Here is a 55,436-nt window from a genome sequence, read left to right as displayed (position 1 = left end):
CGGCGGTCGGCGCGGTGCTCGGCTGGCTCATCAACACGATCTGCTCGCTCATCCTCGGCCTCTTCGTCGGGCTCCTCATCGTCGGCGTCATGCACCTGCTGCCCTTCGGCCACGGCCGGAAGGACGGCGGTGACGACGCTGCGGCAGGTGCGCCGGCGGGCACCGGCTCCGCTCCCGGATCGCAGTCCGGCACCGACCCTGCAGGGGGCTCCCATGCCGCCGGCGACGGACCGGAGGCGGCAGACGAGTCCCGCTGAGATGTGCCCGCCCATGGCCTAGGGTGGATGCATGAGCGATCTCGAATTCTTCGACACCACCGGCATCGACCGCGTCCTCGGCGTCGTCGCCCATCCCGACGACATGGAATACGGCGCCTCATGCGCCGTCGCAGCCTGGACGGCGGCCGGGATCGATGTCTCCTATCTTCTGCTGACCGCCGGTGAGGCCGGCATCCGCGACATGGATCCGGCCGACGTCGCATCGTTGCGCCGCCGCGAGCAGGAGGCCGCCTGCGCCGAGGTGGGGGTTGAGTCGCTGACGATCCTCGACTTCCCCGATGGTCTCGTCGAGGCCGACCATGCGCTGCGCCGGGCGATCGCCCGGCAGATCCGGTCCTACCGCCCGCAGGCGATCATCACGCTGCCGTGGAAGCTGGAGGTCAGCTTCGGGCTCAACCACGTCGACCACCGCAATGTCGGCCTGGCCGTCATCGACGCGATCCGCGATGCCGACAATCCGTGGGTCTTCCCCGAGCTGCGCGACGAGGAGGGCCTGGAAGCGTGGAAGGCGGACTGGCTGCTCGTCTCGGGTGATGAGCCGACCTGCGCTGTCGATGTCACCGGGGAGCCGCTGGAGCGCGGCATCGCCTCGCTGTCAGCCCACGAGGTCTACCTCGACGCCCTGCCGGGTCACCCGGCCCCGCGCGAGATGCTCGAGGGCATGACCGCTGCTGCCGGTGAGCGCGCCGGCGTGGCCAACGCGGTGGGCTTCCGCGCCATTCAGATGTGAGCAGCCGGCTGGATCTGTGCAGATCCAGCCGGCTGTCGGTCACGCGCCGGGTTACGGCGCCGAGGCGGTGGGTGCGTCAGCTCAGGGCGGCCACAGCTGCGTCGTAGTCCGGTTCCTGGCCGATCTCCGGGACGAGCTGCGAGTGCAGCACGACACCGTTCTCGTCGAGCACGACGACTGAGCGGGCGAGCAGGCCGGCCAGCGGGCCGTCGGTCATGCGCACACCGTAGTCATCACCGAAGTCGGTGCGGAAGGCCGAGGCGCTGGTGACGTTGTCGAGGCCCTCGGCACCGCAGAACCGGCCGAGGGCGAACGGCAGGTCCTTCGAGGCGCAGATGACAGCGGTGTTGTCGAGCGTGCCGGCGAGTTCGTTGAACTTGCGCACGCTCTCAGCGCACACGCCGGTGTCGACGCTGGGGAAGATGTTGAGCACGACGCGCTTGCCAGCGACATCGGCAGAGGTGACGGAGGACAGGTCGGTGCCGACGAGTTCGAAGGCAGGTGCCTTGCTGCCGGTCTCAGGCAGCGAGCCATTGGTGCTGACAGGGTCTCCCTGGAATGCGGTAGTAGCCATGCCTTCACCTTACGCGCCTGCACACCCCTGGCAAATGGCAGACGGTCAGGATGAGACTCCCGGCCCTCAGCGTGCCGGCTTGTGTTCGATGTCGAGCTCCTCGTCGTGATCGACCGGCGAATAGCGGGCCTCGACGAGGATGAGGATGAGCACGGCGGCGGCACCGGCGAGGGCCAGCAGCACGGGTCCGGCGATCGGGGCGGTCGGCAGGATGAGATCACCGACCCCGTGGGTCTCCCCGCTGGCATCCGGGGTGCCCTCGCTCTGCCACGGCCACAGGGCGCGCAGCGAGCCGAACATCAGCCCGGCCATGACGAGCAGGGTCGCGCGCCTGCGATGGGTGAGCAGGTAGCGCAGCAGGCTGACGAAGCTGGCCAGCCCGAAGATCGCACCGAGGCCGAAGATCGCGATGTAGCCGAGGTCGCGTTCACTGATCGCTGTCATCGTAGTGGCGTACAGGCCCACTGCCAGCAGGAAGAACGATCCGGACACGCCGGGGATGACGAGCGCGCAGATCGCCACGGCTGCAGCGAAGAACACGACGATCAGCGATGGGTCGGCGTCGTTGCCGCCGCCGGCGAAGCCGACCATGATGAACGCAGCCGCGGCGGCGAGGATGAAGAGGAGGAGCCCGGTGATCCGGTGCTGGCCAGGCCGGCGTGCCGGCAGCATGCGCAGCGGGACGAGGATGCTCACGAGCACAAGGCCGAAGAACAGTCCGCGGGAGTGCTCGGGATACGCGGTGACAAAGTCCTTCATCACCCCGGCGATCGAGAGCACGGCGGTCGCCATGCCGATGAGCACGGGGATGATGAGCATCCACTGGGTGCGGCGCAGCTCGGTAAGCATGCCGGCGATCCGGTCTGGGCCGAGGATGAGCCGCTTGACAGCGGACACCACGTGGGAGGCTGAGCCGATGAGCTCGTCGTAGATCCCGGTCACGAGTGCGATCGTGCCGCCGGAGACACCGGGGACGAGTTCAGCCATGCCGATGAGGAATCCGCGCAGCAGATCGAGAGGCAGCAGATAGACGGGGCGGCGCGGAGCGCGGCGCACCTGAGAGACGGCATGCTGGTCGGATTCGGGATGCGGCATAGGGGTCCTCGAGTGGTCGTCGGAGGGTTGGGACCGGGTGGCCCGTCGAACATGGTAAGCCGGCCGCTTCAGAGTTTCCTGAAGCGACCGGCCGTGATGCTGTGCCTGCTGCCTCACACCGACAGGCGGTCTGAGCGTGTCAGGCGCGGGGATCGACGAGGATCTTCACATGTTCCTCATTGTTCTCGATGAGCTGGGTGAAGCCCTTCTCCACCAGGTCGTCCAGGCCGATCCTGGCGGTGATGAACGGCGCCAGATCGAGCTTGCCCGAACGCACGAGCTCGATGGTGGCCGGGTGGTCGTTGGCGTAGCCGATGGTGCCGCGCAGGTCGATCTCCTTGAGGACCAGCAGCGGCATCGCGACCTCGGGGTTGAAGCCCCAGATCGAGACGTTGACGATGACCGCGCCGGGACGCACCGCATCGAGCAGCATGTCGAGGACGGCCGGCACCGAGGAGCACTCGAAGCCGACGTCTGCACCCTTGCCGTCGGTGCGCTTGCGGACCTCGTCGGCGACGTTGACCTCACGCGGGTCGAAGACCTCATCGGCCACCCCGGTCTCACGCGCCTTGGCCTTGCGTGCCTCGGAGAGCTCGGAGATGTAGACCGTCAGGCCCTCGGCCTTGAGCACAGCGGCGGTCAGCAGGCCGATCGGCCCGGCACCGCCGACGATGGCGACGTCACCGGCCTTGGCATCCGAGCGGACGTAGGCGTGGTGGCCGACCGAGAGCGGTTCGATGAGCGCGGCCTGATCCAACGGCATGTCGCCGACCGGGTGCACCCAGCGGCGTTCGACGACGATCTTCTCCGACAAGCCGCCGCCGCGGCCGCCGAGGCCGATGAAGTTCATGTTCGGCGATAGCTGGTAGTCCGATCCTTCACCGGTGTCGACGCCTTCGGCGATGATGTAGGGCTCGACGACGACGGACTCACCGACGGTGAGGTCGTCAACACCCTCGCCGAGGGCGGTGACGGTGCCGGAGAACTCGTGGCCCATCGTCACCGGGGCCTCTTCCCCTGAGATCGGGTGCGGGCTGCCCTTGGGCGGGATGAAGATGGGGCCTTCGAGGTACTCGTGCAGGTCGGTTCCGCAGATGCCGCACCAGGCGACGTCGATGGCGACGGTGCCGGGCTTGAGCTCCGGCTCGGGGATGTCTTCGATGCGGATGTCGTGGTTGTCGTAGTAGCGTGCAGCTTTCACGATCGTGAACCTTTCGCGTGACGGGCAGCCGGTCCGGCTGCCTGGTCCCAGATTACGACCGCGCAGGTGTCCTATGCGCGTTCTCTCATGAGTCGGAACGCGGGGTTTCACCAGTGTTCACCTGGTGAATCTCCTTCGCCCGGGCAAACACCGCATCGAGCATCTCGGTCGTCAGCCGGCCGGTGAAGGTGTTCTGCTGGCTGGGATGGTAGCTGCCGAGCAGCCGCACCGGCACGCCGTCTGGCCGGGTGAGGACCGCCTCGGCGCCGTGGCCGAACCGCGGCTGGGGGCGCGGGACATCCCAGCCCATGGCGCGCACGCCTGAGAGGGTCGCCTGCCAGGCGATCCCGCCGAGCGCGATGAGCACCTCCAAGGTGGGGATGAGCTGGAGTTCGCGCCGCAGCCACCCGGCACAGGCGTGCCGTTCGCCGGGAGTGGGTTTGTTGTCCGGCGGGGCGCAGTGGACCGGGGCTATCGTACGCGCACCGGACATGACGAGCCCGTCGCCTGCCACCGTCGAATCGGGCTGGGAGTTCATGCCCGCCCGGTAGAGCGCAGCATGGATCCAGTCGCCGGACCGGTCACCGGTGAACATCCGCCCGGTCCGGTTCCCACCGTGGGCGGCCGGGGCGAGGCCGATGATGCCCAGCCACGCCTCCGGATCCCCGAGCGAGGCGACCGGCCTGCCCCAATACGGCTCGCCGGCAAAGGACGCGCGCTTGTCGTGTGCGACCGATTCGCGCCAGTCGACGAGCCTCGGACAGGCCCGGCACTTCGTCACCCGGGCATCGAGCTCAGCCAGGGTGCGTGCACGATCGGCCAGACGGGCGACGTCCTCAGCACTGCGAGCTACCGGGGTGCTGCGCTTGGCAGGATCTTCCGGCCAGCCCTGGCCTGCAGGCACCGGTGAGGCGAAGAGCTGGCCGGTGAGCGGGTGCGGCAGGCGGTCGGTCATGTCCTGAGCCTAGCCTGCTGAGCCTATCCGGCAAGCTGTCTTGTGCTTCACCGTGGCGGTCTGCGGCACAGGACTCCGTGTGGGCATGGCTGATCTCACGGAGACAGGGACCGTTCGAGCCGACCCGAAACGCGGTGCGGTGTCGTAGATTGGAGCCATGCCAGGAGACGACACAGCAGCTGGCGCGCCTCAGCTGCACAGCACGGTGACCGACACGGCTCTCATCTTCGAAGGCGGCGGAATGCGCGCAGCGCTGACGTCGGCGATGGTCATCCGCCTGCTCGAGGAGGAGATCTACTTCGACTGGGTGGCGGGCATCAGCGCCGGTGCGACGAACACCGCGAACTACCTCTCGCATGACCCGTGGCGGGCCCGCCGCTGCTTCGTCGAGTTCTCCGCCGACCCGAACTTCGGCAATATGCGCACCTTCCTGCGCGGGCAGGGTCTGTTCAACTCCGAGTACATCTACCAGGGCACCTCGCAGCCGGATGAGGCGCTGCCGTTCGACTGGCAGACCTTCGAGGCCAACCCAGCGGAATTCGCCATCGCGGCTGTCGATGTCGAATCCGGCGAGGAGCGGATCTGGTCGCGCGCCGATATCGACCACATGCACGACCTGATGACGGCTGTCCAGGCATCGTCGACGATGCCGGTGGTGATGCCGCCAGTGACGATCGGCGAGCGCACCTATGTCGACGGTGCGCTGGCCGAGCACGGCGGGATCCCGCTGCCGACCGCCCAGCGGGCCGGCTACGAGAAGTTCCTCATCGTGCTGACCCAGCAGCGTGACTACGAGAAGGCCCCGCAGCGGTTCCCCGCCTTCTACCGCAGCTACTTCCGCCGGCATCCGGCGGTCGCCGATGCGCTGCTGGGACGGTGGAAGCGCTACAACGAGATGCGCGAACAGGTCTTCGAACTCGAACGCCAGGGCAAGGCCTATGTCTTTGCCCCGGAGATCATGCCGGTGTCCAACGGCGAGCGCAATCTCTCGAAACTCGCCGCAGCCCACCGGATGGGCCTGTCACAGGTGCGCCGCGAGATGCCGGCGATCCGTGAGTTCCTCGGTCTCGACGGCTCATGAACCTGCCGCCTGGGGTCACCAGGCTCACCGTCCCGTGTGCACGCTGGCCGGATGCGCCCATGTGGATCGCCGACCTCAGCGCGTCGATCACCGCAGTGCCGTCGTCGCACGTGCGCTCAGCCGGAACCGCGGAGGCTGCGCTGCGCGCCCGCATCAGCCGGCAGTTACTCGCCGGCTGGCTGCAGGTGCCGGTGGAGTCCGTGCGGCTGGGTGCCGATGAGCGCGGTGCTCCCCTGGTGTTCGTCGACGGCGCGCCAGGCCCGTGTGTCTCCTTCGCCAGCTCCGGTGGCCTGTTGGCGATCGCGGCAGCCGATGTCCGCCTCGGCGTCGACATCGAGGTGCGGGCCACTCGGCAGACGGCGACCGAGGCGGCGGCGCTGCTGCATCCGGCCGAGCAGGCGGTGATCGCCCGGGCTGATCCCACCGAGCAGGCTGCCGTGTTCACCCAGCTGTGGGTGCGCAAGGAGGCGCTGCTCAAGGCGTACGGAACCGGCATGCTGCGCGATCTTGCCGCCGATGACGTCACGACTGCCGCGGGTGCGGGGGCGGGCATGTGCCTGTGCGATGTCATGATTCCCGCCCACGTGCTGCCAGCGGCCGAGCAGCCGTTTCACGCTGCCCTGTGCCTGGGCGGTTGAGGCCAGCCCGGACACAGGCAGGGCTCCTACACTGGTGGCAGCGAAGGAGTGAGGATATGACCGCAGCCGCCCGCCCGCCGGAGATCCGTGAGGCGATGGAGCGCCTCGACCGCGCCCGGTTCCTGCCTGCCGAGCACCGGAGGAGCAGCCGGTGGGATCGGCCGGTGCCGATCGGGTACGGTCAGACGAACTCCCAGCCGAGCACGGTGGTGGCGATGATCGACCTGCTGCAGGTCCACCCCGGGATGCGGATCCTCGACATCGGCTGCGGCACCGGCTGGAGCACGGCGATCCTCGCCGAGCTCGTCGGGCCCGACGGCTCGGTGACCGGGGTCGAGCGGATCAGCGCGCTGGCCGGCACTGCCCGGCAGCTGCTGGCGGACATCGACACGGTCGAGATCGCCGAGGCGACCGGCGGGGTGTTCGGCCTGCCGGAGGCGGAGCCCTTCGACCGGATCCTCGTCTCGGCGGCGGCCGCCCAGCTGCCTGAGGAGCTCATCGACCAGCTGGTTCCCGGCGGCATCCTGGTGATCCCGGTCGGTTCGACGATGCTGCGGGTGAAGAGGCTCGTGCAGGGCGGTGTGCACATCACCGAGCACGGCGGCTATGCCTTCGTCCCACTCATCCGCGAGGCCCACGGGGACTGAGCGGCCGGTGTGCGCACACGACTGCGGCCCCGCCGGTGGGCGGGGCCGCAGGTCAGCCGGCAGCCGGTGACCGGGGTGCACCGGACTGCAGCTGCGGGGCGTCAGCCACAGCCGACAGCGCCGGTGCCGGCGGCATCGGCTCTCACGCGGGCGGTGCGGAGGTAGGAGTAGTGCTCCTCGACGTCGTCGAACTTCTCCTCGGCCTCAGCGGTCGAAACCTCCGGGGGCACGATGACCTTGTCACCGGGCTGCCAGTCGACGCCGGTGGCGCATTCGCCGCGGTCGGCTTCCTGCAGGGCGTCGATGACGCGCAGGATCTCGTCGAAGTTGCGGCCGGTGGACTTCGGGTAGGTCATCGTCAGGCGGATCTTCTTGTCCGGGTCGATGACGAACACCGAGCGCACCGAGGAGGTGTCGCCTTCACCGGGGTGGATCATGTCGTACAGCTCGGCGACCTTCTTGTCCGGGTCGGCGATGATCGGGTACTCGACGGTGGTGTTGTTGTACTCGTTGATGTCGGGGATCCACTGGGCGTGCTCCTCGTTCGTGTCGACCGAGAGCGCGATCGGCTTGACGCCGCGCTTGTCCCACTCGGCCTGCAGCTGGGCCACACGGCCGAGCTCAGTGGTGCACACGGGGGTGAAGTCGGCTGGGTGGGAGAAGAACACCACCCACTCGTCACCGGCCCAGTCGTGGAACGCGACCGGTCCCGTCGAAGTCTCGGTGGTGAAGTCAGGGGCGGTGTCTCCAAGGTGAAGGGACATGTCGTTGCCTTTCTGCAGCGAACCAACGGGGATATGTCTATACATTATCGCGGTTCGCCGTGCAACAACAGTTGCCCCTGCCTTATATGACCGGCGCCACACCCGGCCGCCGGCGCCGGATTCAGCTGCCGGCGGCGGCCTGTTCGCTGGCCTCCATCTCGGCGACGAACTCGCGCTTGGAGGACTGCCATTCGTCCTCGGTCATACCCAGCCGCCAGTAACCCGAGATCGAGGCGGCAGACTTCTCCACTCCCTGTTCGACGAAGAGGAACCGGCGCAGATCTTTGATCATCTCGGCGACGCCGTGGATGAAATAGGCGACCTCGCCTGCAGGCGGGGTGAAGTCGCGCACGGCAGCGGCAAGCGCGGTGCCCGGTGTCGCACCGTCGCGGGCGACCCACTGCAGTGTCGCGCCTTCGGGTTCGGGCATCTCGAAGCGGGCACGCTGGTGGGCGATCTCGATGAACGCCGTCGCCGAGGTGCCGGCTGGCAGGGCATCGAGGGCGGCGGCGATCGCTGGGGCTGCGGACTCATCGCCGGCGAGCACGATGTGCACCCCGGCTGGTGGGGCCCAGGCGCCGCCGGGGCCGAAGAAGGCGAACCGGTCACCCTCTTCAGCGTCGCGGGCCCAGGGGCCGGCGAGTCCCTCTTCACCGTGGATGACGAAGTCGATCTCCGCCTCCCCGGTCTCCGTGTCAACACGGCGCAGGGTGTAGGTGCGGGTGACCGGTGCATCGGGCCGGGTGCGGTCTTCGAGCACCTCGGCTGCGTCGTCGGGCCAGGCGTACTCAGCGCCGGCGGGCGGGAAGAGCAGCTTGATGTAGTGGTCGGTGTACGGCAGGTCGAGGCCGGTGAGATCACTGCTGGTGACGGTGAGGCGGACGAGCTCATCGGAGAGCCACCGCCGGGCGGTGACGGTGCCGTGGCGCAGGGTGCGCTTCTTCGCTGGCGCCATTGCGCAGCCTGCCTTTCGCTTGCGGGGATCTGGCCGGGTGCGGCCACGGCCCACCCTACCCCACCGGTAGTTAGGACAACCTCATCCGCGTGCTGGGCCGGTGCCCGGTGCCTCGGGAACGGCGAGAGTATGCCCAGAACTCCTCTGGAATTCAGCCGCAGGCCATGTGCTGTGCCGACAATCCAGTGAAAGCAAGCGCTTATGTGTCTGGAGGAATCATGGCAGACGATACGATGACCCGCAGCGCACATTCTCCGGTGACGCGAGGTTTTCTCGGCCCCGACAAGTGGTGACACACCTGGTTCGGTCTGCTGCTGGCGGCAGCGTTCATCGGCTTCACATTCTGGTCTTGAGGCTATGTCGGCCAGACCCAGTTCCGCCTTGTGCTCATCACCACGATCATCGTCGGCATGTTCATGGCCTTCAACATCGGCGGCAACGACGTCGCCAACTCCTTCGGCACGAGTGTCGGTGCCGGGACCCTGACGATGAAGCAGGCGCTCATGGTCGCCGCCGTCTTCGAGGTCTCCGGTGCGGTGCTCGCCGGCGGTGATGTCACCGATACGGTGCGCTCGGGCATTGTCGACCTCGGCGGGATGGCTGTTGATCCGATGGACTTCGTGTTCATCATGATGTCGGCACTGCTCGGTGCGGCTGTCTGGCTGCTGGTGGCCACCCGGATGGGCTGGCCGGTCTCGACGACGCACTCGATCATCGGCGGGATCGTCGGTGCGGCGGTGACTCTCGGCATCGTCACCGGCACCGGCGGGATGGAGATGGTGCAGTGGGGACAGATCGGCCAGATCGCGATCTCGTGGGTGCTCTCCCCGGTGCTCGGCGGAATCGTCGCCTATGTCCTCTTCGGCCGAATCAAGAAGCACATCCTCGTCTACACGAGGAAGCCGATGAGAGACTGCGCCAGCTGCGCGTGAACCGGGCTGAGCTGCGCACCCGGCACAAGCAGTCCTTCGAGCGGCTGACCGAACTGTAGCAGATCGCCTCCACCAACGTCATGGCCCGTGATGCTGCGCAGGTGAATCTGCCGGACTTCTCCCGCGAGGACCTCGAATCCGACTACTACCGGGAGCTGTACGACCTGCAGCAGGAGGCCGATGAGGTCAACTCGCACCGGGCGCTGCAGGTGTGGGTGCCGCTGCTGGCCGCCGGCGGGTCGATCGTCATCGGCTCGATGCTGCTGTTCAAGGGGCTGAAGAACCTCGACCTGTCCCTTGACGGGGTTGGGAACTTCCTCATCCTCGGCATGATCGGCGCCTCGGTGTGGATGGCGGTGTTCATCTTCGCCAAGACGCTGCGCCACCACGACCTGTCGCGCTCGACGTTCCTGCTCTTCAGCTGGATGCAGGTGTTCACCGCCTCGGCGTTCGCGTTCTCGCACGGCTCGAACGACATCGCCAATGCCGTCGGCCCGTTCGCCGCGATCATCGATGTGCTCAAGACGCAGTCGGTGAGTGAGGAGTCGGCGGTGCCGGCGGCGATCATGGTCACCGCCGGTGTCGCGCTCGTCGCCGGGCTGTGGTTCGTCGGCCGCAAGGTCATCCAGACGGTCGGCACGGGCCTGACGAAGATGCACCCGGCCTCCGGGTTCGCCGCTGAGCTCGCAGCCGCCGGTGTCGTCATGGGCGCCTCGGTACTCGGCCTGCCGGTGTCTTCGACGCACATCCTCATCGGCGCGGTGCTCGGTGTCGGGCTGGTCAACCGGGCGGCGAACTGGAACCTCATGAAGCCGATCGCCCTGGCCTGGGTCATCACGCTGCCGGCAGCTGCGCTCATCGGCTCGATCGGCGTCATCACGCTGCGCGCGCTGCTGGGCTGAGGCGCGGGCTCAGGCGAGTGCGCCTGCCTGCGGGCATCAGGCCCCCCACCTGCCGGCATCAGACCCTCGGCCGGACGGTGCCGGTTTCAGCCGAGGGCCTTCTCCTTGACCTGACGCTGGATGCGGGCGAGCATGCCGGACATGCCGCGCAGCCGCAGCGGGCTGACGGAGTCGTTGAGAGACAGCTTGAGCGCAAGGTCAGAGGGCACGTCGAGGATCTCCCTGGCGCTCAGCCCGTTGAGGCCCTCGTGCAGGATCCCTGCGAACCCGCGGGTCGTCGGCGCTTCGGGCGGGGCGGAGAAGAACAGCCGCACCTCAGCATCCTGGCCAGCCAGTACCGCGGTGCCAGCCTGCTCACCGTCGCCGACTTCGGTGACGAGGAAGATCGGCGACTGGCATTCCGGGACCGGTTCGAGCAGTTCGGGGTGATCGGCGTAGCGCTCAGGCAGGCCGGGCAGCTCATTGCTGAATTCGAGCAGCAGCTGCAGCTTGTCCGGTTCGGCCAGGGCTGCGAAGTCATCGATGATCTCCTGCAGCGACTCAGGAAGGCTCTCGCTCATGCGCCTCCGGGCACCTCCCCGCGGTCTTCGCCCTTGACGATCGGGACGCGCACGGCATTGCCCCATTCGGTCCACGAGCCGTCGTAGTTGCGCACCGACTCATAGCCGAGCAGGTAGCGCAGCACGAACCAGGTGTGGCTGGAGCGCTCGCCGATCCGGCAGTAGGCGATGATGTCATCGGCATGGTCGAGGCCGACCTCATCGGTGTAGATCGCCTCGAGTTCCTCACGGGAGCGGAAGGTGCCGTCGTCGTTGGCCGCCCGCGCCCACGGCACCGAGGCGGCGGTCGGGATGTGCCCTCCGCGCAGGGCGCCCTCTTCGGGGTAGTCGGGCATGTGGGTGCGTGCGCCCGTGTACTCCTCTGGGGAGCGGACGTCGATGAGCGGCTTGCCGAGGTGGTCGAGCACGTCGGTCATGAAGGCGCGGCTGGCGTCGTCGACGCGGTCGACGACCGGGTAGTCGGTGGTCTCGCGCTTGGGGACGTCAGTCGTCATCTCACCGCCGGCGGCGATCCAGGCGGCGCGCCCGCCGTCCATCAGACGCACGTCAGGGTGGCCGAAGAGCTCGAAGACCCACAGGGCGTAGGCGGCCCACCAGTTGGATTTGTCGCCGTAGATGACGACGGTGTCCTCGCGCCTGATGCCCTTCTTCGACATGAGGGCGGCGAAGCCCTCGCCGTCGAGGTAGTCGCGGGTGACGGGGTCGTTGAGCTCGGTGTGCCAGTCGACCTTGACGGCTCCGGGGATGTGGCCGGTCTCGTAGAGCAGGACGTCCTCGTCGCTTTCGACGATGACGAGTCCGTCGTCGCCGAGGTGCTCGGCGACCCAGGCGGTGCTCACGAGCTTCTCACCGTGGGCGTAGTCGCTGAACTTCTCATTCGGGTCGGCCGCGGGGCGCTGTGTCACTGAACCTCCATGGGGTGTGGCTTCTTAAGTGCGTAACGGCACGCCTGCCCATCCTATTCCGCTTGGCCGCACAGTGCCGAGACGGCTGCCAGGGTGCGGACGTTGCGGGCGGTGACGGTGATGCCCAGACGGCCTTCGAGCAGGCTGTGGGAGACCTTCGAGCCGTGCACTCCGCGATCGTGCCAGACCCGCACGTGACCGGCTGCCCAGGCGGCCTGTTCCCCGCCGGTGAGCGGCAGCTCGCAGCGGGCGGATGCAGCGACGGGTGCGGCGAAGAGGTAGACGAGTTCCGAGCTGGGATCATCGGCGATGCCGGCGAAGGGATCCTCAGCGAGGATCGCTGCGAGTTCGGCTGCGGTGCGGGCGAGCACCGGGACGGCGAATCCGTACGTCTCCTCCAGGGCTGCGGCGAGGCGGACGGTGAAGGCGGCCGGCGCCTCGGGCGGGGTGCACACGAGGTTGCCGCTGGCCAGGTGGGTGGCGATGTCTCCGGCGCCGAGGCGGCCGGCGAGTGCGCGCAGTTCGGACATCGGCACGCGGTTGCGTCCGCCGACGTTGATGCCGCGCAGAAAGAACGCGCTGCGCTGGCTCATCGCGACCCCGCCGGCTGGCCGGAGGCTTCAAGGGCGTCGACGTAGACCCAGCGGCCAGCGCGCTTGGCGAAGGTGGAGACCTCGTGGATGATGTGCTTTTCGCGGTCTTCGATGCAGTGGGCGCGGAATTCGACGAGGCCTTCGGTGTCGTCTGCTCCCCCGGCCTCGGTGCGCAGGATCTCCAGGCGCACCCAGTCAGCGACCGGCGGGGTGGTGTCGGCTGGGCGGGTGCGCGGATCCCAGGTGCGGAACAGGTGATCGCCGTTGCCGGTGGCGAATGCGCAGTAACGTGAGCGCATGAGCGCCTCGGCGGTGACGGGCCAGGTCTGCAGGTTCAGGGCGGGCTGGCAGCAGTCGCGGAAGGCGGCGCCTTTCGGCAGGCCGCCGCATGGGCAGGTCGCACTACCGCTGCTGCGGGAGAACGCATGCGCTGTCATGGGTGAGACGCTAGCAGGGTTGACCCAGGCAGCCGAACCCCGAGAGCTGACACAATGGGGGCATGACGACTCTGTATCTGGCGACTGAACCGGCCGCTGACAAGCTGCTGGCTGAGAATCCCTTCGCTCTGCTCACCGGCATGCTGCTTGACCAGCAGGTCACTATGGAGTCCGCTTTCGCAGGCCCGGCCAAGCTGGCCGAGCGCCTCGGCGGCTACTCCCCTGAGCTGGTGGCGAAGACCGATCCCGAGGAGTTCCTGGAGGCGTTCCGGCAGAAGCCGGCGGTCCACCGGTTCCCGAAGTCGATGGCTGAGCGGGTGCAGAAGCTCGCCGCGACGATCTGCAACGACTATGACGGGAAGACCGAGGCGCTGTGGACTGAGGGTGACCCGGACGGGCCCGAGGTGCTCAAGCGGCTGAAGAAGCTGCCGGGCTTCGGCGATCAGAAGGCGAAGATCTTCCTAGCGCTGCTGGGCAAGCAGTTCGATCTGCAGGCTGGGGGCTGGCGTGAGGCTGCCGGTGAGTACGGCGATGCCGATGCGCTCATCTCCGCTGCTGACATCGTCGATGATGAGACGCTGCAGCAGGTGCGTGAGAACAAGAAGGCCCGCAAGGCGCAGGCGAAGGCAGCCAAGCAGCAGAAGTGATGGGCGGCCGCGCTGGGCGGGCGTGCGACATGCAGCGGCCGGGATCCGATCGGATCCCGGCCGCTGTCGCTGTCACCGCTGGTCCGGCCGGTCGGGCGGCTGCTGGCCGGGGCCCTGACCTGGCTGCTGACCAGGCTGCTGGCCGGGGCGCTGACCCGGCTGTCCGGGACCTGGTTGTCCGGGACTCGGCTGTGTGGGACCAGTCTGGGTGGGGTCGGGCTGTCCGGAGTTCCCGCCGTGCCAGCCGGTGCCGAAGTGCTGCGGCTCCCCCGCCTCGGGAACGGGCTGCACTGCGGCATCGGCACGCGCGTCGTGATCGTGCGGCGGCGGGGCCTCTGCACCCCACTGCTGTGCCGGGGCACCGGAAGCCACCGCGCCGCGGCGCGGGATCTCCTCGGCCACCCCGTACATCTGGACCCTGCGCACTCGGGCGAGGACGATCGCCGCGGCGGAGATGACGAGGATCGCAGCGACCGGGATGAGCATGAACGGCCCGCCGGCACCGGCCGAGCGGTCGATCTCCTGGGCGATCTCACCGCTGAAGGTCGCGGTGACGAACAGGGCGACGTTGTTGATCGCGTGGATGACGATCGGTGCCTCCAGGCCGCCGCTGTAGTGGGCCAGCAGGGAGAGGAATACGCCGAACAGCCAGTAGTACAGGATCAGCCACGGGTCGCCGGCCAGGTGGGCTGCGGCGAAGAGCACGGAGCTGACGGCGGTGCCGAGGATGAGCGACGGGATGGGCCCGCGCACCCAGGAGCCGGCGATGCGCTGGATGACGCCGCGGAAGACGTACTCCTCGGCGGCGGCCTGGAACGGGGTGGTGAGCAGGACGACGGCAAGGTAGAAGATCGTCATGCCGACCGGCAACGGGTCGTAGGCATCCCAGTCGCTGCTGACGACGAGCAGAGTGATGTAGATGGCGAAGCCGATGCCGATGGGGATGAGGCTCCACAGAAGCCACCTCCAGCGGAACCGGCCGGCCACCGAGTTGAGGAAGCCGACGCGCTGCCGGAACAGGTAGCGGTGGAAGATGAGCGCGAGGACGGCGAGGACGATGAGTGAGAGGTTGGTGGCCAGCAGCATGAGCGGCGACATGCCGATCTGGCCCTCCATCACCGCGTCGAGATCGAGCTGGCCGGTGGCCATATCGATGATGCCGGCGATGAGGGTGAAGGCGAACGAGGCGACCAGCATCGTGATGAGCAGCGCGACGATCGTGATGACGCCCTTCCACCAGCGGTTGCCCGGCAGACGGTAGAACTCCGAATGCGTCTGACCGCGCTCCACGGCAGACGGCACGGCGGCGGGCAGATCCGCTGCAGCGTACGGAGCGCCGGCTGGCGTGGGCTGGTCGGCAGGAGCTGCCGGTGCTGTGGGTGCGATGTCGTGGCCCGGGCTGCGGCCCGTCTCAGGGCCGGAGGCGGGGTGTGGCTGGGGATGTGGGGAACGGGTGGGGTCCGGGTAGCCCGGCTGGTCATCATGCATGACACCAAAACTACCAGCGCGCGACCGCCTTGCGGCTCACGTGCGGCGACGCTTATGAGATGAAGAAGCGCCGCAGCGCGGCGAGGAACTCCTGGGACTTCTCCGAGTGGATCCAGTGCCCGGCGCCCTTGATGGTGACCTTGAGCATGCGCGGGAACAGCGCGCGCATCGCCGGGGTGTATTCCGGTTTGATGTAGTCGGACTTCTCTCCGGCGACCCAGAGGACGAGCCGGTCGTAGGTCTCGCCGTCTGTGTCGGGGAAGTCGCCGATGCTCGACAGGAAGCGGCACAGCAGGTCGAGATTCGGCTCCCAGTAGTAGCCGTCATCGCCGGGCCGCAGATTCTGCAGCAGGAAGCCGCGCACACGGTCATCGGGAATGTCGGCGGCGAGTTTCTCATCAGCCTCGCTGCGGGAGTCGACGCTTGCGAGATCGAGGGCGCGCAGGGTGTTGAGCAGGTGGGAGAAGCCGCTGCCGGCATCGTGTGAGGAGTCTGCGCTGCTGACCGGCGAGATGTCCTCGACGACGAGGCGGTCGACCAGCTGGGGGTGGCGCAGGGCGAGCATCATCGCGACTTTGCCGCCCATCGAATGCCCCACCACACCGACAGGTGACTTTTCGGCACCGAAGGCGACGAGCTCCTCGGCGACAGCATCGGCCATCTCGACGTAGTCGAACTCCTCGGTCCACGGCGACTGTCCGTGGTTGGGCAGGTCGACGAGCAGGCTCGTGCACTCAGGCTCGAGGCCCTTGGCGATCGAGGTGAAGTTCTTGCCGCGGCCGAACAGGCCGTGGAGGAAGACGATCTTCTCGGTATCCGCGCTGCCGCTGCCGATCTGCGTGGTGTGCAGCTTCGTCTTGGTCTCACCAGTGCCGGCCGTCTGGGTCTGTGAACTCATGGCGAACAGTCTAGTGACCAGCCAGGCCCTACGCGCGCACAGGCACCCTTCAGGAAAGGAATCATCTCTGAGATTGACATGACAGACGTGTTCCTATAACCTGCGACATGCCATATAGGAAAGTTCATTCAACTAGCGAGGAAACATGCCCCCCCCCCCCGCCGCCGCGCGGTTACGCGGATTCCGAAGCCTTTTAGCCGCAACTGCGGCTGGATCTCTGGTCGCCGCCACGGCGTTCATCGGGACTTTTCCCGTTGCTGCGCAGCCCATCGAGCCTGCTCCTAACCCGTCCCTCCCTGATCGCTGCGGTCTCAACCTCGGCATCGTGCTCGACCTGTCCAACTCCTTGACTGATGCCGATGTCGAGAAGTCGAAAGAAGCCGCGAAGGGCGTTGTCGACACTCTCACCGGCACGCCGAGCTCTGTGGGCGTGCAGACCTTCGCCACCTTCGCACCAGCCGGCAACAACGCCGACATCCCGGTCACGGGCATTGCCGAGGCTGGCAACGCTGCCGATGTCAAGAACCGCATAGACGGACTCACACGCCCAGCCAGCAACGACGGCGGCACCAACTGGGACCGCGGCATCGCACAGGCCCAGGGCAAGGGCTACGACGCCGTGTTCTTCGTCACCGACGGCAAGCCGACCGCCTACGGCACCCCCGGTGAGGGGAACAACACCGACCGCGGCGCCCAGTTCGACCAGATCGACCTCGACACCGCGATCACCTCGGCCAACGGAGTCAAGGGCGAGGGCACGAAGATGGTCGGCATCGCTGTGGGCAGCGATCCGACGGTTGAGAACATCGTGAAGATCTCGGGCCCGAATGAGAACTCCGACTACTACTCCGCCGATGACTACGACCAGCTCGGCGAACGCCTGCGACAGATCGCAGCTGCCACCTGTGAGGGCAGCGTGACGGTGTTGAAGAAGACGCAGATCGGTGAAGCTGCACCAGAGCCAGCCGAGGGTTGGGACTTCACGGCCACCAACGCCGATCCCGCACAGGCCACGACCAACGAAAACGGCGTCGTGAACTTCGCCTACGATGACCTCGTCTCCCGCCCATCCGTGGACACGACGATCAGCGAAACGCTCAAGGACGACTTCACCCTGAGGAAGCAGGACGGCAAGAACGCTGTCTGCCACGAGACAAACGGTGACGAACCGGTCGAGGTGCCGGTGGAGAATGCCGGTGAGACCGGATTCAGCCTGTCGGTGAAGCGTGAGCAGATTGTCACCTGCACGGTTGTCAACTGGAAGGCCGGTGACGACCCGACCGAGGAACCCACGGACAACCCGACGGAGACCCCGACCGAGGAACCGTCGCAGACCCCGACTGGCGACCCGTCCGATCAGCCCTCCGACAAGCCGGGTGACGACGATAGCAAGAACGACGACGCACGCGATGATGATGGATCGGGGCGCGACAGCGACCACGACCTGCCGCGCACCGGTTCCGAAGTTGGCATGTCGGTCGGATTCGGTCTCGCCCTGCTCGCAACGGGTGCCGCAACTGTCGCGCTGACCCGCCGCAATCGGGCCTGATGACACGCGTGATCACGTGCCGGTGAGCAGGTGATCCATGTGACCCGCTGAGAAGGCGGAGCAGCAGACGATGCTGCTCCGCCCTTGTGCTGCCCGGGGTTCAGTCGACCGGAACCTGCTTCGGAGTTCTCCTGCGTAGACTGGGATGGTGGAGAACCGCACTGTCGCCGTCGTCCTGTTCGAGGGATTCGAACTGCTCGATGTCTTCGGGCCTGTCGAACTGCTCAGCGTGCTGCCCGATGACTTCACCATCGTCATGCTCGGGCCCACCGGTGAGCCGGTCGCCAGCCATCAGGGCACCCGGATCGTGCCCGATTCCGCCTGCACCGCAACCCCGGCAGCCGATGTCGTGCTCGGCCCCGGCGGCTTCGGCACGCGCCGCCTCGTCACCGAGGAGGGCTTCCTCACCTGGCTGCGGGAGTACTGCGCCGGTGCCGAAGTGGTGGCTTCGGTGTGCACCGGGTCGGCGCTGCTGGCAGCGGCCGGGCTGCTGGAGGGGCACCGGGCGACGACGAACAAGCGTGCCTACCGGTGGGCGACGGGCTTCGGCAGCGATGTCGACTGGCAGCCGGTCGCCCGCTGGGTTGAAGACGGCAGCCGCTGGACATCTTCGGGTGTGGCTGCCGGAATGGACATGACCGCTGCCCTCATCGCGTCGCTCACAAGCGAAGAGAAGGCCCGCGAGGCCTGCGATTTCGTCGAGCTCGACGTCCAGGCCGACCCTGGCTGGGACCCGTTCGCCGCACGCAACGGACTTATCCCCGGCACCGGTGGCCACGGCCTCGGCGACGGCAGCTGAGACAACAGGGAGTGACGACACCACCGTGGACATCGATCTCGTTCCCGCCGACCTGGGCACCCAGGCCCTGCTGCTCGTAGCCGCCTTCGTGCTCTCGGCGATCATCGGCGTCGAACGCGAGCTGCGGCACAAGAGCGCCGGGGCCCGCACGCACATCCTCGTAGGCCTGGGCGCTGCCCTCTTCACACTCGTGTCGGTCTACGGCTTCGCCGGAGCTGAGGACGTCACCCGCGATCCCGCCCGGATCGCCGCGCAGATCGTCACCGGCATCGGCTTCCTCGGTGCTGGTGTCATCTTCGTGCGCCAGAACATCGTCTCCGGGCTCACGACCGCGGCCAGCATCTGGGTGACCGCCTCGGTCGGGATGGCCTGCGGTGCGGGCATGCCGGCTGTCGCGGCGCTGACGGTCGGACTGTACCTGCTGACCGTGTTCGTCGTGACCTTCGCGGTCAAGCGGATGCGCGATCCGCGCCATTCGCGCTACATCACGATCCGCTACGCTGACGGCCACGGTGTGCTGCGCGACATCCTCGCCACCGCCTCGGAGCTGGGATACGAGGCCGCACTGACCCACACCCAGCGCCTGCACGGCCGGAAGGGCACCATCATCCAGGCGTCGCTGCGCTTCACCCCCGGCCCAGACCTCAAGTCCGGCACGCTGGTCGAAGAGCTGACCGAACTGCCCGGCGTCTACCGGGTCATCGCCGCCACCGAGGAGAACGACTGAGGATCAGCTGCCCTGCGCGGCCGGCGGCCTGCCGGTGCGCTCGCGGTGCTTGCAGCCGGGCCAGCAGCACGGCCGGCGCATCCCATCCTCGAGCTCCTCACGGGTGCGCCGGATGCGCCGCTCACGCGTGGCGGCCTGCTTGGCGTCTTCGACCCAGCAGATGAACTCATTGCGGGCCAGCGTCGTGATGTCCAGCCACGCCTCACGCGCCTGGGCGTGCGCGGTGAGCTCTGCACCCAGATCCTCAGGCAGCGGATGGACGGCACCGCCGGGCAGTTCCTCACTCATGGCGTGATTGTACTCCCCACCGGCACCACCTGGGTGCCGGCGAGCATGTCGCCGAGATGCCGGCCATCGGCCCGCAGCAGCCCCATCCCGAGGAGGATGAACAGCAGCGCCGTCCCCGACCACAGGAAGATGTGGGAGACCGGCTGGTCGAACTCGGTGTAGACCCCGTCGATGATCCCGATGTGGGCCAGCTGCCAGGGCGTGAACTTCACCGCATTGCGCACCAGCGCCCGCCACGGCTCGCGGGTGCGGTAGGCGACCATCAGCCCGACCCGGCGTTTGCCGATGGTGCCGCAGGGCCGGTGGTAGTCGAGGGCGGAGAAGATCAGCACGATCGGCACCACCGAGGTCAGCGTCGCGATGAGCTGGGTGTGGGTTCGGCTGAACTCCGGCACCCAGCCGAGGACGAGCCGGTAGAGCGCAGCGCTGATGAGGGCGAGCACCGCGAGGTAGCCGAGGATGACGATGTAGTCGGTGAACAGCTCCTTGAGCCGCCGGGCTGGAGGCACCACCTGGCTTGCCATCCTCAGCCGCCCTCAGCCGCCGGTGCGCCGGTGCTCATCGGCAGCGGCGTCCGCTCCGGACTCGACCCCGCCTCGGGTGCGGGATCCTCCCCTGTCCCTGCCGCGTCGGGTGCGGATCCGTCACCGAGCTCATCGGGGTAGGGGTCGCCGTTGTGGTCCTTGCCGTCGAGGTAGCGGCCGGTGGCGTAGTCGTAGGGCACCGGGTTGCCGTCCTCATCCGTGCGGGCGTACCAGTTGGTGTACTCATCGGCATGGGAGTCGACCTCAGCGCCGGTGGCGTATTCGCTGCGCGGATCGGTCGGTTCGATGGTGATGGTGAAGTCATCGCCGTAGGTGTCGATGCCGCGCCGGATCGCCTTCTGCAGCGCCCACCGCTCATAGCTCTTGCGGATCGTCTGCGGGTCGCTGCGCAGCTCCTTGACCAGGGCCACGCACATGAGCACGAGCACCACGGAGAACGGCAGCGCGGTGACGGTGATGAGGTTCTGCAGTCCGGTGAGCGCGTCCTCACCGCCGACGAGCAGCATGACCACGGCGATGCCTGCCATGCAGACCGCCCAGAACGCGGTGATGAGCTTGTTCGGTTCGGGTTTGCCGCCCTGGGACAGCTGCGAGTTGACCAGGGAGGCCGAGTCCGAGGTGGTGATGAAGAACACGGCGAGCATGACGATGACGATCGGGGCCATGATCTGCGCGCCGGGCAGCTGGTCGAGGACGACGAAGAAGATCTCCTCCGGTGCCGGCAGCGATTCTGCCGTGCCATCGGCGGCGATGGAGCCGTGGGTGCGCTGCAGCCAGATCGCGGTGCCGCCGAGGATCGTGAACGCCAGCACGATGATCGTCGAGGGGATGAGCAGCACGCCGAGGATGAATTGGCGGATGGTGCGCCCGCGGGAGATCTTGGCGGTGAACACGCCGACGAACGGCGACCAGCTGACCCACCATGCCCAGTAGAACGTCGTCCACGACGACAGGAACTCCTGCATCTCAGGGCTGTCGGCCATCGAGGCTGAGAGCATCTGCGGCATCGTGTCGAAGTACTGCACGATCATGCCGGGGATGACGTTGATGAGGAAGATCGTCGGTCCCACGACGAAGAAGAACAGCGCCAGACCGATGGCGAGGAACATGTTGAAGTTCGACAGCCGCCGGATGCCCTTGGCGATGCCGGCCACAGCGGAGATGATCGTGCCGATGGTGAGCACGACGATGATGATGAGCGCCATCCGGTTGCCGGTCGGGCCCCAGCCGGTGACGACCTCGACGCCGCGGGCGATCTGCAGCGCGCCGATGCCGAGGCTGGCGGCGGTGCCGAAGAGGGTGGCGATGATCGCCAGGCCGTCGATGATGCGGGCCGGCGCGCTGCGGGAATCGCCGCCGATGAGCGGCATGAGGATCGAAGACATCAGCGGCACCCGGCCGCGGCGGTAGGACACGTAGCCCACGGCCAGTCCGACGATCGCATAGATCGCCCAGGCGCTCACACCCCAGTGCAGGGCGGCCTGGGCCATCGCACCCTTAATCGCCTCGACGGTGGCCGGGTCATAGGCGCCGGGCCGCGGTGAGAGGTAATACGTCATCGGCTCGTAGGGGCCGAAGAAGATGATGCCGATGCCGATGCCGGCGCCGAACAGCATCGCCGCCCACGAGGCGGTCGAGTACTCCGGCTTCTCGCCGTCGAGTCCGAGCGGGATGCGCCCGTAGGTGGAGAATGCGATGACGAGCAGGAACAGGATCATGCCCACCGCCAGGGTGTTGAAGATCCAGCCGAGGTTGAGCATCGTCCAGTTCAGTGCCGCGGTCGAGACCTGGGTGACCTGTCCGGGGTTGATGATGCCCCAGATGATGAACCCGACGATGAGCGCGCCGACGACGGTGAGGATGACCTTGTCGACCCGGTAGCGGATGCGCTGGTCCTCGACCGACACGCCGGGCACCAGCGCCGGGTGGATGTTGTGCGGATACGTCAGCTCGTGGAAGAACCGCTGGGCGGCCTTGCGCCGGCCGGTGAGGAAGGAGTCATCGGGCTGATGGGCCAGATCCGGTCGACGGGAGGTGACTGCGGGCTTGTGCCGGCCGGGCCGGGTGCTGCTGCCGGTTCGCTGTTCGTGGTGCTGGTCGTCCATCGGATCTCCTCTCCACGCAGCGTCACTGCGCCCTCATCTGCAGTTGGTCAATGTCCTCCAGCCTAGCCCACCGGTGATCCCGGTCACCTGGCCGGCATCCGGCGTTCCCGTGTGCCCAGCGGGCGGCGCCCGAGGCGGTGGTCGCCGCCGGACGGGCCGCGCCCGTAGGCTGACGGTATGGACACGGCGGCGATCATCCTCACCGGTGGGCGTTCGAGCCGCTTCGGCGGCCGGCACACCCCGGGCATCGAGATCGCCGGGAGTCCGGTCATCGCCTCTCTCCTCACCACCGTTGAGGCGGCCGGAGTCGGAGAGGTCGTTGTGTGCGGTTCGCCTGCCGGGATCGATGCCGGGATGCTCTCCCGCCTGCGCCTTGTCGACGAGGAGCCGGCCTTCGGCGGGCCGCTGCACGGCATCAGCTGCGCTCTTGCCGCACTGCCGGCAGGTGAGAGGATCATCCTGCTGCTGGCCGGCGATATGCCGTCAGTGACCGTTGCGCTGCTGGACCGGCTACGCGCGGCTGCCACCGCCGGGACCCCGGCGGCTGCCGTCGACCCCCGCGGGCGGGTGCAGTTCCTGTGTGCGGCCTGGTTCGAGGCGACCCTGCGCGATGCCCTCGCCGGTGTGGGTCCGACAACCGGCCTGCCGGTCAGGACGCTGTACCGCAGCCGCGATGTCACGCTCATCCCAGCCACCGAGGCCGAGCTCATCGACATCGACACACCTGCCGATCTCGCCCGTGCCGAACGCGCAGCCGGCGCCGAGTGACGCGGCCGGTCTACGGCAGCAGGGCGTCGAGGCCGAGGATCTCGATGCGCTCCCGGCACCGGGTGAGAGCCGCGTCGAGGAATCCTGCCCGCCGGCAGAACACGATCTGCTCAGCCGCCACCTGCGCTACGCTGACCGGTGCATCCCAGTCACGGGACTGCCACACCTCTGCCCGTGCGCCTGGCCGCAGCTGTGCTGCCAGCACGGTCGCCGCGTCGATCAGCACCGGTGCCTCCAGCCCGCCGAGCAGCTCCCGGCCCGGATGCACCACGGTGAGCCCCGCCTCGGCACCGGTGGCCGCAGCTGCACGGTCGAGGGTGCGCTGGGCCAGGGTCATGAGCGTGGCGGTGTCGGGATGGTTGATCGTCGGCCAGTGCGGGGCAGCGGCGAGCACATCATCCATCACCACGGTGCCGTGGGCGGCCTGCCGGCGGCGCAGCTGGGAGACCGACTCCTCGGCAGCCGCCGTGATCGCCTGCGGGCTCAGCGGTGGTGCGCCGGCCAGCCAGTCGGCGGCATCGGCCGGGTCGCAGCCGGCGGCAGCGGCGATGATGGTGCGCAGATCCGAGTACGGCACCACCGGCGGGTCGAGGCTCGAATCCTGCGGATCGCGCACGATCGCGTGATACGGGTGCAGGCCGTTGTAGCGCAGGGAGGGGATCCGCACGCTCACCGCCTGCGGCCGCAGGAGGTCTTCGAGCTGCTCGGTGCCGCACGGCATGCCGCGGTAGTCGGCATGCACCGGCTGGATGACGAGCACATCGATGCCCTCGATGAGCGCCCGCGCCCGGGCGGTGTCCTCGGCGCTCCATTCGAAGATCGGCGGGATCCGCATGGTGGTGAGCCAGCCGCTGGACTCCAGCAGGATGCGCATCGACTCCGCCTGGCAGTTGCCCACCACGATCGTCTTCGGCCGCTCGTCCGCCCACGGCGCTGGGGCGAGTCCGTAGAACCCGGCGTAGTGCTGTCGTCTGCCCATGGTGTCTCCTCAGGTCAGCTCTTCATCACCGCGGTCGCACTGGTGCCGGTGATGGGAATGAGCAGGTAGGATCACAGTACAAGGTTCCTTGACGCCCTGGGAATGGTCCGCCCGCTCCTGGGAGCACTGTGGCAGGAGGGATGGACAGGTGACGGACTCCACGCAGCTGCACGTCGTCATCCCCGCCCACAACGAGGAAGCCCTCCTGCCCCGCGCGCTCGACGCCCTCACCGCCTCGGCGGCCGCAGCCGGCTGCCGGCTCGGCGTCCTCGTCGTCGCCGACTCCTGCACCGATGCCACCGCGGCCACCGCCCGCGCCCACGGCGCCGACGTGCTGCCGGTCCGCCTCGGCCGCGTCGGCGCGGCACGGCACGCCGGATTCGCCCACCTGCGCGCCACCGCACCACAGGCCGCCTGGCTGGCCACCACCGACGCCGACAGCGCCGTACCCACCTCGTGGTGCCGCCGCCTCCTCGAGCTCAGCGCCGAGGGCGCCGAGCTCATCGCCGGCACCGTCTGCCTCGAACCCCCGGCAGACCCGCACCTCCAGGACACGCTGGGCACCCGCTGGTCGGCCCTGTATGCCACCGGCATCACCCCAGCCGGCCACCGCCACGTCCACGGCGCCAACCTGTCCTTCCACCCGCGCGCCTACGATGCCCTCGGCGGATTCGCTGCGCTGGCCGTGCACGAGGACGTCGACCTCGTCATCCGCGCTGAGGCAGCCGGCCTCGATGTGCGCTGGCCGCTCGACATCCCCGTCACCACCTCCCGCCGCACCCACGGCCGCTCGCCCGGCGGCCTGTCCGACGATCTCAAGGAGCTCATCTCATGACCGAGACCCGCGGCCGGCTCGCCGCCCAGCTCACCGGCCACGCACTCCCCCACCCCGCCAGCGGCGACACTCTCACCCGGTTCGCCACGCTGGCGCGCCTGGCGCGCACGGACCTCGTCACCGCCCGGTTCATCGAAGCCCACGCGGATGCCCAGGCGATCACCGCCGACCTCCGCGCACCCGACCTCGTCGAACCGGGCAGCCACTGGGGCGTGTGGGCGGCTGAGCCGCCGCAGCCGCAGCTCACCGCCGCCGAGGCGGCCGGCGCCTGGTCGCTGACCGGCACCAAACCGTGGTGCTCAGGGGCCGGCATGTGCACCCACGCGCTCGTGACCGCCCGGGAGGAATCCGGGCAGGTCGGGTTCTTCGCCGTCGACCTGCGCCAGGCCGGTGTGCGCGCGGTGCCCGACACGTGGCCGGCGGTCGGGATGGCCGCCAGCGACTCCGGCTGGGTCGCGTTCGACACGGTGCCGGCCCGCCGGCTCGGCAGCCACCGGGACTATCTCGATCGGCCCGGCTTCTGGCACGGCGGCGTCGGGGTCGCTGCCTGCTGGTTCGGCGGCGCTCGTGCTGTGGCCGCACCGCTGCTGGCCAAGTCGCTGCGCGACGGTGTCTCCCCGCTCATCGCCGCGCAGGCCGGTGCGGTCGCCGCCGAACTTGCCGCCGGCTGGTCGCTGCTGGCATCGACTGCCGCGTTCATCGACGCCGACCCCGGCAACTCCTCGGGCCTCATGATGGCCCGCGCGCTGGCGGTGCGCACCCGCATCGACCGGATGGCAGCCGATGTCATCGAACGCGTCGGCCGGGCACTGGGTGCCGGGCCGCTGTGCGGCGACGGCGAGCACGCGCAGCTCGTGGCCGACCTCAGCGTCTACCTCCGCCAGACCCACGCCGAAGCCGATGAGGCCGCCATCGCCGCCCAGATCACCGAACACAGCGATGACACTGCTCCGACTGCAGCCTGGGATCGGCTCATCGGACTCACCGGCGCCCATGACTGAGCCCACCCCCGCGACCGATCCCGCAGCCGACGCTGAGTCTGCCGGCGAGCGCACCTTCTCCGGCGCCCAGGCGCCTGCCGCCTCGGGCACGGACCTCGACGCGTTCGCCGCCGCCCTGCCCACCTGGCCGGGAGCCGAGGCGCTGCCGGGGCTGCTCATCGCCGCCCCGCACCCCGATGACGAGATTGCCGGGGCCGGCGGGCTGCTCGCCGCAGCCCTTGACGCCGGGATCCCGGTCCGCCTGGTCGCAGTCACCGACGGTGAGGGTTCGCACCCGCCGGAGGCCATCGATCCGGCCGAGCTCGCCGCCGTGCGCCGGAGTGAGACCGCCGCGGCCCTGCAGGTGGTCGCCGCTGCCGCCGGCCGCCCCGTCCCGCCGGTCACCCGCCTGTCGATCCCCGACGGCGCAGTCGCCGAACATGAGGAGACGCTTGCCGGCCGGCTGGCTGAGCTGCTCGATGAGCTGCCGACCGGCACGTGGATCGCCGCTCCCCTGCGCACCGACGGCCACCCCGATCACGATGCGACCGGCCGGGCCGCCTTCGCCGCCGCCGCGACGCGGCCGACCTGCCCGGTCGTCGAGTATCCGGTGTGGCTGTGGCAGCACACACCGCCGACAGCCCTGCCCGGTGACCTCGCGGCAGCTGCGGTGCGCCTCGATGTGCCGGAGCGGATGCGCGCGGTGCTGCCGGGCGCGCTCGCCTGCTTCCGCTCCCAGGTCAGCCTCGACTGCGGGGTCGCGGTCGACCGGGATCGGGCCGCCGGGCCCGAGGCGGTGGTGCTGCCGGCGAGGGTGCGTGAGCGGATGTGCCGGGACAGGCAGGTGCTCTTCGTCCATCCAGCGGCCGGCTTCGATGACCTCTACCGGCACGCCGACGATCCGTGGTCGGTCGGCCAGCGGTGGTATGAGCGCAGGCGCGCTGCGCTCATCATGGCGATGCTGCCGAAGCCGCGATTCGACCGGGTCTTCGAGCCCGGCTGCTCGATCGGGATGCTGAGCGAGCAGCTCGCTGGCCGCTGTGAGGAGCTCATCTGCGCTGATGTCGTGCCTGCTGCCGTCCATGCCGCCCGGCAGCGGCTGCGCGCCAGCGGTGCCGGCGCCTCGGTCGAGGTGCGCTGCGCCGGGATCGAGGACTGGCCGGCCGGCAGCTTCGACCTCATTGTGATCAGCGAACTGGCCTACTACCTCAGCGACGCGTCATTCCACGGATTCCTCACCGCGGCAGCGGCGAGCCTGCGCCCGGGCGGGGTGGTGCTCGCCGCGCACTGGCGGCACCCGGTCCCGGCTGGCTTCCGCAGCGCTGAAAGCGCCCATGCGGCACTGGCCGGCATCGACGGGTGGACCCGGCACGCCTCCTACCGGGATGCCGATGTGCTCATCGACGTCATCGGCCCCGATGCCCCGAGTGTTGCGAGCCAGGAGTTCTTCGGCTGAACTGCGTGCTGCCCCGACTGCCGGCTGCCTGGCGGCCGGCCCCGGCGATGCAGCCGCAGCTCAGCTTTTCGTGCCGCGTGAGGAGAGGATCTTCTTCATCACGCTCAGGTGGCTGTGCTCGGGGTCCTTCGACGCGGTCAGCAGCACGATGTTCTTCTGCTCGGCCAGCGTGGCGGCGAAGTCGTCGAATTCCTCGTTGTCCTTGAGCTCAGCGCGGTAGCGCTCAGAGAATTCGCTGTAGTCTCCGCCGTTGTGGAACCACGTGCGCAGATCATCACTCGGGGCGACGTCCTTGGCCCACAGATCCAGATCCGCGTCCTCCTTGCTGATGCCGCGCGGCCAGAGCCGATCGAGCAGCACGCGATAGCCGCCTGCGTTGTCGTCATAGATGCGTGCAACTGTGATCTCACTCATAGCTCCATGATGCCCCACAGGTCGGCGGTCTGTCTGGCGCCCGATGTCATCCGCCGGGCACCCGATGCCACGGTCTGCGGCTCACATCGACGGATGGACCTGACGCCCCGCGCGTGGCGGGCGCTGAGTTCTTCGCCGAAGAGCGAGCGGCAGAACTCTCTCGCCGGCCCGGCTCAACGGCGAGGTGCTGCCTGGATGAGGCGGACGGCCCCGGGCATGACTGCGATCGCCACCTCGGCCCCGCGGTGGGTGCCAGCGAGGATCTCCTCGCCGTCGGCGTAGACCGGCACGCCGCTGGGGACTGTGACCCGGACGCGTTCGACCCGATGCTGCCGCAGCGGTGCCAACAGTCGGTGGGCGCGCAGATAGATGAGCGGGAAGAGGCCTGCCAGCACGAGGCGGGGAATCCTGTCGACTGTGCTCATGACGGCGGTGCCGGACCTGCGATCGGCTGCGGGGGCCAGTGGGATCCCGCCGCCGATCCAGGGCCCGTTCTGCACGCAGATGAGCGTGGCCGTCAGATTCTGCGGCGGCTGGTCGTCGCGCGAGATGCGGAATCGTGCCGGGCGGAATGCTGGGAGTTCGCGCAGGAGCGCCACGAGGTAGCGTCCGGTGACGGGCAGCCGTCGGTAGGTGTTGGCGCGTGCGCTGACGAGCGCGTCGAAGCCGATGTTGGCGGAGTTCGCTACCCATACGTGCGACTGGCCTGAGTCCGGAGTCGTGACCGTCATGTGCAGCGCATCTACCGTGCAGCTGCGCAGCGCACCGTCCCGCAGCCCATCGAGCAGCCGGGACAGGCCGCCGACCGGGTCGCCGCGTTCGATCCGGGCGGCGCGGGCGAAATCATTGCCGGTGCCTGCCGGCACGATGCCCAGCGGGATGCCGGTGCCAGCAGTCAGGGCGAAACCGGCGGCCACTGTGCCGTCACCGCCGCAGACGACCACCGCATCGACACCGGTCTCAACCGCCTCGGCCGCGGCATTGAACTGGAGCTGGGCGTCAGCACCGGTCGGCACGAGCAGCTCGAGGTCCGCCGCTGCTGCGGCGAGCGCGGTCGCACACCCGGGGCGCCGGTCAGCGGCCAGAGGATTCAGGAGCACGAGGACGCGCCTTGGCGACCTGATGCGGCCCGCTTCTCGGGCATGTGTCCCAGTCTCCACAGAACAGTCTCCTCGCTAGCCTGATCGTCATCGTCGACGGGCGCACATGTGCCCTCAGACTGCCTCCATGATGCCCCAGTGCTCGACAGCCTGCCGGACAGACTGATCTCGTCGCACCCATCCGGCACGACGGCCGCCGAGCCTTCCACCGCCGACTGAGAGAGCTGTTCAGGCTTCCCACGGATTGATCGTGGAGACACCAGTTCCCTGGAAGTCCTTGACGTTGCGCGTTGCGCACGTTGCGAGATGAGTGCGGCAGATCGCCGCGATCTCCGCGTCAGCCATGCTGATGGGAGATCCCGAAGCTTTACGATTGGCGACGAGCTCTGCGTAATGAGATGCAGCGGCGACGTCGAAGGGCAGCACAGCATTGAGCCGCCGGTATTGGTCCAGGACAGCTTCGACACCCTGTGCAAGCTGCGTCTGACGTCTGCCGCCGGGCAGACGGCGAACACCGACCAACAGCTCGGCAGCCGTGATCGCAGTGATCGCAACCTCACCAGACAGCGATTCGAGCCACGCCACCACACGCGGGTTCGGCAGCGGACGGAACAGCTCCGAGATGACGTTCGTGTCTAAGACGATCACGCGAAGTCCACCGAGCGTGCGCGCTCGTCCCTGCTGGGAACGGGAAGCTCATCAACGCCTCCAGCTTCCCGAGCGGCATGCATCAGTGCCATTCCGATATTCGGTCTGCTGGCCGCCTGCGTCAGAATCTCGCGCACTTCAGCTTCCATCGAGCGCCCGTGCTTCCGCGCCCGCGCAGCCAGGGCGGATTTGACCGATTCCTCGAGTCCTCGCACCACTATCGCAGCCATCACGCATCACCTCCGTTTGATATCACTCATGATATCACCCGTCTGCAGCTGAGAACCAGAGTCAACCAGGCAAGAACCAGAGCCAACGCAGACTCCCGGCCCACGCAGAGAGAACCGCATGGTGTGCTCCTACCGGCCCCTGAAGCGATCGCCGCTGCTGCGCGCGCCTGCTGTGCTTGAATGACCTCATGAGCGACACGCAGGCCCTTGAGACGATCCGCGCCGGCTACACCTTCGACGAACCCGCCATCGACCTCGGCTCCGCCCTCGACGGCGACACCCCCGTCCCCGATGTGCGCGTGCGCATCCCGCTGGCGATGCTCAACCGCCACGGGCTCATCGCAGGTGCCACCGGCACCGGCAAGACCATCACTCTGCAGGTGCTTGCCGAGGCGCTGTCAACAGCCGGCGTTCCCGTCTTCGCAGCCGACCTCAAAGGCGACCTGTCCGGCATGGCGAGCCCCGGTGAGCCGTCCGAGAAGCTCACCGCCCGCACTCAGGCCAACGGCCAGGACTGGCAGCCCGAAGCCTCTCCGGTGACCTTCTACTCCCTCGGCGGAGAGGGCACCGGCATCCCGATGCGTGCGAGCGTCAGCTCCTTCGGCCCGCTGCTGCTGTCGAAGGTCCTGGGCCTGAACGACACCCAGGAATCCGTCCTCGGCCTCATCTTCCACTACGCCGATTCCGCAGGCCTGGCACTGCTCGACCTCTCCGACCTCAAGGCGGTGCTGTCCTTCCTCACCTCCCCGGAGGGCAAGACCGACCTGAAGGACATCGGCGGAGTCTCCACCGCCTCGGCTGGGGTGATCCTGCGCGCGATCGCGAACCTGGAGATCCAGGGTGCCGACGCGTTCTTCGGCGAACCCGAATACGACATCTCCGACCTGCTGCGCACCCAGGGCGCTGCCGGCACGATCTCGATGCTCGAGCTGCCGGCCGTGCAGAACCGCCCTGCCTTATTCTCGACCTTCCTCATGTGGCTGCTCGCCGAACTGTTCGAGACCCTGCCTGAGGTCGGCGACCCCGAGAAGCCGAAACTCGTGTTCTTCTTCGACGAAGCCCACCTGCTGTTCACCGATGCGTCGAAGGCGTTCCTCGACTCGGTCGCCCAGACGGTGCGCCTCATCCGTTCGAAGGGTGTGGGCGTCTTCTTCGTCACCCAGCAGCCCACCGACGTTCCCGAGGCGGTGCTCGCCCAGCTCGGTTCGCGCATCCAGCATCAGCTGCGCGCCCACACGCCCAAGGAGGCCAAGGCGCTCAAGGAGACCGTCTCGACGTTCCCGACGACCGACTACGACCTCGGTGAGCTGCTCACCACGCTGGGCACCGGCGAGGCGATCGTGACCGTCATGGATCCTGATGGGGCACCGACACCGGTCGCTGCGACGAAGATCTTCGCCCCGCGCTCGAAGATGGGTCCCAGCGACCCGGCCCTGATGGAACAGCTCGTCACCGATTCTCCCCTGAAGGCGACCTACGGTGAGCGCATCGACAGGGAATCAGCCCGCGAGATCCTCACCCAGCGCCTCGAAGCCGGTGCTGCCGCCGCCGAGGCGGAGGGCGCCCCAGACTCGGCCCTCACCTCGGGTTCGGAACCGGTTCCAGAGCAAGGTGAGGCCCGGATCCCGCTGCCGGACACCTCGGGGTCGGGCAGAACCAGCCGCAGCCGGTCGACCAAGCAGGGCAGACAGGATCAGACGATGCTCGAGCAGGTGGTGAATTCCCGCGAGTTCCGGCAGTTCACCCGCACCGCTGCCCGCGAGATCGCCCGCGGGATCTTCGGCACCGGCCGGCGCCGTCGGCGCTGAGGCGCAACAGCCGAGATCAATCGCGCAGCTCCAGCGAGGCCAAGGACGTCGAGTCGATGCACGCCCATGCCAAGAGTCTCGTCGAGCCTGATGTCGCGTTCACCGGCAAGTTCCACGAACCGGCGGGCCACTGGCTGCTCATGCACGATCCCGAAGACAACGAGTTCTGCATGGTGTGAACCACCTCGGTAGCGGTGACCGACGTTGCGTGCCTGGCTGCGCGCCGGATGGACCGGTGCGCTTCGGGGGTCGGGAATGCTCTACGGTTGAGCTATGCTCCGACGACTCGCCGCCCGCGCCTTCTGGCGCTTCAGCCGCTGGACGCTGCGCACCCAGCCGGCACCGACTCAGCCGACGATCCTCATCGGCGCACCGCACACCTCGAACTGGGACTTCATACTCATGCTCTGCATCGCCTGGAAGCTGGGCATCGATGTGCGCTGGATGGGAAAGAAGAGCCTGTTCCGCTCCTGGCGCGGGCCGTTCATGCGCGCCACCGGCGGCATCCCGGTCGACCGCGACAATCCCAGCCGCGTTGTCGCTGAGGTCGTCGAGGCTGCCCGCGCTGGGGAGATCTTCGGGCTCGTCATCACCCCGGACGGCACTCGCAGCGGGCACACTCACTGGAAGTCTGGGTTCTACCGCATCGCTCGCGAGACCGGCATGCCGGTGACCCTGGGCTACGTCGATTCGGCGACGCACACGACCGGGCTCGGCCCGACCCTGGAGATGACCGGTGATGTCGCCGCCGATATGGATCGGATCCGGGCCTTCTACGCGGATAAGACCGGCATCCGCCCGCACCGGCAGGTGACACCGCGGCTGCGCGATGAGTCCGGCGGGCAGCTCGGTGGGCGCACGGTCGCCTGACCCCGGATCCGAGAAAGTTCTCGACACCGGCGCCGAGCTGGTCCACCCGCTGTGATCAGATGAGTGTGGCGTGCGCCGTTACTTCTGGCGTGACTCCTCGGGACGTGTCGTCAACGCGGGCACTCACATCTGAGGTTCGATGACGATCGCCCAGCGGACCGACGCTGGAGGCGGTGACCGACGGCGTTCTCATGGGCAGTCTGGACCGCCGGGGTTCTTGGTGCAGTCCTCGTCGACGAGGTAGCGCACGTACCGGTAGATCTCGACTGGCACCGGTGTCGAGGCGATCTCAGCGGTACCGGGGATGTCCTCCCATGCTCCGCCGTCGACACGGAACTGACCGACGTAACTGGTCGTCAGATTGATCGTGTACTCACCGCTTTCCGTGTAGGAATGGCTGATATCGGCGTCGTGTGCGTATCTGGGCTTGCGGCCGGCTGAGGTCGTGGTGGTTGTGTTGCCGTCACCGAAGTTCCATTTGTATTGCGCTGGCGTCACCCGGATCTCGACCGTGTATCCGGCGAGCTCCATCGTCTCTGTCCGCGAGGAATTGTTGCCGGCCCATACGGCTACAGGCTTGTTCACCACACCCCACCCTTCGGGCATGACGAAGATGTCAGACGGTGGGATCGAGGTCTCCCCGACGTCTTCCCATGTCACATCCGGTGGAGGCTCCACATAGAAGTCTGTGTCAGGCGGGCTGTTGCTGTCACGATCCGGCGCCGGCGGCCGCCGGCGCTCACACTGCCTGGCCCGGCTCCCCGGGTCGCCCTCAAGCAACTGGCAGGCCCGAGGCCCGGAATCAGCGTTGTTGTCCCGGCGATCACGATCGGAATTGTCGCCGTTGCGGTTGCCGCCGCCCCGGCCCGAACCGTCGCGGTCCTTCTTCGGTGGCGTCCGTTCGCGTTTTGGTCCCTCGTTCCTATTTTTACATTTTGTCCGGATGTTCTCGCGGAAAAGCTCCGACTCACAGGAGGCTGCGAGCCCCGGGGATGCTAAGAAGGGCATGGGGACCAGGCCTGTCAAAAGGAGCGAAACAACCGCCAGAACGTAGACAGGCACCGCACGCGCTATTAGCCGCATGATTCGTCCGTAAACTCGACCGAATCCAGCTTCCAAGCGGAACCAGAGTTCTGAAACTCATAAAAAACGACTATCGGCTCTAGCTCCGGCGCTGCTACTGACTTGCCGCTTGCATCTACGACATCGATCTGACTGTAGTCCACACATGATTCGAATTGGATTGAGCCTGTCGCCTCCTCGGAAATTTCCACCCGATCGAGGTGGTGAGATCTGTGCACAATATCTCCGACCTGCTTCTCACCGTTCTCAGCCATCTCGGCGTATCCCGCCGAGTGTTTTTCGTAGAGTTCTCCATCCGTGAACTGAAGAGCGCGATCCGGATCGGATCCAGAGTCTGCCGCTACCCGGTTGTAGGCGTCGAGGAACTCCACCAGCACGTCGTAAGCCTCATCCGCCGCCTTCTTCTCATCCGGCGTTAGGTTCAACTCTGTCTCGTACGGAGGCTCGGTGAGCTCAGGGCTCGGCTCTGCATCGGCGGTGGATGAAGCAAACGAGGGAGTCGGTTCCTCTTCCTGGGCCCCGGCGCAGCCACTAGCAACCAGCACCAGCGCACTCAGCGACGCACCCATCACTACGCCTCGTCCTGTGAACCGCATCCTGTCGACTCCTCTTCGGGTTAAACCAAAACTAGGTCACTCATACCTGCGAAGGAATAGCCGAAACGGAACTGTGGACAAGGACCAGTCAGAGCCGCGCCGTCCCGCAGACCCTGACTAATACTTCAGAACAGAAGGCACGTATCACCATCCGCATGTGACGTTCATCACGGTAGCAAAATGTTCGGCGACGTGGAACCAGAGGCACGAGTACCCAACGGCACCATCGACCAACCCTCCGGGACTGAAACTCGCTCGTGACACTGCGGTGCCGTACATGCACCACTCACACGGCCACCGTGCCAAACGGAACGTGGATCCACCCCTCTGTCAGGGCATCTTTCTGCTCCGCTGCTGTCGGCACGCGCGTGCGCCCGTCTGCCGCCTCGACGGCCACCAAAGCAGAGATGACCGCATCGAGAGCGTCATCCGAGGACACACAGACCGAATCGTATCCGTTCCAGTCAACTGCGCACCGCCCGTTCAGCCTCGCCACGATATCCTCCCGCAACCGCACGTCCCGCTTGTAGCCGCGAAACGGAAGCTGCCACACCTTCAACGCTGCCGCCGGGTACACCTCACACACCCGCCCAGCGCCATCGCGCTGGCAATCCATGCCGCGATCGCACAGGCGCGCCTCGACTGCGGCCCAGCGCAGCGCCGGGTAAGCAATCCGATCGGCGGCCACGCTCAAGGGCGTGAGACCGCACCACTGGTGCACCAGCTGATCCGTCCGACGCAGCACCATCCCCCGGCGCCACCGCACATCTGCTGCCATAGGCGCCGCGTGCTGCTGCAGTGCATGATCTGCGAGGAATTCAACGAACCCCGCCGGCCAGCCGAAGGGCACATCAATGCCGGCCTTCGAGACCCCACTGAGCATCTCGATAAGCTCCTCATCATCGAGCCCGGAGCCGGCGTCTTCCACGACGACCCGGCTCTGAGGTGTGCGCTGCAGTCGGGCGAATCCGGTCCTGCCCGATTCGGCAGCGAGATCGACACCGGCGAAGACTGCAACTTCCCACGGCTCCGTCACGACGCCTCACACCTCCCACCGCACCTCGTCAGGATCCTTGTCATCGCGCCAGCCGCGCCAGGCGGCCTGCCGGACCCGGCCCTGCCGTGTCCGCCCGGCCAGCGTCACCTCGGCGACGAGCGTCGGCCTCACCCACCATGCATCAGCCTGGTCTTCGGTCGGCACATCGTCGACCGGCGGGGTCTTGCGCTCAAGTTTCCGCAGTTTTGCCTCGATCTCAGCCAGCTGCCGGTCGGTGAATCCTGTGCCGACCCGGCCGGCGTAGCGCAGCTCGCCGTCACCATCGGGCACGGCGACAAGCAGCGAACCGATCCCACCAGCCCTGGCACCCTTCCCGTCGCGGGCGCCGATGACAATGACCTCCTGATGCAGCTGCGTCTTGAGCTTGATCCACGCTGAGCCGCGCTGACCGGTCAGGTAGACCGAATCGGCGCGCTTGGCGACGACCCCTTCGAGCCCGAGCGCCCGGCTGGCCCTGATCGCCGCCTCCAGCGACCCCTCGTGCGCCGGCGGCACGGTGACGTACTCGCCTTCGTCGAGCACCTCGGTGAGGATCTTCCGACGCTCCCGGTAGGGCTCGCGGATGAGCGAGCGGCCGTTGTGGGTGAGGATGTCGAAGACCATGTAGCGCAGCTCGGCGTCATCGGGCACGTCGTCGCCGCTGAGCATCGCCTGCAGCAGACTGAAGTCCGGTCGCCCTTCCGCGTCGAGCGCCACGAGCTCCCCGTCGAGGATCCCGGTGCCCTCCAGCAGCTCTGCGAGCTCACCTGCCTGCGGGAACTGTGTGCTCATGTCCTTGCCGTTGCGGCTGGCGAGCACCACTCCCCTGGTGCCGACGCCTGCGAGCATCCGATAGCCGTCCCATTTCATCTCCGCGACCCACGTCTCGCCGTCACCCTTCCCGAGGCGGATGTCGGCCTCCGAGCCGGTGCGGGCGAGCATCGGGGCGGGGATGTCGCTGAGCGCAGGAACGTCGCCGGGGTCCTGGCCACCTGCAGAAGGAGACCCCTTCTCACCGCGCTCCCCCGCCTCGGGCGCGGGACCGTTCCCGTCGCCGGGCTGGTCCTTCATCAGCTGCAGCAGCCACGTGTTCTTCCCGTTCATCCCCTTCGTGCGGATGAGCGCGAACCGGCGCGGCACACCTTTGAGCCCGCCGTCCTTGCGGCCGTGCAGCACGGCGATGATCTCCTTGTCATCGCGCCACTTCTCGCGCTCATAGGTCCCGGCATCCCAGATGGAGACCTCTCCGGCGCCGTACTCGCCCTTGGCGATCGTGCCCTCAAAGCTGCCGTATTCAAGCGGGTGATCCTCAGTCTGGACGGCCAGCCGGTTGACGTTGTGCTTCAGCGGCACGCCCTTGGGCACCGCCCAACTGACGAGCACTCCGGCGTGCTCCAGCCGGAAGTCCCAGTGCAGGCTGCTAGCGTGGTGCTCCTGGACGACGAAGCTCAGGTCATCCGTTCCCGAGGTGTCGGCTGGTTTGTGTGCGGGGACCGGCTCGCTGGTCTTGGCGGCGTCGCGCATCGACCGGTAGGTCTCCAGGCGGTCAGCACCGAGGTTCGCAATTGGGTCAAGCCCCTCTTCGACGCGAGCGATGACGTCGTCGAACTCCAACTGAGCAAGCTCTGGATCGCCCAGTTCCCCCCAGGTGCGCGGCGCGGCGACGGTAGGGCGCAGACGGCCGCGCAGCGAGTAGGGGCTCACGGTGGTCTTCGAGGCGCTGTTCTGACTCCAGTCGAGGAAGACCTTGCCGGTCCGGTCGGACTTCTTCATCGTCGAGACGACCTCATCGGGGTGGTCGGCTTCGAGTGCGCGGGCGAGTTCGTGGGCGACGTCGGAGATCTGCTCGGAGTTGTGCCGACCGTCGAGAGCGGCGTAGAGGTGGATGCCCTTCGAACCGGACGTCACCGGGTAGGTCGGCATCCCCATGTCCTCGAGGATCTCCCTGCACCAGGTGGCGACGGTGGCGCAGTCGGTGAGGTCGGTGCCCGGGCCGGGGTCGAGGTCGAGGACGAGGCGGTCGGGGTTGCGCGGCTGACCGTTGCGGCCGAAGCGCCACTGCGGGGTGTGCAGCTCGAGGGCTGCGACCTGGCCGAACCAGGCGAGCACGGCCGGTTCCTCGGCCAGCGGATAGGTGTTGGTGCCGCTCTTGTGCTTGATCGTGCCGGTGGGGATCCAATCCGGGGCCGAGTCCTCCAGGTCCTTGCGGAAGAAGGCATCCCCCGCCTCGGCGGCGGTGCCGACCCCGTCAACCCAGCGCTTGCGGGTAACCGGACGGCCGGTGACCTGTGGGATGAGGACGTCGGCGACCGAGAGGTAGTAGCGGATGACATCGGCCTTCGTGGTGCCGGTCTCCGGGTAGAGGACCTTATCGAGATTGGAGACGGTGAGCGTGCGGTCTCCGACCTGGAACTTCTTGCGAGCTGGCGCCATCGTGGTCCCTTTCTGCGTAGAATTCATGCTATGCGAGCGATATGGACCGGCGCCATCACCTTCGGGCTCGTGAACGTTCCCGTCAAGGCGTACAGCGCCACGGAGAATCACGATGTGTCCTTCCACCAGGTCCACGATGCCGATGGCGGGCGGATCCGCTATGAGCGTCGCTGCGAGGTCTGCGGTGAGAAGGTCGAGTACAAGGAGATCGACAAGGCCTACGAGTCCGATGACGATACCGTTATCGTCACTGATGAGGACTTCGAGGCACTGCCGGAGAGCGAGAATGACGAGATCGAGGTCGTGCAGTTCGTGCCGGCCGATCAGATCGATCCGATCATGCTCGACCGCACGTACTACCTGGAGCCTGCAGCGAAGTCGCCGAAGTCGTATCTGCTGCTGCGTCATGCACTTGAGGACAGCGACCGGACCGCGGTGGTGACGTATTCGCTGCGGCAGAAGACCCGGCTGGGTGTGCTGCGGGTGCGCGGGAAGGTGCTCGTGCTGCAGGGCATGCTGTGGGCCGATGAGGTGCGCAGTGTTGACTTCAAGGGTGTGAAGTCGAAGGCGAAGATCAGCAGCAAGGAGAAGGAGCTCGCCGGTGCGCTGGTCGAGCAGTTCGCCTCGGACTTCACCCCCGAGGAGTTCGAGGACGACTACCAGGTCGAGTTGCGCAAGCTCATCGACGCCAAGCTCGAAGCCGGTGACACGCTCGACACCGAGGCGACCTTCGGTGAGCAGCCGGAGGAGGCGTCCGATGACGCTGATGACGCCGATGTCGTCGACCTCATGGAAGCGCTGAAGTCCTCGCTGGATCGCAAGCGCAGCCGGACGAAGAAGAGTTCGTCGTCTGGCGGGGAGTCGTCTGGTGGGAAGTCGTCAGGCTCGGGGAAGAAGGCCTCGTCGTCGAGCGGGAAATCGGGCTCCGGATCGAAGTCAGGATCGTCGTCTAAGAAGACGTCGAAGAGCAAGAAGTCGTCGTCTTCGAAGTCGAAGTCTTCGTCGAAGTCCTCAAAGAGCGCCTGAGGCCGGTTCCGCGGTCAGCGGTTTGACCATGATGAGGCACGGTGTGCCCGCACCCCAGAAGTCCGTCTCCTCCAGTGGGAGGAAGCCGAGGCGCTGGTAGAAGTGACGTGTGCGGGCGTAGCCGGGGGCCGGGTGTGACGCGCCGAGAGTCTTCACCTCCAGCAGACTGACGCCGCGGGTCCAGGCGTCTGCCTCAAGCGCCTCGATCATGGCGGTGCCCACACCGGTACCGTGAACCGCGCGGTCGACGACGGTCAGATGGATCTCTGCCACGTGCGGAAAATGCCGATCGACCAGTGTGACGCCGACGACGGCACTGCTGGAATCGCGCACCGTCCACGTCTCCTTCTGCCTTGCGGCCTCGATGTACTCGGCGTTCGCGTCGGGCTGTCCGAACCACTCGGGAACATAGGCGAGCAGCCGCGCCACGTCGTCAGGCACAGGGTCGTCGAGGCATGCTTTCCATGTGGTGTCGTTCAAGATATCTTTCTCCTGATTCGTTCGTCGCGGGGAGGACCCACGATGCAGACGCGAAACTCCACCGTGCTCGGCGCTCTCCCCTGCCATGGATTTCATGGCCACCACTGCCCAGCGAGCGCACCGTTCATCACCGCGCAGGCTCGGCGGATCTAGGATTCCGGGGCAACGTAGTGCAAGAACATCGTGCCATCCGAGAACAGACGGTGCTCAGCCAACCTCAGCGGGGTGCGGAATCCCTGCGGAAGCGCTCTCAGTCCTCCGCCCAGGGTCTGCGGGAATATGAAGAATCTGTAGTGATCGACCATTCCTGCTCGGATCGCTTCGGCCGCCGTCGTCGGGCCGAAGATCTCAACCTCCCCCGGTGCATCGGCAACGATCTCCCTGAGCGCCGACAAGTTGAGTTCAGGAACGAGTTGGGCTGTAGTCGGCGTCAGCTCGCTTTCGCGCAGCGTCGATGACGCGACGACGACGCGCAGAGCCTGCCACCGCCTCGCGAATTCCTCCTCATCCGGACCCCAGGAGCCGTCTGACGGGTCCTGCTCCCAGTACTTCATCAGCTCGTACGTGCGCCGTCCCAAGACCTCGGTTGAGACTGCTGCCATGCGCTCGACGGGGAACCTGAAGACTTCAGGACTCGGTTCCGACCACTGAAAATCGCCGTCGCTGTCGTTGACGAAACCGTCGAGTGAGATGGTTGCGGTGTAACACAGTGTTCCCATGGCGATCCCGCCTCTCCGACAGCTGCGTTATGCACCTGCTCGGGAATGACGTTACGCCCACGAGCGCAGAGTTCGCACGTCTCTTCTGGATCGGATGTGTGGATGGCACTGACCCAGCAGCCGACAATTGTGCAGAACTCAGCCACCGCCTCGGCGTCGTGCACTAGTGTTCACGTCAACAGCTCCGATGCCAGGAGGACGCACATGACTGCTCGAACCGAGGCCGCAATCGGCACAACCTCGCAAACGACCTGCGCGATCGCTGGCGCGGGACCTGCTGGCCTGGTGCTGGGGCTTCTGCTCGCTCGCGTCGGCGTCGAGGTCACGGTGCTGGAGAAGCATGCCGACTTCCTCCGGGACTTTCGCGGCGACACCGTCCATCCCACCACCATGGCGCTGCTCGAGGATCTCGGGCTCTTCGAGCGCTTCAATGCACTGCCGCAATCGCACATCACGCATGTGACGCTGCCGGGAGGCGACGGCCGCGGCGTGACCGTGGCCGACTTCCGTCGGCTTCGTCTTCGGCACCCGTATATCGCCATGGTCCCGCAGTGGGATCTCCTCAACCTGCTCGCCGAGGCCGCAGCCGAGGAACCGTCATTCACGCTGCTGACCGAGCACGAGGTGACAGGCGTCGTCCATGACGGAGGCAGAGTCATCGGGGTTGAGTATTCCACGCCGAGTGGGAGCGGTCGGCTGCTTGCCGATCTGGCTGTGGCCTGTGACGGCCGCTGGTCCGCTGTCAGGCGGGCCCTCGATCTGCCAGTCACAGAAATACCGGTTGGCTTCGATGTGTGGTGGTTCAAGGTGCCGACCACCTCTGACGTCGGGGAGTCGCTTCTTCCTCGCGCGAAGAACGGTCGAGTCGCCATAGCGATACCGCGTCGGGGCTATCTGCAAGTCGCCCTCATCGGTCCGAAGGGAACTGATCACGCGGTTCGGTCGACGGACATCGAGACGTTTCGGACCGAGATCGCTGACCTGATACCCGATATCGCAGCAGACGTATTCGAAATCCCTTCGATGGATGACGTCAAGCATCTCGATGTGCGCGTTGACCGATTGCGGCGTTGGCACCGACTCGGAGTGCTGTGCATCGGTGATGCCGCACACGCCATGTCACCGGTCGGTGGTGTCGGGATCAACCTCGCGGTGCAGGACGCTGTTGCTGCCGCTCGCGTTCTGGCGGCTCCGCTGGCTTCGGGAGCGTTGAAGGCAACCTGCTCAGAACGGCTGCTGGCTCGCGTTCATCGTCGGCGGGTGGTTCCGACGGTCGCCATTCAGGGACTTCAGCGCATCATGCATGCGCGCATCATCATGCCGGCGCTGGCAGGTATGAACTTCCAACCTCCGGCGTCGCTCGCCTGCCTCCTCCGACGGTTGCCTTTCCTCAGCTCCATTCCGGCATTAGTCATCGGCGTCGGGCCACGGCCGGAAAGAGCTCCGCAATGGGCGCGCCGGGCACCTCGTGTCCGAAAGGCACGGGCGATGAGCGTCAAGCGCTGAGCTCCCGGTGGGCGATAGGTTCATCACCGCCCACCAGGAGCCCATACGGCACGTGCTACTCAGCCTACGAGATCAGGTCGAGCCCAGCCTCACCGTAGTTGTTCGCCACCCACGCGCGGAAGGCGGCATTCATCTCGGCACTGCGGACGACCTCGGCGCCTTCAACTGGGACCGGCACGATCGTCGGAGTTCCCGCCTTCTGCCACGGATCGCTCACGAGCTCACCGTAGTGATTGGCCTTCTTGTTCAGCGGCTTCCAGTACTCATAGGTCACGTCCTCACCGGGGCGCGGCTTGCCCTGTGCGACGGAGATGTCCTTCTTAGGCAGCTTGCCCTTCATGTAGAAGTTGACGACCTTCCGATCGACTTCTTCGGTACCGTACGGGAAGATGCCGTGAGCACCCTCGTTGTCGACGGCGATGAAGCGAGTGTTCGGCAGACCGACACCGGTGGCGCGGCCGTGCTCCCACACCGTGTTCGCGTCCAGCTCAGCCTGGATGACGATGGTCTGCGGGTAGGTCTCGGGGTCAGCCTTGGCCATCTTGGTCTGGGTCTTCCAGTTCAGGCACTGGACTGCCGGCAGGAAGTAGGGGTTCTTCTCTCCGATCTCCTTCTTCACCTTCTCAGTCCACTTCTTCCAGTACTCTTCGCCCTGGGTGTACTGACCGTCGTTGCAGCGAACCATGTACGACATGTCCGTCAGAGTCTTCTTCTTGTCCACCGAGTCCTGCTGACTCGCCAACGACTTCAGCTTCCTCAGGTCATCAAGCTGCTCGCCGGCGGTCTCGCTGACGATGGAAGACGATGCCTTCTCCTCTTCCTTGAGGAAGCTCTCCTGCTCTTTCTCGGAGGCATCTGCCGCAGGCGGAGCCTCTTCTTCGTTCGTGGATTCTTCAGTCACGCCCTCCTTGCTGGTCAGGCGCTTGTAGTACGGTTCATTCCACAGTTCGCGCTTGCGCTCGAAAGCCCAGGGCTCGAATTCCTTGTCATGCTGGTAGGTCGCCTGGGTGGTATCCAGCGCGGAGTCCAGGGTCATGAGTCCGGCTTTCGAGTGGAAGACGTTCGAGTACCAGGTACCCATCCAGGTGCCGTATGAGTAGCCGAAGAAGTTCAGCTTCTCCTCCCCGAGCAGGTGACGGACGAAGTCCATGTCGTAGGTGGTCTGCTCTGTCGAGATCGTCTTGACGTCAGGATCACCTGCGCAGTCACGGCCGATGGCCTTGACCTCCGCGAACGGGCTCTTGTCGTTGGGGTCGACCGAGTACTCACAGGTTGCCCGGCTCTCTCTGTCGATACCGCGCGGGTTGAACCCGACGAAGTTGTAATACGGGTTGAGATCAGGAAGGGCTTTCGCCAGGTGATTGGCCATCCACAGGCCCTCGCCACCAGGGCCGCCGGGATTGCCCATGATGATGCCCTTGTAGCGGCTGTCCTTCGTATCGTTGAGCTTGTTGTAGGAGACCTCGAACTTCCAGGTCTTGCCGTTCTCCGGGTCCTTCCAATCCCTCGGGACTTCCACCATCGCGCACTCAGTTGTGGCCGACTTCTCTGACGACCCATCGGAGCATTCTCCCCAAGTCAGCTTCTGCTCGGAGAGTTTGCCGGCGAGCTTGGCGACGTCCGGTACGTCAGTTGCTGCTTGCGCCGGAGCTGGCGATGTTAGCGGTGAGAGGCCACCAGCGGCGATGCAGGCGACAGCAGCGGCTGCAACCATGCCAATGCGCCGGGTGGCGTTACGAACAGTAGTCACGTGATCCTCTTTCGGATATCCGTCATTCGATGAACGCGGACCGGGATATGCACCGGTTACCCGAGTCGCTGAGCGTCCTTGCTCCTCACGGCGACCGCCCGATCCTGTGAACCACCTGGCAGGCAGGTGAATCCTGCCTCAAACGTATCGACATACGAACGCATTAGATATTGCACTAACGTCCAGGCAGGAACTACTCCAGAAGTCGTATATAAGCGAGGGAATATCAATTACGGTGAAAGGGGTGCTTCTGCTTTCCGCTCGACCGCAATTACAGAACTCCCTGCGGATGAGTTCTCTGCACAAGTCGTCGGCAACCGTACAGCTGCGTCTCTCGGCGTCTGGACCTTACAGCGCCGAGACGCACAACTGCTCCCACCTCTTACCGTCATCCCAACGCGTCAGTGTGTGGCGAAGGCCGCGATTGCGCGGCGCGCGGGACAACGCGTGCCGGCAGCAACGGTAGGCGACAGACCGCCGGGATCACCCTGCCCAGATCATGCTCAGCCCCGAGCTGCCGTCCGTCGCAAGTCCACGGCGATTACCGGGAGGTCACTGATAGCATTCCAGCAGTCCCGCTTCCAGGAGAGATGAATGAAGAAGGCAATTGCAGTTGTTCTGCTGTATATCGCGGTGATGGGTGTCGGCTTGTTCTATGTCAAGTCAAGCACCGGCGTAAAGTACTCGGACCCCGGATTCATCCAGCATTTCTTCTGGATCCTCGTCGGCCTTGCCGGCGCCATGATCATTTACTGCCTGATCTTCCGCAAAGACGTCGCGATCCCGTTCAACCGCGAACGCCGCTGGGGCATGTACCTGATCGTCATGGTGCCGCTTGTCCTCGCGTTCATCGTCGCGCTGTTCGTCGTGCCCCTGACCAAAGGCCTGCTCATCGTCTTCGCCGGCACACTGCTTGTCGGCATTGGCGAGGAGCTCGCGTTCCGCCAGGTGCTCTTCGGCGCACTGCTCAAACGCAATGCCGCTCAGGGCAAGACGGTCGTCAGCGCAATCCTCATCTCGGCTCTCGTCTTCTCGGCCCTGCATGCTGTCAACGTACTCGGCGGGCAAACGGTGTCCCAGGTTGCGATCCAGCTGGTTCTGACGTTCTTCGCCGGCATCCTCTTCGCTGGTCTGTTCCTGCAGACGAAGAGCATCGTGACGCTAATCCTCTTCCACTGGCTGTGGGACGCGCTGACGTTCATGTCGCCTGAGAAGAAGATCCCCGCCATGGTCGCGGTCATGCCCATTCTGCTGGTGTCGCAGATCATCATCGGCTTCGTCCTGCTGTGGAAGCACCGGAACACCAAAGCAGGCGACGTGCTCGACGACGCCGCATTGACACACCGGCACTAGGCTGCTGGCTTTTCGCACCCTCCAACCGGGGGAGGCTTCACTTCACCCAGTTCCTCCTCCCCGCACAGAGGGAATGTCAGGAATACTCATCCAATGGAACTCACTGGAACGAGAAGGTCGACGCCGACGCTGTCCGCATGACGCATAACGACGACGGTGTTACGCGTTAGCCGCGCATCCATGAGAGCACTACGTCCGGCCCGGTCGTTCGCTGCAAGAACTCGGCTTCTCATCCGTCGGGCCGTCGACGCCGGTACGCCTCGCTGGCCGCAGAATCGACACCGGGACGATCAGCGCAGCAGTCTGAGGCTCAGTCGCCTTCGACCCCGCCCGCGGGCGCGGTGGCGGGACTGAATTTCCGTCAGGGAAGATCGACCACCGTGGGCCCTGCGTCCGGGCTTTCGCTGCGACCGCGCACGGCCTTCACCGTCGAGACAACGGTGCCGACCAGCGTCGTGCCGCCCCAGTATTCCGCAGTGTCGCCGTGCACCTTGATGAGGACGTTGTCCGGATTCTCCGGCCCGCCGTCCATGAACGCGTCGACGCCCTTGCTCCAGAGTTCGGTGATGAGTTCGCGGTCGTCGACGACGGTGGCAGTTCCCGATAGTGATACCCACGCCTTGGTCGATGCGTAGGCGACGTTGACGTTCGGATTGGCGGTGATGTCTCGGACGACCGCGCTCGAGGCGCGCACGAAGAACAGCACGTCGCCGTCCTCTTCATGGACCTGGGTGGACAGCGGGCGGCTTGTCAGCCGACCAGCAGGCGACGCGGCATCGACGGTGGTGAGCATCGCGATGTCCATGCCCGACATGATCTTGTACACCTTGTCGACCTCGGCCGGGTCGGTGGAAACGCTGACTGCATCGTCACGGCGGCTGGTGGGGTGATCGCTCATGTCGTCCTCGCTTTCACATCTCCCGTGACGATCACGGGGATGCGCACCAGTCTACGGCAGAAAGATCAAGGCGCCTTGCTCCCGGCAGAGGATGTTGTAGGGCTTGGATGAAGGCGCCCCTCCTCTGATGGAGAACGCGCTGCTGCACGCTGACGGCAATTGCCAGTGCACCAACCGCAGTGATCGGATGCAACAGCGGTCGGGCTCGTCACCGCGACTGCGACTGCTCAAGCTCCGGGTCGGGAGGAGGACTGCCCGCCACCGGCGGATATGGCATTCGTAGAGTCCAGTCCAAGCGCAAGGTGGTCGTGGTCGCGGGCGCGCCAATCAGGCGCGAATTCGTGACGGGGAGCCGGCGCGTGGTGGCCCCACGCGACCGACCGGATCAAGCTCTTAGGCTTTGAGCACGTAGCGTAGGATCTCGACGACCTGATCGGTCGTCCGGCACCACGCTTGAGCTGCGGCGTCGACTTCCTTGAGCGGGTGGACGATCTTCTCATCGTGGAGCGTGACGTAGGGCTTGCCCAGCGCTGCGCAGTAGCCGGCGTCGAAGGCGGCGTTCCACTGCTTGTACTGGTCTCCGAAGCGCACGACGACCATGTCGCTCTGCTCGATGAGCGTTCGGGTGCGGATCGAATTCACCTTCGAAGACTGGTGGTCCCGCCAGAACTGGCTCGGGGTCTCGCCCAGGTGATCACCGGCTGCGTCGCTGGCCGGGTGGTCGGTCACCGGTGCGGTGAACACGACATCCAGTCCAGCGGCTTCAGCGCCTCGCTGGATCTCGTCGCGCCAATCCGTGTGGATCTCGCCGGACAGGTAAACGTTGAAACTCATGGCGTGGTGCTCCTCTGCATCGCTGCGAATCCTCGGATCTCTGCTCCCTTCAGCCTATGCGAGACCCTGCACAGATCAAGCCGGGCAGAAATCGAGGCTGAGACCACACGAGTCGACTCATCGATCTGCAGACGCCGGATGCTGTCAAGTCGTCAAGCGCGACCATCTCGACCTCTACCCTGTCTTCGGCGCGTCGGGCTTACTGCAGCGTCCAGGATGAAAGCGTGAGCACCTCCGCCGCCGATTACGTTGCCAACTCCGATCAGGCCCGAGTCACCGGAGGCCTGCCGTCACCCATGTTAAGCGTGCCGTTCGAGACGCGCTGACCAAAGGGGCACCGAAGCCGAAGCGGAGTCGAGTGACACAGCTCCGACAGCGCCGCATCAAGAATCATCGGTGAGATCCGAAACTGCCGCGACACGTTGACGCGACCTGAAGCCGCGTGATGTCGGCGATCGTGTCGTGCAATGCACGCCGCCCGACCCGCAGCGCGTAATTCGACTGCAGGTTCATCCAGAATTCCTCGGGTGTCCCGAAATACTGCGCCAGGCGGATTCCGGTGTCAGCGGTGATCGCCCTACGATGCACGATTTCATTGTTCCGCCGCGGCGGAACACCGATGGACACTGCGAGCTTGTTCTGCGTGATCGCGAAGCCCTGGATGAAGTCCTCCATCAGGACTTCTCCCGGATGGATCAGCTGAATCAGCTCGGTCTCAGTGGTAGTCGACGAGTTCGACATCTTCTACACCTCCATCTCGCCAGACCAAGCAGAGACGCCATTGGACGGTCACTCGGATACTGTGCTGACCACGATCGCCGACGAGTCGCTCGAAGCGGTTCTCAGGCGGGATCCGAAGGTCCTCGACGTCCTTTGCTGCGTAAATCAGCTCCAGCTTCCGCAGAGTCGCCCGCTGCACCGTTCGATCGACGCGCTTGACGTACTGCTCACGCCAGATTCGCTCAGTGTCTTGGTTCCCGAACGATCTGATCACGATCCCAGTGCATGACGGAAAGCGATATTGACGCTATTCGTTAAACCTAAGCTCCACCGCTTTCCATAGCCGAACAACTTCTGAACGCGACAGACGGCAGAAGATCAAGACCAAGCCGTCAGTCATCACTCGGCCGGATACCATCGGTCAGCCCGGCCCGATCGACGGGCCTACGCCAGACGAGCACTGCGACAGCGGCAGCGAGAATGAGCGCGGTAAGCGCGAAGGGCACAGAGGTTAGTGAATCGATGAGCACAAGAACGCCCGACAGCGGCAAGGCGACGTTGACGATCCGGTCGGCCTGCGGCCGAATCGCGAGCGCCCAGATACCGAGGACGAAGACCGCGAGCGGGATTGTGTACGCGAAGGACGCCCAAGGCTGGTGCAGCTCGCTGTGTCCGGTCAGGACGTCAATCTCGACCTCGATCCCCACAGAGAACGCTCCAGCCGCAGCGAAGACGAAGTAGTGCCCATAACCGTAGGCCAGGGATCTGCCGAACGAGCTGATCGCATGGTGGTGCGGCGGCCAGAAATAGATCCACCACAGCGCTGCGGTCGCAATCAACGCAAGCGAGGCGACCCCGATCAGCGAACTGAGGTCCTCCCTGTCGTGCAGGGCCCGGATGATCGCATTCGCGGAGCTGAGCAGGCTCTCGCCGAGGACTATCAGGGTGAACAGGCCGTAGCGCTCGGTGATGTGGTGCGGATGCGAGGGCGTCGTTCCAGTCCGCTCAGCGACGATCGGCACCGCGAGCTCGGCGGCGACGAGCGCCACGAGCGCGGCGAGGAACATCGATCCTGACAGTAGCAGCGAGGCCAGCCACAGGGCCTGGACCAGTGAGATGCCGCCGGCGTAGATGAGCGTCGCCCTGTGCGACGATCCCGCTGACCGCGAGGCGCGAAACCACTGAGCGACGAGCGCCAGGCGCATGACGACATAGGCGATGATCAGCACGGAGAAGTCGTGGTCCTCGAAGACCGGCTGAATGCCGGAAGCGAGGACCAGCACGCCGCCCATCTGCACGATGGTCAGGACCCGGTAGAGCCAGTCGTCGGTGTCGAAGGAAGTGGCAAACCAGGTGAAGTTCATCCATGCCCACCAGATCCCGAAGAAGACGATCGCATAGTTCGCGATGCCGTCGAGCGCATGCCCCTCGGTCAGGGCGTGGTGCAGTTGAACGGCGGCGATGCTGACAGCGACAACGAAGACGAGGTCGAAGAACAGCTCCAGGGTCGAGGCGGTGCGGCCCGCCTCGTCGGGGTCGCGAGGTCGCATAGGCACGAGGCGGAACCGGGAGGTCGTCGTCATGGCAAAGCCTGCTGAGGCTCGCCACGGACTCGACTAGAACCGTGTATCACGGATCTCCATTCCGCCACGTCTGCGGCTGACTGCCTCATCGCGACACCTCATTCATCACCAGTTCGAAAAGGCGGCTTGGATCATTCGTCGCGCCCTGCCCACCTCGGTCAAGCACAGCTCGCACGTGGTCTGGACGGTCTGATCCCGAGTACACAATCAGCGGAGTCCGGTCGCCGCGCTTTCTGATCGCGTCCAGTAACGCGAACCCCTCCTGAGGGCCTTCAACTCTTCCCATGTCGGAAATGATGACGTTGAAGGCATTGCCCGCCAGCAGCTCCAGTGCGCGCGCGGTGCTAGGAACCCAGACAATTGATACGCCCGCAGCCTCGAGCATGGCTCGTTCGTGCTTAATCCACTTCGCGTTGTCGTCAACCCACAGAACGCGTTTAAAGCTGTTCCCTGCGGCCCGGTCATACGCATCTATCAACTGCTTTTGCCGCTCATTGGTGAGCTCCCGACCTGTCCTTGCTTTCTGTGCACTATTGATTCGATGCAAGAGATTAGCTCCATCGGCCACAAACGCGCCGGGCACGAAGCTCGAGCCATATTCGCGAGAGAAGTGTTCGGTTTCGTCCTTGACGCGAAGACGGAAGTTGAATTGACTCGGCAGGGCGATTTCAGGGAGGCCCAACTCGCTGCGGAGACTCTTTCGAAGGCTCTCGATAACGGGAACGAGGGAAGAACTCTTTCCTTCCGCGAATTCCCGCTGGAAGCAATCCGCCGCACGAATTTCATGCTGACCACCTAGGAGCATCACGTCAGCGAGCGCTGCCTCAAGATTGTCTTGACGCTGAGAACTAAGCACATCCCGTTCAGATGCGTCGATCAGTTTGCGGTAAGCATCCAGCAGAAAGGCAACCCTCTGCGTCCTCCTAGCGTTGACGGCCTCCCTTCGCAGGGTAAGTTTGTGGACGACAAATCCGCCGACAAGAGCACCCAGAACTGCTGACGCTAATGAAATCAGCGGTTGCCACCAGTGAGGTTACCCTCGATTAGTGGACACCCAAGTTAGCGGGATTTGCTGTCCTGCTGGAAGGATGTTCAGTATGTCAGATCAGAAGCGCCAGCGGCGTTCTTATACTCAGGAGTATCGGGTCGAGGCTGCGGGTCTTGTCATTGACACTGGCAGGTCTATTGCTGCGGTGGCCAGGGAAATCGGAGTCGGTGAGCAGACCCTGGGCACCTGGGTGAAAGCAGAGAAGGACCGGCGTCGCGTCGACGGGGAATCCACGGGCGCGTTGAACGAGGATGAGCGGGCTGAATTGGCACGGTTGAGGCGGGAGAACTTCGATCTGAAACAGGACAATGAGTTCCTGGGAAAAGCAGCCGCCTTCTTCGCGTCGAAGCCTCGAAACAAGAGAAATTCGAACTGATGGACTCGGAGAAGGCACGCTACGCGATCCGCCGGATGGCCAGACTCCTTGATGTGACGAGATCCGGGTACTACGCATGGAAGAAGCGCCGGCAGGCCGGAGCTTCGAAGCGCAGCAGAGCGCAACGTAATCTTGACGGGCAGGTCGCAGCGGTCCATGCGGAGTCTGATGGTGTCTACGGGGCACCGCGGGTGGCAGCGCAATTGGCTCGACAAGGCGTGTGCGTGGATGAGAAGACAGTCGCGGCATCGCTGCGCAGGCAGGGCCTTGAAGGGATCAGCCCGCGCAGGTTCAAGCCGGTGACGACTCTGCCGGGTGTGGCGACTCATCACATTCCGGACCTCGTGAAACGGGTCTGGGACCGAGGTGAGTTGGATGCTGTGTGGATCAGTGATATTACGTATCTTCGCACGTGGGAAGGGTTCGTGTATTTGTGTGTGATCCGCGATGGATGCTCACGCCGAGTGATCGGCTGGGCAATGGCCGATCGGCAGAATTCTGACCTCGTGGAACGGGCGTTGAGGATGGCTCATACATTAAGAGAAATGGTTCCAGATGACGTCATATTTCATGCGGACAAAGGCGCGCAATACACGTCGGCTCAGTTGCATCAGGCATCTGTCGAACTGGGGCTTAAGCAATCGGTGGGCCGGACTGGGGTGTGTTGGGATAACGCGATGTCGGAATCATTCTGGTCGTCGTTGAAAACGGAGTTCTTCGAGCGGCGAGTGTGGCAGAACCGGGCTGAAGCAATGCGGGCAGTCGCTGGCTGGATCGAAGTGGTCTATAACCGACGGCGGTTGCACTCGGCGTTGGGAATGGTCCCGCCGGTGGAGTTCGAAGAGAAGTTCTTGGCCGAGCAGAGTGCCGGCCAGGTCGGAGAAAAAGCGTCTACACGCGCTGCGTGATGTGGTTCACGTGTCCACAACTTGCGGGAACCCCACCAGATCATTTCTTCCCCCTAGAAGCCATTCTGCTAAGGAACGCCACAAATTCACAACCAACCATCAAGCATCCTCCACTAACATAATCACGGATGGAAATCCTTCTGCAATGGCTATCTCACATCGTCGGCACTCTACTTGCAGTAGTAGTCTCATTACGTTCCAACCGCTGCCGAATGACTAGGATCGCGGCATGCACGTGTAGCACGAGCGTCAAAGGTGAAGAATCTTTGAACTCGAGTTTCACGCGTTTCCCTATTTCGATTTGCGCATCCGGAACACTTCACCCACCGAACGATTTCAGCTCTATGGGCACTACCCTGAGTGTTCAGACCAACTGCAGGATGTATCGCCAACTTCCGACGCCTTAAGCCAGATCCTCCGTCGTTGCACTGTAATGAGAAGCTCTCAATGATCCCTCCGTCACGATGTAGGAGGCCGATCACTTCATTTCTTCCTGCCAATCGTTGAAACTCCACCGAATTCCGGCACGGAGAACCATCTCAGCTCATCAACGCTCGAGCCATCACAGCTTGTTGAACGGGCATGAGAAAACGCTTGAACTCGTAGCCGACAAAGGGGCTGTGCACAACGGCATCGGCACTGACCTCTCGCCCTCGCACAAACGGAGGGCACGGCACCAACCGCACTCCCCGCGGAGCCGTATCAAGCAGCTCGGCTGTCACACGATATGGCACGAGCGCCTCGGCGTGAGGACCCGGACCATCCGTGATCACCACGTCAGCCGTCAGCATCGCACGACGCAGGTTCCCTTCCCAGGGCATGCCGGGGACGCGCAGATCAGCGGGGCAGCTCTGCCTCATGGTCGAGGCCGAATGCCTGGGCTGCTTCCCACCACGCTCCGGCGATGTTTCCATCAGCGCCCACGAACAGGTACCGCAACTGTGCGATGTCGGCATCGCGCGAGAGCGCGTAGAGATCCGACATCACTTCACAGGGGTGGTTCACGTTCGTCATCGCATTGATGACTGGCAATGCATCCCCTGATGCCAGCCCTTCAAGCACTCCGATGTCAGGATACCGCACGACTACGAGGTCGACCCATTGCGCGAGATACCCCGCGACGTCCGTCAGGTCTTCTGCCTTGTCGAGGGACTCCGGCGGAAACCCAATCGGCTGGATCCCCATGAGGCTGGCACCGCGCTCGAAGGAGGCGCGTGTGCGCAGACTCGACGGCGGAAAGAACACGGCCGCCGCTGCGTCGAATCGCGGGCCCGACCCCGCCACATATCGGTCGGCTAGCGCAAAGAACTCTTTGAGTTCCTCGGAATCCCAATCACGCAGCGAGAGCAGGTGCCGCCCGATGACGGCTTCCTCACTCACGCGACCTTCAGCGGAGTGATTGCGGCAATCTGCTCAGACACTCGCTCCTGGGCTAGCTCCAGCTCATAGTGTGCCTGCAGGTTGAGCCAAAACTGCGGGTCGATCCCGAAGTACCGCCCAAGGCGCAACGCCGTGTCAGCAGTGATCGCACGCTTGCCGTGCACTATCTCATTGATGCGGCGTGGTGGCACGCCGATGGATACAGCCAGCTTGTTCTGCGTGATCCCGAACCCTTCGATGAAGTCCTCCATGAGAACCTCACCTGGATGAACGGGATCCCATCGCTCAGTGGTAGTCGACGAGTTCGACATTCTCTGCACCTCCTTCTGACCAGGTGAAACAGATTCGCCACTGTTCGTTGACACGGATGCTGTACTGTCCCATACGGTCGCCTTTAAGCGACTCCAACCTGTTGCCAGGTGGCACACGCAGCGAGTCGAGGAATCGAGCGGCGTGGATCTGCGTCAGCTTTCGAATGGCTGCCTTCTGGACACGGGGATCGACCGACGGCACCTTATCGCGATGCCAAAGTCGCTCGGTCGCCTTGTCGGCGAAGGATCTGATCACACCTACAGCGTGCCACGCTTAACGCTCTACGTCAATAACGTTAGACGTTAAACCGGAACTCCACGACATCCCCGTCGACCATGACGTAGTCCTTGCCCTCCATGCGAACCTTGCCGGCAGCACGTGCCTCGGCCATGGAGCCGAGCGCGTCGAGGTCGTCGAAGGAAACGATCTCAGCCTTGATGAAGCCCTTCTGGAAGTCGGTGTGGATGACGCCGGCGGCCTCGGGCGCGGTCCAGCCCTTGCGGATCGTCCAGGCCCGCGCCTCCTTCGGCCCGGCAGTCAGGTAGGTCTGCAGACCGAGCGTGTTGAAGCCCACACGCGCCAGCTGGTCGAGACCCGCCTCGTCCTGCCCGCTCATCTCGAGCATCTCTGCGGCTTCCTCATCGTCGAGCTCAGCGAGCTCGGACTCGAACTTCGCATCGAGGAAGATCGCCTCGACCGGGGCGACCAGTGCGCGCATCTCGTCCTTCTTCGCCTCATCGGCCAGCACATCGTCATCGACGTTGAAGACATAGAGGAACGGCTTGGTCGTCATGAGCTGCAGCTCGCGCAGCGGCGCGGCGTCGAACCCATCGGCCTGCATCGCCTGGTACAGCGTGCGCCCTTCCTCCAGGATCCCCTGCGCCTCCTGCATCGCGGCGAGCACTTCGGGTTCGGCGCGCTTCTGCTTGACCTCCTTCTCGATCCGGGGCAGCGCCCGTTCGAGGGTCTGCAGGTCAGCGAGGATGAGCTCGGTGTTGATCGTGTCGATGTCATCGGCCGGGTTGACCTTGCCGTCGACGTGGACGACGTCGGAATCGCTGAATCCGCGGATCACCTGGCAGATCGCGTCGGCCTCGCGGATGTTGGCCAGGAACTGGTTGCCCAGCCCCTCACCTTCCGAGGCGCCGCGGACGATGCCGGCGATGTCGACGAAGTTCACCGTTGCCGGCAGGATCTTGCCGGATCCGAAGATCTCCGCCAGCCGGGTCAGCCGCTCGTCGGGCAGTTCGACGACGCCGATGTTCGGCTCGATCGTCGCGAACGGGTAGTTCGCTGCCAGCACCTGGTTCTTGGTCAATGCGTTGAACATGGTCGACTTGCCGACGTTGGGCAGTCCGACGATTCCGATAGTTAAAGCCACGATCCCCCAGTGTAGCCGCTGGCCTGGGTGCCAGCATGCCGGCTGGTCCTCCGCGCCCGAGGCGGTGGCCGGCAGCCGTGACCGGGCCCCGTTGTCCGTCCCTCCTGATTGACTGTGAGCATGGATGCACTCACGATCGTCATCACCCTTCTCGTCCTCCTCATCGGTGCGGCAGCCGGCTTCTTCATCGGCATCGCAGTCGCCCGCTCCCGCACGGCGGCCGATCTCGCCCAGGCGCAGACGGCCGAGCGGCTGCATGCCGAGCGCCTCCAGGCGCTCGAAGCCGATGCCGGGATGACCCATGAGCTGGCTGCGCTCATGGGCCCCCTGGCTGCGCAGGTGAATCGGCTGCATGCCGATGTCACCGGCTTCGAACGCGAGCGCACCGACCAGTTCGCCCGTCTCGATGCCCGGCTCGGGCACATGAGCCAGGTCGATGCGCAGCTGCAGGCCTCGACGTCGAACCTCGTGGCCGCCCTCAACGCCTCGGGCACCCGCGGGTCGTGGGGTGAGCTGCAGCTCAAGCGCGTGGTTGAGGCCGCCGGGATGCTCGATCACGTTGACTTCGACGTGCAGGTGACCGTCCAGGGACGCAGCGGCGAGCGGCTGCGCCCGGATATGGTGGTGCACCTGCCCGGTGACCGGCAGATCGTCGTCGACGCCAAGGCCCCGCTCGACCTCGGTCAGGACACCGGTTCTGGCAATGGATCCGGTCCGGCCGGGCGGCTGCGCTCCCACGTCCGCACATTGGCGTCGAAGGCATACTGGAACGCCTTCGAGCAGACGCCGGACTTCGTTGTGTGCTTCGTGCCGAATGAGGGTGCGCTCTCGGCTGCGCTGCAGGAGGATCCGCGGCTGTTCGAGGAGGCCTTTGCCGTCAATGTCATCCCCGCCTCCCCGGCCACCCTCGTCGCACTGCTGCGCACAGTCGCTTTGGGCTGGCGGCAGTACGAGCTCGCCCGCTCAGCCCGTGAGCTGCTGGCCACAGCCCAGGAGCTGCACGGGCGCATCGGCACGATGGCCGGCCATCTCGTGCAGCTGGGCAAGTCGATGAACCGCAGTGTGGAGGACTACAACCGGTTCGTCGGCTCCGTCGAAAGCCGCCTGCTCGTCACCGCGCGGCGGCTGACCGACATGGGGGCAGGCTCGACCGAAATCCCCATCGCCGAACCGCTCGACGCACATGCCCGCGGCCTCACCGCACCGGAGCTCCAGCAGCCGGCAGACCGGCAGACGCCGGATCAGCCCGCAGCGGGCAGACAGCCGCGGTCCAGTCAGCCGAGTACTCGTTCAGCGTCGTGAGCGGCGGATCGCCAGGACCGCGAGCAGCCCGGCAATGCCGAGGAACACCGCGCCTAAGCCGAGCCCGCCGACGCGCACCAGGCGGCCGGCTTCCATGCCGAACAGTTCCGGGACGGCCCCAGCGCCCTCCACCTCGGGAGCGGCCTCCAGCGTCTCCCCGGTCGTCTCCCAGGACAGCCGCACCCGCTGGGTGCCGGTATCCGCCTCGCCGACGAAAGGCGGTTCGATGAGCACTGCAATGTAGTAGTCGCCTGCGATCGACGAGGAGTGCGCCTCCTCGAAGCTGACGAATGCGTTGCGCGGATTCACCGGGTAGCGGGTCGTGAGCGCC

59 protein-coding genes and 1 pseudogene (2 of these 60 cut by a window edge) are annotated in these 55,436 nt (G+C 65.9%); 22 read left to right on the top strand and 38 right to left on the bottom strand.

Annotated elements, in window-relative coordinates; translation table 11 throughout:
- Both H9634_RS10375 and H9634_RS10370 read left to right on the top strand, forming a co-directional pair.
- Positions 1-257, top strand: partial view of a DUF808 domain-containing protein gene (locus H9634_RS10375; RefSeq protein WP_191726585.1) — the final stretch only. Its footprint begins 811 nt before the window's first position; 257 of the gene's 1,068 nt are visible here — the last part of the coding sequence; the start codon falls outside the window, past its left edge; the stop codon is at positions 255-257.
- A gap of 31 nt (positions 258-288) precedes the next feature.
- A complete protein-coding gene (locus H9634_RS10370) occupies positions 289-1,008 on the top strand; it encodes a PIG-L deacetylase family protein (protein WP_191726584.1) in 720 nt (239 codons plus the stop codon).
- A gap of 76 nt (positions 1,009-1,084) precedes the next feature.
- Here the strand turns inward: H9634_RS10370 and tpx are convergent, their stop codons facing one another.
- The 4 genes from tpx to H9634_RS10350 form a co-directional block, all read right to left on the bottom strand.
- The gene (tpx, locus tag H9634_RS10365; protein ID WP_191726583.1) at positions 1,085-1,582 is read right to left on the bottom strand and encodes a thiol peroxidase; all 498 of its coding nucleotides are present in this window, start codon (positions 1,580-1,582) and stop codon (positions 1,085-1,087) included.
- 66 nt (positions 1,583-1,648) lie between these two features.
- Positions 1,649-2,677, bottom strand: a complete 1,029-nt coding sequence (locus H9634_RS10360) for a DUF368 domain-containing protein (protein WP_191726582.1) — start codon at positions 2,675-2,677, stop codon at positions 1,649-1,651.
- Positions 2,678-2,816: 139 nt separating this feature from the next.
- On the bottom strand, positions 2,817-3,878 hold the full coding sequence (locus H9634_RS10355; protein ID WP_191726581.1) for a 2,3-butanediol dehydrogenase: 1,062 nt from the start codon (positions 3,876-3,878) through the stop codon (positions 2,817-2,819).
- An 85-nt stretch (positions 3,879-3,963) separates the two neighbouring features.
- Positions 3,964-4,833 carry a uracil-DNA glycosylase gene (locus H9634_RS10350; protein ID WP_191726580.1) on the bottom strand — a complete coding sequence of 290 codons (870 nt, stop codon included), beginning with the start codon at positions 4,831-4,833 and terminating at the stop codon, positions 3,964-3,966.
- Between the two features lie 157 nt (positions 4,834-4,990).
- Between H9634_RS10350 and H9634_RS10345 the strand changes: the two genes are divergently transcribed.
- Genes H9634_RS10345 through H9634_RS10335 form a run of 3 tightly spaced genes read left to right on the top strand, consistent with a single transcriptional unit; the run spans position 4,991 to position 7,199 of the window.
- Positions 4,991-5,914 (top strand): patatin-like phospholipase family protein, encoded by a 924-nt coding sequence (locus H9634_RS10345; RefSeq protein WP_191726579.1) that lies wholly within the window; start codon positions 4,991-4,993, stop codon positions 5,912-5,914.
- Between the two features lie 59 nt (positions 5,915-5,973).
- Positions 5,974-6,552, top strand: coding sequence for a 4'-phosphopantetheinyl transferase family protein (locus tag H9634_RS10340; RefSeq protein WP_191726578.1), 579 nt, complete (start codon positions 5,974-5,976; stop codon positions 6,550-6,552).
- 56 nt (positions 6,553-6,608) lie between these two features.
- Positions 6,609-7,199, top strand: coding sequence for a protein-L-isoaspartate O-methyltransferase family protein (locus H9634_RS10335; protein ID WP_191726577.1), 591 nt, complete (start codon positions 6,609-6,611; stop codon positions 7,197-7,199).
- Positions 7,200-7,300: 101 nt separating this feature from the next.
- Here the strand turns inward: H9634_RS10335 and H9634_RS10330 are convergent, their stop codons facing one another.
- Both H9634_RS10330 and H9634_RS10325 read right to left on the bottom strand, forming a co-directional pair.
- Positions 7,301-7,963, bottom strand: a complete 663-nt coding sequence (locus tag H9634_RS10330; protein WP_191726576.1) for a peroxiredoxin — start codon at positions 7,961-7,963, stop codon at positions 7,301-7,303.
- A gap of 121 nt (positions 7,964-8,084) precedes the next feature.
- On the bottom strand, positions 8,085-8,918 hold the full coding sequence (locus H9634_RS10325; protein ID WP_191726575.1) for a siderophore-interacting protein: 834 nt from the start codon (positions 8,916-8,918) through the stop codon (positions 8,085-8,087).
- A gap of 308 nt (positions 8,919-9,226) precedes the next feature.
- Here H9634_RS10325 and H9634_RS10320 point away from each other — a divergent pair.
- A pseudogene (locus tag H9634_RS10320) lies at positions 9,227-10,752 on the top strand (inorganic phosphate transporter).
- Positions 10,753-10,838: 86 nt separating this feature from the next.
- Here the strand turns inward: H9634_RS10320 and H9634_RS10315 are convergent.
- From H9634_RS10315 to H9634_RS10300, 4 genes are read right to left on the bottom strand one after another with little or no spacing between them, the layout of a single operon-like run.
- Positions 10,839-11,312 (bottom strand): SufE family protein, encoded by a 474-nt coding sequence (locus tag H9634_RS10315; protein WP_191726574.1) that lies wholly within the window; start codon positions 11,310-11,312, stop codon positions 10,839-10,841.
- Positions 11,309-12,217 carry a sulfurtransferase gene (locus tag H9634_RS10310; RefSeq protein WP_191726573.1) on the bottom strand — a complete coding sequence of 303 codons (909 nt, stop codon included), beginning with the start codon at positions 12,215-12,217 and terminating at the stop codon, positions 11,309-11,311. The genes H9634_RS10315 and H9634_RS10310 overlap by 4 nt, the downstream gene beginning before the upstream one ends.
- Before the next feature lie 53 nt (positions 12,218-12,270).
- On the bottom strand, positions 12,271-12,810 hold the full coding sequence (locus H9634_RS10305; RefSeq protein WP_191726572.1) for a DUF1697 domain-containing protein: 540 nt from the start codon (positions 12,808-12,810) through the stop codon (positions 12,271-12,273).
- On the bottom strand, positions 12,807-13,247 hold the full coding sequence (locus tag H9634_RS10300) for a YchJ family protein (RefSeq protein ID WP_191726571.1): 441 nt from the start codon (positions 13,245-13,247) through the stop codon (positions 12,807-12,809). The genes H9634_RS10305 and H9634_RS10300 overlap by 4 nt, the downstream gene beginning before the upstream one ends.
- Before the next feature lie 62 nt (positions 13,248-13,309).
- Between H9634_RS10300 and H9634_RS10295 the strand changes: the two genes are divergently transcribed.
- Entirely contained in the window at positions 13,310-13,894 is a 585-nt protein-coding gene (locus H9634_RS10295; protein WP_191726570.1) for an HhH-GPD-type base excision DNA repair protein, read from the top strand.
- A 72-nt stretch (positions 13,895-13,966) separates the two neighbouring features.
- Here the strand turns inward: H9634_RS10295 and H9634_RS10290 are convergent, their stop codons facing one another.
- Together H9634_RS10290 and H9634_RS10285 are read right to left on the bottom strand one after the other, a co-directional pair.
- On the bottom strand, positions 13,967-15,382 hold the full coding sequence (locus tag H9634_RS10290; protein WP_191726569.1) for a CPBP family intramembrane glutamic endopeptidase: 1,416 nt from the start codon (positions 15,380-15,382) through the stop codon (positions 13,967-13,969).
- A gap of 52 nt (positions 15,383-15,434) precedes the next feature.
- A complete protein-coding gene (locus tag H9634_RS10285) occupies positions 15,435-16,280 on the bottom strand; it encodes an alpha/beta fold hydrolase (RefSeq protein ID WP_191726568.1) in 846 nt (281 codons plus the stop codon).
- Between the two features lie 325 nt (positions 16,281-16,605).
- Here H9634_RS10285 and H9634_RS10280 point away from each other — a divergent pair, with 325 nt between their 5' ends.
- The 3 genes from H9634_RS10280 (at position 16,606) to H9634_RS10270 (ending at position 19,355) form a co-directional block, all read left to right on the top strand.
- A complete protein-coding gene (locus H9634_RS10280) occupies positions 16,606-17,829 on the top strand; it encodes a VWA domain-containing protein (RefSeq protein WP_191726567.1) in 1,224 nt (407 codons plus the stop codon).
- A gap of 148 nt (positions 17,830-17,977) precedes the next feature.
- A complete protein-coding gene (locus H9634_RS10275) occupies positions 17,978-18,628 on the top strand; it encodes a DJ-1/PfpI family protein (RefSeq protein WP_318245076.1) in 651 nt (216 codons plus the stop codon).
- A gap of 25 nt (positions 18,629-18,653) precedes the next feature.
- Positions 18,654-19,355 carry an MgtC/SapB family protein gene (locus H9634_RS10270; RefSeq protein WP_191726565.1) on the top strand — a complete coding sequence of 234 codons (702 nt, stop codon included), beginning with the start codon at positions 18,654-18,656 and terminating at the stop codon, positions 19,353-19,355.
- A gap of 3 nt (positions 19,356-19,358) precedes the next feature.
- Here the strand turns inward: H9634_RS10270 and H9634_RS10265 are convergent, their stop codons facing one another.
- From H9634_RS10265 to H9634_RS10255, 3 genes are read right to left on the bottom strand one after another with little or no spacing between them, the layout of a single operon-like run.
- A complete protein-coding gene (locus H9634_RS10265) occupies positions 19,359-19,643 on the bottom strand; it encodes a YdeI/OmpD-associated family protein (RefSeq protein ID WP_191726564.1) in 285 nt (94 codons plus the stop codon).
- On the bottom strand, positions 19,640-20,167 hold the full coding sequence (locus H9634_RS10260; RefSeq protein ID WP_191726563.1) for an RDD family protein: 528 nt from the start codon (positions 20,165-20,167) through the stop codon (positions 19,640-19,642). The genes H9634_RS10265 and H9634_RS10260 overlap by 4 nt, the downstream gene beginning before the upstream one ends.
- A gap of 2 nt (positions 20,168-20,169) precedes the next feature.
- Positions 20,170-22,293 (bottom strand): BCCT family transporter, encoded by a 2,124-nt coding sequence (locus tag H9634_RS10255; RefSeq protein WP_191726562.1) that lies wholly within the window; start codon positions 22,291-22,293, stop codon positions 20,170-20,172.
- Between the two features lie 177 nt (positions 22,294-22,470).
- Between H9634_RS10255 and mobA the strand changes: the two genes are divergently transcribed.
- Positions 22,471-23,061, top strand: a complete 591-nt coding sequence (gene mobA / locus H9634_RS10250) for a molybdenum cofactor guanylyltransferase (protein ID WP_191726561.1) — start codon at positions 22,471-22,473, stop codon at positions 23,059-23,061.
- Positions 23,062-23,071: 10 nt separating this feature from the next.
- On the opposite strand, the gene H9634_RS10245 is transcribed toward mobA, so the two are convergent.
- Entirely contained in the window at positions 23,072-24,040 is a 969-nt protein-coding gene (locus tag H9634_RS10245; RefSeq protein WP_191726560.1) for a WcbI family polysaccharide biosynthesis putative acetyltransferase, read from the bottom strand.
- Between the two features lie 148 nt (positions 24,041-24,188).
- On the opposite strand from H9634_RS10245, the gene H9634_RS10240 reads away from it, so the two are divergent.
- The 3 genes from H9634_RS10240 to H9634_RS10230 are packed head-to-tail and all read left to right on the top strand — an operon-like array spanning position 24,189 to position 27,311.
- Entirely contained in the window at positions 24,189-24,875 is a 687-nt protein-coding gene (locus tag H9634_RS10240) for a glycosyltransferase (RefSeq protein WP_191726559.1), read from the top strand.
- Positions 24,872-25,876: an acyl-CoA dehydrogenase family protein gene (locus H9634_RS10235; RefSeq protein ID WP_191726558.1), complete on the top strand. Its 1,005-nt coding sequence runs from the start codon at positions 24,872-24,874 to the stop codon at positions 25,874-25,876. The genes H9634_RS10240 and H9634_RS10235 overlap by 4 nt, the downstream gene beginning before the upstream one ends.
- A complete protein-coding gene (locus H9634_RS10230; RefSeq protein WP_191726557.1) occupies positions 25,869-27,311 on the top strand; it encodes a PIG-L family deacetylase in 1,443 nt (480 codons plus the stop codon). Before H9634_RS10235 ends, H9634_RS10230 begins: the two co-directional genes overlap by 8 nt.
- 60 nt (positions 27,312-27,371) lie before the next feature.
- On the opposite strand, the gene H9634_RS10225 is transcribed toward H9634_RS10230, so the two are convergent.
- The 4 genes from H9634_RS10225 to H9634_RS10210 all read right to left on the bottom strand — a co-directional run bounded on the left by H9634_RS10225 (position 27,372) and on the right by H9634_RS10210 (position 29,703).
- Complete coding sequence (locus tag H9634_RS10225; RefSeq protein ID WP_191726556.1) at positions 27,372-27,725, bottom strand: DUF488 domain-containing protein; 354 nt, start codon at positions 27,723-27,725, stop codon at positions 27,372-27,374.
- A gap of 173 nt (positions 27,726-27,898) precedes the next feature.
- Positions 27,899-28,825 (bottom strand): diacylglycerol/lipid kinase family protein, encoded by a 927-nt coding sequence (locus tag H9634_RS10220; RefSeq protein WP_191726555.1) that lies wholly within the window; start codon positions 28,823-28,825, stop codon positions 27,899-27,901.
- Positions 28,826-29,053: 228 nt separating this feature from the next.
- Positions 29,054-29,473, bottom strand: coding sequence for a type II toxin-antitoxin system VapC family toxin (locus H9634_RS10215; RefSeq protein ID WP_191726554.1), 420 nt, complete (start codon positions 29,471-29,473; stop codon positions 29,054-29,056).
- Complete coding sequence (locus tag H9634_RS10210; protein WP_191726553.1) at positions 29,470-29,703, bottom strand: FitA-like ribbon-helix-helix domain-containing protein; 234 nt, start codon at positions 29,701-29,703, stop codon at positions 29,470-29,472. Before H9634_RS10210 ends, H9634_RS10215 begins: the two co-directional genes overlap by 4 nt.
- Before the next feature lie 188 nt (positions 29,704-29,891).
- Here H9634_RS10210 and H9634_RS10205 point away from each other — a divergent pair, with 188 nt between their 5' ends.
- The 3 genes from H9634_RS10205 to H9634_RS10200 all read left to right on the top strand — a co-directional run bounded on the left by H9634_RS10205 (position 29,892) and on the right by H9634_RS10200 (position 32,381).
- The gene (locus tag H9634_RS10205) at positions 29,892-31,511 is read left to right on the top strand and encodes a helicase HerA-like domain-containing protein (protein WP_191726552.1); all 1,620 of its coding nucleotides are present in this window, start codon (positions 29,892-29,894) and stop codon (positions 31,509-31,511) included.
- A 56-nt stretch (positions 31,512-31,567) separates the two neighbouring features.
- Positions 31,568-31,690 carry a hypothetical protein gene (locus tag H9634_RS14760; RefSeq protein ID WP_263598807.1) on the top strand — a complete coding sequence of 41 codons (123 nt, stop codon included), beginning with the start codon at positions 31,568-31,570 and terminating at the stop codon, positions 31,688-31,690.
- Between the two features lie 94 nt (positions 31,691-31,784).
- Positions 31,785-32,381, top strand: a complete 597-nt coding sequence (locus tag H9634_RS10200) for a 1-acyl-sn-glycerol-3-phosphate acyltransferase (RefSeq protein ID WP_191726551.1) — start codon at positions 31,785-31,787, stop codon at positions 32,379-32,381.
- 189 nt (positions 32,382-32,570) lie between these two features.
- On the opposite strand, the gene H9634_RS10195 is transcribed toward H9634_RS10200, so the two are convergent.
- From H9634_RS10195 to H9634_RS10180, 4 genes are all read right to left on the bottom strand, one after another.
- Complete coding sequence (locus tag H9634_RS10195; RefSeq protein ID WP_191726550.1) at positions 32,571-33,041, bottom strand: PKD domain-containing protein; 471 nt, start codon at positions 33,039-33,041, stop codon at positions 32,571-32,573.
- A 413-nt stretch (positions 33,042-33,454) separates the two neighbouring features.
- Positions 33,455-34,033 (bottom strand): hypothetical protein, encoded by a 579-nt coding sequence (locus tag H9634_RS10190; RefSeq protein ID WP_225210817.1) that lies wholly within the window; start codon positions 34,031-34,033, stop codon positions 33,455-33,457.
- A 313-nt stretch (positions 34,034-34,346) separates the two neighbouring features.
- Complete coding sequence (locus tag H9634_RS10185; RefSeq protein WP_191726548.1) at positions 34,347-35,096, bottom strand: DUF429 domain-containing protein; 750 nt, start codon at positions 35,094-35,096, stop codon at positions 34,347-34,349.
- A 6-nt stretch (positions 35,097-35,102) separates the two neighbouring features.
- Entirely contained in the window at positions 35,103-37,529 is a 2,427-nt protein-coding gene (locus H9634_RS10180; protein WP_191726547.1) for an ATP-dependent DNA ligase, read from the bottom strand.
- A 30-nt stretch (positions 37,530-37,559) separates the two neighbouring features.
- On the opposite strand from H9634_RS10180, the gene ku reads away from it, so the two are divergent.
- Positions 37,560-38,555, top strand: a complete 996-nt coding sequence (gene ku / locus H9634_RS10175) for a non-homologous end joining protein Ku (protein ID WP_191726546.1) — start codon at positions 37,560-37,562, stop codon at positions 38,553-38,555.
- On the opposite strand, the gene H9634_RS10170 is transcribed toward ku, so the two are convergent.
- Complete coding sequence (locus H9634_RS10170; protein WP_225210816.1) at positions 38,541-39,131, bottom strand: GNAT family N-acetyltransferase; 591 nt, start codon at positions 39,129-39,131, stop codon at positions 38,541-38,543. The genes ku and H9634_RS10170 overlap by 15 nt on opposite strands.
- Positions 39,132-39,184: 53 nt before the next feature.
- Positions 39,185-39,754 carry a dihydrofolate reductase family protein gene (locus H9634_RS10165; protein WP_191726545.1) on the bottom strand — a complete coding sequence of 190 codons (570 nt, stop codon included), beginning with the start codon at positions 39,752-39,754 and terminating at the stop codon, positions 39,185-39,187.
- Between the two features lie 204 nt (positions 39,755-39,958).
- On the opposite strand from H9634_RS10165, the gene H9634_RS10160 reads away from it, so the two are divergent.
- Positions 39,959-41,260: an FAD-dependent oxidoreductase gene (locus H9634_RS10160; RefSeq protein WP_225210815.1), complete on the top strand. Its 1,302-nt coding sequence runs from the start codon at positions 39,959-39,961 to the stop codon at positions 41,258-41,260.
- A 64-nt stretch (positions 41,261-41,324) separates the two neighbouring features.
- Here H9634_RS10160 and H9634_RS10155 read toward each other — a convergent pair whose 3' ends face one another.
- The gene (locus H9634_RS10155) at positions 41,325-42,782 is read right to left on the bottom strand and encodes an alpha/beta fold hydrolase (protein WP_225210814.1); all 1,458 of its coding nucleotides are present in this window, start codon (positions 42,780-42,782) and stop codon (positions 41,325-41,327) included.
- Between the two features lie 822 nt (positions 42,783-43,604).
- Between H9634_RS10155 and H9634_RS10150 the strand changes: the two genes are divergently transcribed.
- The gene (locus H9634_RS10150) at positions 43,605-44,363 is read left to right on the top strand and encodes a CPBP family intramembrane glutamic endopeptidase (RefSeq protein ID WP_191726544.1); all 759 of its coding nucleotides are present in this window, start codon (positions 43,605-43,607) and stop codon (positions 44,361-44,363) included.
- 361 nt (positions 44,364-44,724) lie between these two features.
- On the opposite strand, the gene H9634_RS10145 is transcribed toward H9634_RS10150, so the two are convergent.
- The 6 genes from H9634_RS10145 to H9634_RS10120 form a co-directional block, all read right to left on the bottom strand.
- Entirely contained in the window at positions 44,725-45,261 is a 537-nt protein-coding gene (locus H9634_RS10145; protein WP_191726543.1) for a pyridoxamine 5'-phosphate oxidase family protein, read from the bottom strand.
- A 393-nt stretch (positions 45,262-45,654) separates the two neighbouring features.
- Positions 45,655-46,095 carry a YtoQ family protein gene (locus H9634_RS10140; protein WP_191726542.1) on the bottom strand — a complete coding sequence of 147 codons (441 nt, stop codon included), beginning with the start codon at positions 46,093-46,095 and terminating at the stop codon, positions 45,655-45,657.
- Positions 46,096-46,485: 390 nt separating this feature from the next.
- Positions 46,486-46,836 (bottom strand): HigA family addiction module antitoxin, encoded by a 351-nt coding sequence (locus tag H9634_RS10135; RefSeq protein ID WP_191726541.1) that lies wholly within the window; start codon positions 46,834-46,836, stop codon positions 46,486-46,488.
- On the bottom strand, positions 46,811-47,089 hold the full coding sequence (locus tag H9634_RS10130) for a type II toxin-antitoxin system RelE/ParE family toxin (RefSeq protein ID WP_191726540.1): 279 nt from the start codon (positions 47,087-47,089) through the stop codon (positions 46,811-46,813). Before H9634_RS10130 ends, H9634_RS10135 begins: the two co-directional genes overlap by 26 nt.
- Before the next feature lie 118 nt (positions 47,090-47,207).
- Positions 47,208-48,398, bottom strand: a complete 1,191-nt coding sequence (locus H9634_RS10125; RefSeq protein ID WP_191726539.1) for a low temperature requirement protein A — start codon at positions 48,396-48,398, stop codon at positions 47,208-47,210.
- Between the two features lie 85 nt (positions 48,399-48,483).
- The gene (locus H9634_RS10120) at positions 48,484-49,254 is read right to left on the bottom strand and encodes a response regulator (RefSeq protein ID WP_191726538.1); all 771 of its coding nucleotides are present in this window, start codon (positions 49,252-49,254) and stop codon (positions 48,484-48,486) included.
- Positions 49,255-49,495: 241 nt separating this feature from the next.
- Here H9634_RS10120 and H9634_RS10115 point away from each other — a divergent pair.
- A protein-coding gene (locus tag H9634_RS10115; protein WP_191726537.1) for an IS3 family transposase occupies positions 49,496-50,730 on the top strand; the annotation gives its coding sequence in 2 pieces (ribosomal slippage) (positions 49,496-49,778 and positions 49,778-50,730; 1,236 coding nt in all).
- Positions 50,731-51,567: 837 nt separating this feature from the next.
- On the opposite strand, the gene H9634_RS14535 is transcribed toward H9634_RS10115, so the two are convergent.
- The 4 genes from H9634_RS14535 to ychF are packed head-to-tail and all read right to left on the bottom strand — an operon-like array spanning position 51,568 to position 53,803.
- Positions 51,568-52,110, bottom strand: a complete 543-nt coding sequence (locus H9634_RS14535) for a hypothetical protein (protein ID WP_318245075.1) — start codon at positions 52,108-52,110, stop codon at positions 51,568-51,570.
- Positions 52,107-52,421 carry a HigA family addiction module antitoxin gene (locus H9634_RS10105; RefSeq protein ID WP_191726536.1) on the bottom strand — a complete coding sequence of 105 codons (315 nt, stop codon included), beginning with the start codon at positions 52,419-52,421 and terminating at the stop codon, positions 52,107-52,109. The genes H9634_RS14535 and H9634_RS10105 overlap by 4 nt, the downstream gene beginning before the upstream one ends.
- Complete coding sequence (locus H9634_RS10100; RefSeq protein ID WP_191726535.1) at positions 52,396-52,677, bottom strand: type II toxin-antitoxin system RelE/ParE family toxin; 282 nt, start codon at positions 52,675-52,677, stop codon at positions 52,396-52,398. Before H9634_RS10100 ends, H9634_RS10105 begins: the two co-directional genes overlap by 26 nt.
- Positions 52,678-52,717: 40 nt before the next feature.
- Positions 52,718-53,803, bottom strand: coding sequence for a redox-regulated ATPase YchF (gene ychF / locus H9634_RS10095; protein WP_191726534.1), 1,086 nt, complete (start codon positions 53,801-53,803; stop codon positions 52,718-52,720).
- 120 nt (positions 53,804-53,923) lie between these two features.
- Between ychF and H9634_RS10090 the strand changes: the two genes are divergently transcribed.
- Positions 53,924-55,105 carry a DNA recombination protein RmuC gene (locus tag H9634_RS10090; protein WP_191726533.1) on the top strand — a complete coding sequence of 394 codons (1,182 nt, stop codon included), beginning with the start codon at positions 53,924-53,926 and terminating at the stop codon, positions 55,103-55,105.
- On the opposite strand, the gene H9634_RS10085 is transcribed toward H9634_RS10090, so the two are convergent.
- Positions 55,094-55,436, bottom strand: the final stretch of a protein-coding gene (locus H9634_RS10085) for a hypothetical protein (RefSeq protein ID WP_191726532.1). Its footprint extends 1,007 nt past the window's final position; only the last 343 of its 1,350 coding nucleotides appear in the window; the start codon falls outside the window, past its right edge; its stop codon occupies positions 55,094-55,096. The genes H9634_RS10090 and H9634_RS10085 overlap by 12 nt on opposite strands.

It is taken from the genome of Brevibacterium gallinarum, assembly GCF_014836885.1.
GTDB lineage: Bacteria > Actinomycetota > Actinomycetes > Actinomycetales > Brevibacteriaceae > Brevibacterium > Brevibacterium gallinarum.
Note: the sequence above shows the minus strand (reverse complement) of the source record. Positions and strands in the feature narration are given on the sequence as shown.

Coding starts and splice junctions, on each gene's coding strand:
- H9634_RS10370 (WP_191726584.1), top strand. CDS start 289: ATGAGCGATCTCGAATTCTTCGACACCACCGGCATCGACCGCGTCCTC.
- tpx (WP_191726583.1), bottom strand. CDS start 1,582: ATGGCTACTACCGCATTCCAGGGAGACCCTGTCAGCACCAATGGCTCG.
- H9634_RS10360 (WP_191726582.1), bottom strand. CDS start 2,677: ATGCCGCATCCCGAATCCGACCAGCATGCCGTCTCTCAGGTGCGCCGC.
- H9634_RS10350 (WP_191726580.1), bottom strand. CDS start 4,833: ATGACCGACCGCCTGCCGCACCCGCTCACCGGCCAGCTCTTCGCCTCA.
- H9634_RS10345 (WP_191726579.1), top strand. CDS start 4,991: ATGCCAGGAGACGACACAGCAGCTGGCGCGCCTCAGCTGCACAGCACG.
- H9634_RS10340 (WP_191726578.1), top strand. CDS start 5,974: ATGTGGATCGCCGACCTCAGCGCGTCGATCACCGCAGTGCCGTCGTCG.
- H9634_RS10335 (WP_191726577.1), top strand. CDS start 6,609: ATGACCGCAGCCGCCCGCCCGCCGGAGATCCGTGAGGCGATGGAGCGC.
- H9634_RS10330 (WP_191726576.1), bottom strand. CDS start 7,963: ATGTCCCTTCACCTTGGAGACACCGCCCCTGACTTCACCACCGAGACT.
- H9634_RS10325 (WP_191726575.1), bottom strand. CDS start 8,918: ATGGCGCCAGCGAAGAAGCGCACCCTGCGCCACGGCACCGTCACCGCC.
- H9634_RS10315 (WP_191726574.1), bottom strand. CDS start 11,312: ATGAGCGAGAGCCTTCCTGAGTCGCTGCAGGAGATCATCGATGACTTC.
- H9634_RS10305 (WP_191726572.1), bottom strand. CDS start 12,810: ATGAGCCAGCGCAGCGCGTTCTTTCTGCGCGGCATCAACGTCGGCGGA.
- H9634_RS10300 (WP_191726571.1), bottom strand. CDS start 13,247: ATGACAGCGCATGCGTTCTCCCGCAGCAGCGGTAGTGCGACCTGCCCA.
- H9634_RS10295 (WP_191726570.1), top strand. CDS start 13,310: ATGACGACTCTGTATCTGGCGACTGAACCGGCCGCTGACAAGCTGCTG.
- H9634_RS10290 (WP_191726569.1), bottom strand. CDS start 15,382: ATGCATGATGACCAGCCGGGCTACCCGGACCCCACCCGTTCCCCACAT.
- H9634_RS10285 (WP_191726568.1), bottom strand. CDS start 16,280: ATGAGTTCACAGACCCAGACGGCCGGCACTGGTGAGACCAAGACGAAG.
- H9634_RS10265 (WP_191726564.1), bottom strand. CDS start 19,643: ATGAGTGAGGAACTGCCCGGCGGTGCCGTCCATCCGCTGCCTGAGGAT.
- H9634_RS10260 (WP_191726563.1), bottom strand. CDS start 20,167: ATGGCAAGCCAGGTGGTGCCTCCAGCCCGGCGGCTCAAGGAGCTGTTC.
- H9634_RS10255 (WP_191726562.1), bottom strand. CDS start 22,293: ATGGACGACCAGCACCACGAACAGCGAACCGGCAGCAGCACCCGGCCC.
- mobA (WP_191726561.1), top strand. CDS start 22,471: ATGGACACGGCGGCGATCATCCTCACCGGTGGGCGTTCGAGCCGCTTC.
- H9634_RS10245 (WP_191726560.1), bottom strand. CDS start 24,040: ATGGGCAGACGACAGCACTACGCCGGGTTCTACGGACTCGCCCCAGCG.
- H9634_RS10235 (WP_191726558.1), top strand. CDS start 24,872: ATGACCGAGACCCGCGGCCGGCTCGCCGCCCAGCTCACCGGCCACGCA.
- H9634_RS10230 (WP_191726557.1), top strand. CDS start 25,869: ATGACTGAGCCCACCCCCGCGACCGATCCCGCAGCCGACGCTGAGTCT.
- H9634_RS10225 (WP_191726556.1), bottom strand. CDS start 27,725: ATGAGTGAGATCACAGTTGCACGCATCTATGACGACAACGCAGGCGGC.
- H9634_RS10210 (WP_191726553.1), bottom strand. CDS start 29,703: ATGGCTGCGATAGTGGTGCGAGGACTCGAGGAATCGGTCAAATCCGCC.
- H9634_RS10205 (WP_191726552.1), top strand. CDS start 29,892: ATGAGCGACACGCAGGCCCTTGAGACGATCCGCGCCGGCTACACCTTC.
- H9634_RS14760 (WP_263598807.1), top strand. CDS start 31,568: ATGCACGCCCATGCCAAGAGTCTCGTCGAGCCTGATGTCGCGTTCACC.
- H9634_RS10200 (WP_191726551.1), top strand. CDS start 31,785: ATGCTCCGACGACTCGCCGCCCGCGCCTTCTGGCGCTTCAGCCGCTGG.
- H9634_RS10190 (WP_225210817.1), bottom strand. CDS start 34,033: ATGGGTGCGTCGCTGAGTGCGCTGGTGCTGGTTGCTAGTGGCTGCGCC.
- H9634_RS10180 (WP_191726547.1), bottom strand. CDS start 37,529: ATGGCGCCAGCTCGCAAGAAGTTCCAGGTCGGAGACCGCACGCTCACC.
- ku (WP_191726546.1), top strand. CDS start 37,560: ATGCGAGCGATATGGACCGGCGCCATCACCTTCGGGCTCGTGAACGTT.
- H9634_RS10170 (WP_225210816.1), bottom strand. CDS start 39,131: ATGAAATCCATGGCAGGGGAGAGCGCCGAGCACGGTGGAGTTTCGCGT.
- H9634_RS10165 (WP_191726545.1), bottom strand. CDS start 39,754: ATGGGAACACTGTGTTACACCGCAACCATCTCACTCGACGGTTTCGTC.
- H9634_RS10160 (WP_225210815.1), top strand. CDS start 39,959: ATGACTGCTCGAACCGAGGCCGCAATCGGCACAACCTCGCAAACGACC.
- H9634_RS10155 (WP_225210814.1), bottom strand. CDS start 42,782: ATGGTGGAAGTCCCGAGGGATTGGAAGGACCCGGAGAACGGCAAGACC.
- H9634_RS10150 (WP_191726544.1), top strand. CDS start 43,605: ATGAAGAAGGCAATTGCAGTTGTTCTGCTGTATATCGCGGTGATGGGT.
- H9634_RS10145 (WP_191726543.1), bottom strand. CDS start 45,261: ATGAGCGATCACCCCACCAGCCGCCGTGACGATGCAGTCAGCGTTTCC.
- H9634_RS10140 (WP_191726542.1), bottom strand. CDS start 46,095: ATGAGTTTCAACGTTTACCTGTCCGGCGAGATCCACACGGATTGGCGC.
- H9634_RS10135 (WP_191726541.1), bottom strand. CDS start 46,836: ATGTCGAACTCGTCGACTACCACTGAGACCGAGCTGATTCAGCTGATC.
- H9634_RS10125 (WP_191726539.1), bottom strand. CDS start 48,398: ATGACGACGACCTCCCGGTTCCGCCTCGTGCCTATGCGACCTCGCGAC.
- H9634_RS10105 (WP_191726536.1), bottom strand. CDS start 52,421: ATGTCGAACTCGTCGACTACCACTGAGCGATGGGATCCCGTTCATCCA.
- H9634_RS10090 (WP_191726533.1), top strand. CDS start 53,924: ATGGATGCACTCACGATCGTCATCACCCTTCTCGTCCTCCTCATCGGT.